A 57,671-nucleotide genomic window follows, 5' to 3' on the forward strand; every position below is an offset into this window, starting at 1 on the left:
TCGCAGCAGTGTAATCATCCCACTTATCGAGCGAAGCTAGGTCAGTAGGTGATAGCTTCCACTGACGAACAGGATCAGTACGGCGTGAGGTAAAGCGTGCCAGCTGTTCCTGCTTGGTAACTGAGAACCAGAACTTAATGAGCTTAATGCCCGAGTTCACGAGCATACGCTCCAGGTCGGGTACTTCGCGCATAAACTCGAAGTACTGGGCCTGCGTGCAATAGCCCATCACACGCTCAACCCCGGCGCGGTTGTACCAGGAACGGTCCATCATGACGATCTCGCCACCAGAGGGTAAGTGCTTGATATAGCGCTGGAAATACCACTGAGTCTGTTCAATATCGGTTGGCTTTTCAAGAGCCACCACGCGAGCCCCACGGGGGTTCAGGTGTTCCGTAAAGCGTTTGATGGAACCACCCTTACCCGCAGCATCGCGTCCCTCAAAAATAATGAGGATTTTCTGCCCGGTCGATTTTGCCCATAGCTGGAGCTTCAGAAGCTCAATCTGCAGTGCGCGTTTTTCTTTTTCGTATGCTTTACGACCGAGTTTTTCATCGTAGGGGTAGCCAATCTTCCAGGCATCGCCCCTTGAGCTTTTCTTATTTCCGCTCAGAGCATGGGTGAGAGATGCCATTTCATCCAGTTCTGCCGCATAGTCTTCAACCACCGAGGTGCGACGAACTTGGGGTTTGAGAGCTTCTTTAATAGCGTGCTTTTTCTCTGATACGGCTGGATCTGCAACATCGGAAGACTGAGGAGCAGTTTCGGGTACGGTACTCTCGACCTGCTCCGTTGCGGGCTGAAGGTTCTTTTCTGTCATGAATTCTCTTTCCGTTCGTGTCTGCTTTGACACTTTAACTGTACCGAGAGTGAGAATGAGTGACAAATGTAACAGTTATCGCAACCTTATGCAGGTAAACCCCTTATAATGCACAAAGCCCCCGCGCTTCTTTGGGAAGTGCGGGGGCTTTGTGCAGCAGAACCAGCGATTAACGCTTGGAGAACTGCGAAGCCTTGCGTGCCTTCTTGAGACCGGCCTTCTTACGCTCGATAACACGTGCGTCGCGAGTCAAGAAGCCTGCCTTCTTCAGCGCGGGACGATTGTTCTCACGATCAATCTCGTTGAGGGCACGAGCGATACCAAGGCGCAGCGCGCCTGCCTGACCGGAGGGACCACCACCGCTGATGCGTGCAATCACATCGTAAGCACCTTCAAGTTCCAGGATCTTGAACGGCTGGTTCACATCCTGCTGGTGCAATTTATTGGGGAAGTAGCTATCCAGGCTACGGCCGTTAATGGTCCAGTTACCGGAACCGGGAACCACGCGAACACGTGCCACTGCTTCCTTACGACGACCGACTGCAGCACCTGCAACAGTCAGTGCCGGACGGCTTGTCTGTGCAGCCGCCGCGACGGGGGCTGCGGATTCCGAGGTGTAGCTAGTGAGCTCTTCCTCGACTACGATCTGCTCTTCGTTCTGAGCCACGATTTCTCCTAATAGTTTCTTCGTAGGCCCGAATTACTGGGCGACCTGGTTGAATTCGTAGGTCTTGGGCTGCTGTGCCGCGTGCGGGTGCTCGGGACCAGCGTAGACCTTCAGCTTCTTGATCTGCTGTGCAGCTAGCTTGTTCTTGGGCAGCATGCCCTTCACAGCCTTCTCAACCGCACGAACAGGGTTGGTTTCAAGAAGCTCTGCATAATTGACGGACTTCAGACCGCCAGGGTAACCCGAGTGGCGGTATGCACGCTTCTGCTCAAGCTTTGCACCGGTCAGAGCGACCTTCTCGGCATTCACGATGATCACGAAATCGCCGGTATCCACGTTAGGGGTAAAAGTCGGCTTGTGCTTACCGCGCAGCAGGATAGCGGTCTGGCTTGCGAGGCGACCGAGCACCACATCGGTGGCATCAATGATGTGCCACTGGCGCTCAACTTCGCCGGGCTTAGGAGTATAAGTGCGCAAAATATTGGCCTTTGTCTCGAAATGTACATTCGGCGCTTAGTTGGGTATCACGCCTATTACTACGTGCATGACGAATCCGGGTGAGGACCGAATGCTCGCCCGTTCTGGCCCGTACTCTGCGACACCTTGACGTCCTGCAACTAGACAGTGCCGAGAGCGTGCTCGGGCAGAACACGCACAACTAGCAAAACTATACAGCAATTTAGGTGCTTAATCCACACCAAAACCCTTAAATGGCGCGGATTCCCCGTTAAAAATGTTGCTCTACCGCATTGCCCGAGTAGCTCGTGCCTGCAGACCGTACTCTTCAGGCGCTGGATAATCAATGTGTGCAAGAGCTAATCCATGCGGGGGTGCCATAATGAGTGAGGCATCCCGCTGCGGGTTTTCTAGGCGTTCCCGCAGCCATGTTTGGGTCCGTTTTCCGGTGCCGTAGAGAACTAGTGCCCCTATAAGCGAGCGCACCATATGGTGACAAAAAGCGTCTGCCTCAACCGTCGCTTCAATAACTCCGTCATCATGGCGTGTTAGGTATATACGGCGGAGTTCACGAATCGTCGTAGCTCCCTCACGCGGCTTACAGAACGAGAGAAAATCATGTAGCCCCGTAAGTTCATGAGCTGCCTTGTTAAGATCTTCAAGGTCTAGGCTTTCGGGAATGCACCAGGCATACGCGCGGCGCAGCGGATCGGGGCTACTCCCCTGTCCATCCAGGATGCGGTACGTATACCGCCTGCCGGTCGCTGAAAACCGCGCATCAAAGTCCTGCGGCACGGGCTGTACCTGGTGAAGCACAAGAGATCCTTGAAGAAGCCCGCGCATGCGCTCAGGGATTCCTAGCGTATGTTCTGCCTGCGCCAGGGTTCGTTTCAGGGCACCAGAAACCTTACGTTTGAGCGACTCAGCTGGATCTGCCAGCCCGTCACGCCCGGTAAGTTTCTGCCAGGTTTCAGCGGCAATATCGAGGTGGATAGTCTGCGCCTGCGCATGTACTCCGGCATCGGTACGACCGGCGACCGTCACTCGGTGATGCGCGCGAAGCACCAGCTCCAGCGCATCCTCTAATACACCCTGCACAGTTACCAGATTAGGCTGCCTTGCCCACCCGCTAAACCACGTGCCTTCATAGGCGCAGTCGATACGTACCCGCTGCGTGCCCAGCACCACGTCCCCATCGCCAGATGATGGCTGCGAGTCCAGGTTGATCTGTGATGCCTGAGGAACAGGCTCTTGTAACTGATCCGACACAGTAGCTTTTCCCTTTCCCCCTTCAACAATACCTGGTGAATTGCCCAAGAATGTACGTCTGAAACACGCAAAATCCGTCGCCTATGAACCTAGGCGACGGATTTTGACAATAAGCTAACGCGTTAGCTGTACTTACTCAGCAGAAACTTTCTGAGCTGCTGCACCACCGGCGGGTGCGTAACCTGCCGCCTCAGCCGACTCAGCGGAGTCAAACCAGATTTCGGCGATGGTGTTTGCATACCAGCGGGAGCCGGGCACGTGGTACTTCATCGAGTCAGCGTTACCCTTGACCTCGAAGCCTTCGGGAGCCTCACCAGATTCTAACGGAGCGTGTGCGCCTGCAGGCAGACCCTCGGTACCTTCAGACTTAGCGGGCTTAGCTTCTTCCTTAGGTTCAGCCTTTTCAGCTTTTGCCTTCTTTGCTTCAGCCTTAGGAGCCTCGGCAGCCTTCTCAGTAACCTTGGTAGCTTCTGCAACAGCACCCTTGGTTTCTACAGGCTCCATTACGAGTTCGATAACGGCCATAGGTGCGTTATCGCCCTTACGGTTACCGATCTTGGTGATGCGAGTGTAGCCACCGGGGCGCTCGGCCATTGCCGGTGCGATTACAGTAAAAAGCTCGTGTACTACGGACTTGTCGGTAATGGATCGCAGCACGCGACGGCGAGCCGCCAAATCGCCCTTCTTACCGAAGGTGATGAAACGTTCAGCCACCGGGCGCATACGCTTTGCCTTAGTCAAGGTGGTGGTGATGCGCTTGTGCTGGAAGAGCTGCGCCGACAGGTTATTGAGCATTAGGCGCTCATGGGTCGGGGAACCGCCGAGGCGGGGACCCTTAGTGGGAGTAGGCATAGTTATTTCTCCATGATTTACGTTCCACCGCCCCAACAACGGGACTTAGGAACCACGTTTACTGATCCCGGAACAACCGGGTGAACTATTCGATCGAAATTTATTCGCCGGAACCGTCTTCGTCATCGTATGCACGAGCAACGGGTTCAAAGCCCGGAGGGGAATCCTTGAGAGCCAGACCAAGCTCATGCAGCTTAGCCTTGACCTCATCAATGGATTTAGCACCGAAGTTACGAATATCCATCAGATCTGCCTCGCTACGGGTCACGAGCTCACCTACGGTGTGGATGCCCTCGCGCTTGAGGCAGTTGTAGGATCGAACGGACATGTTAAGGTCCTCAATCGGCAGAGCCAAATCGGCAGCCATGGACTCGTCGGCAGGCGACGGACCAACCTCGATACCCTCGGCAGCAACGTTGAGCTCACGTGCAAGTCCGAAGAGCTCAACCAGGGTGCTGCCTGCGGATGCGACGGCATCGCGCGGTGCAATGGCTTCCTTGGTTTCGACGTCCAAAGTCAGGCTGTCGAAGTCGGTGCGCTGTTCAACACGGGTTGCGTTAACGCTGAAGGTAACCTTCAGAACCGGGGAGTAAATAGAATCAACCGGAATACGGCCGATCTCTGCATCACCGGTCTTGTTCTGAGCTGCAGACACATAACCGCGACCGCGCTCAATAATCAGTTCGGCATTGAAGTTTGCCTTCGCGTTGAGGGTTGCGATGTGCAGTTCCGGGTTGTGGATCTCAACACCGGCAGGTACTTCAATGTCGGCTGCAGTAAGTTCACCCTCGCCCTGCTTACGCAGGTATGCAACTACAGGCTCGTCATTTTCCGAGGAAATCGAGAGCTTCTTGACATTCAAGATAATCTCGGTGACATCCTCGGTGACTCCGGGAACAGTGCTGAACTCGTGCAGAACACCGTCGATACGAACGCTGGTAACAGCGGCGCCGGGAATGGAGGACAGCAGAGTGCGACGGAGGGAGTTACCCATGGTGTAGCCGAAGCCCGGCTCAAGGGGCTCGATGGTGAAGCGCGAACGGTTCGGCGCTACGACCTCTTCAGTCAGAGTGGGGCGCTGTGCAATAAGCACTTTGTTTCCTTTCGGTGAGCTCCGCTATATGAGCCCACAAGTTTGGGAAAACAGATTTTAGGAAGCAGACGGGTGTCTGGACTCTTTGGTGTTATCTGTGAAGACGACAGCCGCAGAGGGATTAGGCATTCGCCTAATTAGACGCGGCGGCGCTTCGGCGGACGGCAACCGTTGTGAGCTACGGGGGTTACGTCCTGAATCGAACCAACCTCTAGGCCTGCTGCCTGCAGAGAGCGGATTGCGGTCTCACGGCCAGAACCGGGGCCCTTTACGAAAACATCAACCTTACGGACGCCGTGTTCCTTAGCACGGTTTGCGGCAGTCTCAGCAGCCAGCTGTGCGGCGTAGGGAGTGGACTTACGAGAGCCCTTGAAGCCCATATCACCTGCAGAGGACCACGAGATTACTGCACCGGTGGGATCGGTAATGGAGACGATAGTGTTGTTGAAGGTCGACTTGATGTGAGCCTGACCAGCAACGATGTTCTTGCTGACCTTGCGGCGGGTCTTGCGAGCAGCCGCGGCGCGAGTCTTGGGAGGCATTATTGATTCTCCTACAAAGGTTTTCTAATACGTTGGTCGATACTGATAGTTCGACAGAGCAACGTTGCTTACTTCTTCTTACCTGCGACGGTACGCTTCGGGCCCTTACGGGTGCGTGCGTTGGTCTTGGTGCGCTGACCGTGAACCGGCAGGCCGCGACGGTGACGCAGACCCTGGTAGCTGCCGATTTCAACCTTGCGGCGAATATCGGCTGCAACCTCGCGGCGAAGATCACCTTCAACCTTGTAGTTGCCTTCGATGAAGTCACGAAGTGCCACAAGCTCCTGGTCGGTGAGATCCTTGACGCGAGTGTCAGGGTTCACGCCGGTAGCAGCAAGGGTTTCGTGAGCACGGGTCTTGCCCACGCCGTAAATGTAAGTGAGAGCAACTTCCACGCGCTTTTCGCGGGGAATATCAACTCCAGCGAGACGTGCCATACTGGCTTCTCCTTGTTGTTTTCCAGAGGTCTGTAGCATCACTGCCCGGGTGTTTGCCCGGTCCCCGGCCTCTGAGTCCGGAGGTATCCGCATCCTTTATCACTCGATAAACAATGCGGAGCGGTGCCTATGACGATTCCGCCCGCAGGCGGTGTTACGCAGCTACCGTGGGCTTAGCCCTGGCGCTGTTTGTGGCGCGGGTTTTCGCAGATCACCATGACTACGCCATGACGGCGAATCACTTTGCACTTATCGCAGATCGGCTTAACGCTCGGCTTGACCTTCATCGCATTCCTTTTGATTGCAACTTGATAACTGGCGAGATAAGAGGTTCTTACTGGGCAACCAGAAGAACTATTTATCCCTATGAACACGACTTAAACGCCGCCGAAGCGACGTTTAATGATCGGGTTTTACTTATAACGGTAGACGATACGACCACGGGACAGGTCGTAGGGGCTCAGTTCCACTACCACGCGATCCTCAGGCAGGATTCGAATGTAGTGCTGACGCATCTTACCCGAGATGTGCGCGAGAACTTTGTGACCATTGTCTAGCTCAACACGGAACATCGCATTGGGCAAAGCCTCAACCACAGAGCCCTCGATCTCGATGACGCCGTCTTTCTTTGCCATATCCTCCGCTAACGTCGGTGCCCAGAGTTTATGCTCTGAACAGTTTTATCTTCTGATGCTGTATATCTTCACACACTGGTGAAGAGCGTTTTGCACCTGCAAAAAGGGCGCACTTAACGCTGGTACAAACAGCCAACTATCAACTATACGACATAGTTGCCTTTTAAACAACTGCAGAATAAGGGTTATTACTCGGTATGAGGCGCCCCTATTCCTCTTCTTTGGCAGCGAGCTGGCCACATGCACCATCAATATCAGAACCGCGAGTATCGCGAATTGTCGTTGGAATACCGTGTGCCCGCAGACGCTCCACAAAATTCTGCTCCACGCCCTTACGCGATGCTGTCCATTTTGAGCCAGGAGTCGGATTCAACGGAATAGGGTTTACATGCACCCATCCGCGACCGCGCTGTGCGAGCTTTTTCCCCAGCAAATCGGCGCGCCATCCCTGGTCATTAATATCGCGAATAAGAGCATATTCAATCGAGATGCGCCGCCCGGTCGTGCGGTAATAGTCGTATGCGGCATCCAGAGTCTCATCAACCTTCCACCGCTGGTTAATGGGAATAAGCTCATCGCGCAGTTCATCATCCGGCGCGTGCAACGATAGGGCAAGCGTAATCGGCAGTTTCTCCAGCTCAAACTTGCGGATACCGGGCACCAAACCCACGGTAGACATCGTAAGTCCGCGCGCGGAGATACCCAGTCCCTCGGGGGCGGGATCGATCAGACGGTGCACCGCACCCATCGTTGATTTATAGTTTGCGAGCGCCTCGCCCATTCCCATAAATACAATATTGGAGACGCGTAGCGGGCGGGTATCTTCCGACCCTCCATCGGCCTTGTCAAGACCCTTCATCTGTTTCAGATATCGTGCCCCAGCAACTACTTGCTCCACGATTTCTGCGGTCGAGAGATTGCGGGTGAGCCCCTGCTGCCCGGTGGCACAAAAGGGGCAGTTCATCCCGCATCCAGCTTGCGAGGAAATACACATGGTGACACGGTTGTCATACCGCATAATGACCGATTCAATAAGCGCCCCATCGAAAAGACGATGTACGACTTTGAGGGTATCCCCGCCGTCAGCTTCTAGGGTTCGCACGGGAGTTAGCAGCTGCGGCATTGCGCGGGATACTATTTCGTCACGGTCCTGAGCAGGCAGGTCTGTCATCTGCGCCGGATCGTTAACCAGCCGCTCGAAATAGTGCTTTGAGAGCTGCGATGCGCGGAAGGGCTGGTATCCCAGTTCCTTGAGGAATTCACGGCGCCCTGCCATATCAAAATCGGCAATATGCTTGGGTGGTTTTGTTCGCCGGGGTGCTTTGAGCGCAATTTTTCCCGGTTCAGGGCGCACGCTTGAAATCTCCACGGGTACTTTGGTGGAGCGCGACGTGGAATCGGTTGAAGCTGCGGCGCAGCCTGTCAGAGTTTCGCTCATAGTTTTCCTTCGGGCGTTATAGATGCTCAGCCTGTGGTTATGATGCTTGTCAAGGATGCACGCCCCAAAGCGGGCAGATGCTACTTAGGAATCGGTACGGGGATAATGCCGAAGCGTGCCAGTTCAGAGGCTCCCCCATCTTCTGCGGTTAGAACCCATAGACCATCTCGATGCACGGCAACCGAGTGCTCCCATTGGCAGGCATCCGACCTGTCGGTTGTAATGACTGTCCAGTCATCCTCAAGTACGGTGGTATCGGTATTCCCCATTACAAGCATGGGTTCGATTGCAAATGCCATGCCAGGTTTAATTTTTGGGCCGAGGTCACGAGCGGCGTAGTTCAGCACGTCGGGTGCCATATGCATCTGGGTACCGATGCCGTGGCCTACATAGTCTTCGATGATACCGTATGTATCCCCGGTTTCGCTGCGCACGAATTCTTCGATCGCAATCCCAACCTCGCCGATTTTCTTTGCGTGTGCCAGGGCTGCGATACCGTGCCAGAGGGCTTCCCGGGTTATATCGGATAGGTCTCGGCGGGCCTGTGAAGTATGTCCAACCAATACAGTTCGCGCAGAATCGCCATGCCACTGCTTCTTAGTAGCCGGGTCAATAATATAGGCGCCTCCATCGATGGAGATAATATCGCCGTCTTGAAGGATATAGTCACCGGGTATGCCATGTACCACCTCATGATTCACAGAGGTGCAGATACTTGCAGGGTAGTCATAATAACCATAAAAGTTCGAGATTCCGCCCTGTTCTTCCAGACTGCGCTCGAAAACTTTATTGAGCTCTGCGGTACTCACCCCGGGCTTTGCTGCCGCAACTGCCGCATCCAACGCACGGCTAGTTATGATGCCTGCGCGCGACATGTGATGTAACTGGGCATTAGTTTTGATCTCTACACGTGCCATAGGGTTCCTTCTCGTTCTGAGTCCTAAGAGCATTGCCGTATCACCATTACTGCGGCAGTGCGTTCATGCAACTGCGCCCCCGCACGATGACGGAGGCGCAGTTTATGATGTATATCCCTAAGATAGGGCTTTAAGAATACGTTCGGTCACGTCGGCAATCTCACCTAGACCATCAACCTCTTTGACGATACCGCGTTCACGATACTTCGCAACCAACGGTGCGGTCTCTTCTTCATACACCTTCAAGCGATGGCGAATGACCTCTTCATTATCGTCGGTGCGACCTTGCTCAGCGGCTCGGTTGAGCAGTCGGGCAACAAGCTCGTCATCATCCGCAACAAGCAGAAGTACACGGTCGATCTGCTGGTTTTTATCCGCAAGGATAGCATCAAGCTCGTGAACCTGAGCGATGTTGCGGGGGTATCCGTCGAGAAGGAAACCGTGTGCCACATCGGCTTCGTCAAGGCGAGCACGCACCATATTGTTCGTAACAGAATCGGGCACGAGGTTGCCGGAGTCAATATACGACTTCGCTTCCTTACCGAGCTCGGTCTCTTCCTTAATGTTCTTCCGGAAAATATCGCCGGTCGAAATCGCGGGAATCTTCAGCTCCTCAGCGATCTTGACGGCCTGAGTGCCTTTACCGGCACCGGGAGGACCTATGATCAGAAGACGGTTCATCGAAGCAATCCTTCATAGTTTCGTTGTTGAAGCTGGGCGCTGACCTGCTTGAGAGTATCAAGACCAACACCCACCACGATCAGCAGCGATGCACCGCCGAACGGGAAGTTCTGGTTTGCGTTGAAGAGAACCAACGCAACAAGCGGAATCATGGAAACCACAGCGAGGTAAAGCGAACCCGGAAGTGTAATGCGGGTTAGCACATAGCTGAGGTAACGTTCAGTGGGCTTACCCGCGCGAACACCCGGAATAAAGCCGCCATATTTCTTCATATTGTCTGCAACCTCGACCGGATCGAAAGTCACCGCAACATAGAAATACGTGAATCCAAGAATCAGCAGGAAGTACAGAGCGATGTACAGCGGATGATCGCCCCTCGTAAGGTAAGTATTTACCCAGTTCACCCATTCGGGGGGTGCTGCACCACCCTGTGGTGTATTGAACTGCGCGATAATACCAGGCAAAGTCAGCAGTGAGGAGGCGAAAATGATGGGAATAACGCCTGCCATATTGACTTTGAGCGGAATATAGGTACTGGTGCCGCCAATAGTACGGCGACCAATCATGCGTTTAGCGTATTGCACGGGAACGCGGCGTACAGACTGCTCCACGTAGACCACAGCAAGCATCACGGCAAGGCCCACAAGACACACGGACCAGAAGACGAACGGACCCTGCTGTTCCAGGATGGAGCCCAGAGCATTCGGGAATGAGGAAGCAATTGAGGTGAAGATAAGCAAAGACATGCCATTACCCACGCCACGCTCAGTAATTTGCTCGCCCATCCACATGATGACGCCGGTACCGGCACACAGAGTAATGATAATAACCAGGATGTGCAGCACATCGTCTTGCGGGATGATACCGGGGCAGTTCCCCAGAAGCACGCCAGAGCGTGCCATAGACACAATCGTGGTCGCGTTGAGAAGCGCAAGAGCAATAGTGAGATAACGGGTGTATTGAGTGAGTTTGGCCTGTCCCTGAGCCCCTTCATCGTGCAGCTCTTGGAAACGAGGAATGACCACGCGCAACAGCTGAATAATAATGCTTGCCGTAATGTAGGGCATCACGCCCAGCGCGAAGATAGAAAGCTGTAGGAGTGCACCACCGCTGAACAGGTTGATGATGTCGTAGGCGCCACCGTGAGTTTGGTTGGCGTTAAGACACTGCTGAACCGTGCCGTAGGAAATACCGGGGGCGGGAATGAAGGTGCCCATACGGTACAGCACAATCATGCCTAGGGTAAACAGCAGCTTACGTCGCAGGTCGGCGGTCTTAATGACTCGCCCGAACGCGCTAAGCACATGTCCTCCTGAAAATCTTGGGGTATGTATTCGCTAACACAGATGTTAGGAACACGCTAAACACATACCTTCCAGTCTAGCCTGTTCACCGGTGTTGTCGATAACCACGGCGCGAGATATGTGTATTTTGTATTCTGTGAGCGTTATTTAAGATGAATTTTCTAGAATTTCTGAGACGTTAAATACATCATAAAAGCTTTAATGCAGACTCTTGCTGCTCAAAGAAGATGGCCCCCGCCTCATGTGCGGGAGCCATCTAGTGAGTCTGAAGACTACTTAACGGTTACAGAACCGCCTGCCGCCTCAATCTTAGAGATTGCGGATGCAGAAGCCTTATCAACCACAACATTCACCTTGACGGTGATGTCGCCGTCGCCCAGAACCTTCACAAGCTCGTTCTTACGAACGGCGCCCTTAGCGACCAGGGCCTCGACGGTGACCTCGCCACCTTCGGGGAACAGTTCCTGAATGCGCTTCAGGTTAACAACCTGGTACTCGGTACGGAACGGGTTCTTGAATCCGCGCAGCTTCGGCAGGCGCATGTGCAGCGGAAGCTGACCGCCCTCGAAGCCGGGACGAACCTGGTAACGAGCCTTGGTACCCTTGGTACCGCGACCTGCGGTCTTACCCTTTGATCCTTCACCGCGGCCTACGCGGGTCTTTGCCTTGTGGGCACCCGGTGCCGGGCGCAGATCGTGAATCTTGATAGCGTCTGCCATCTTACTTGACCTCCTCAACCTTCACCAGGTGAGCAACGGTGTTAACCATGCCAACGGTGACGGGGTCGGCAGTGCGCACTACCTTGTTGCCCGGGCGCTTCAAGCCGAGGGAACGTAGGGTGTCGCGCATATTCTGCTTCTGACCAACATAGGATTTAACCTGGGTGATTTCCAGCTTTGCGTCGCTGGGCTGAATACGCTTAGCCATTACGCACCTGCCTTATCGGACTTGGTGTTGCGCAGGTAGCTGGGGATAACCTCATCGTTGGGCAGACCACGACGGGCTGCAACTGCCAGAGGCTCTTCCAGTTGCTTGAGTGCTGCAACGGTTGCGTGAACAATGTTGATCTGGTTCGAGGAACCGAGAGACTTCGACAGCACATCATGGATACCTGCTGCTTCGAGCACTGCACGCACCGGACCACCAGCGATCACACCGGTACCAGCGGTTGCCGGGCGGAGCATCACAACGCCTGCTGCTTCCTCACCCTGTACGCGGTGGGGAATGGTGCGGTTCTCGATGCGGGGTACACGGAAGAAGTTCTTCTTAGCTTCCTCAACACCCTTGGCAATAGCTGCTGGAACTTCCTTAGCCTTGCCGTAGCCAACGCCGACCATGCCATTACCATCACCAACAACGACCAGAGCGGTGAAGCTGAAGCGACGACCACCCTTGACGACCTTGGACACGCGGTTGATGGTTACCACGCGCTCGATGTACTTGTCTTTTTCCTCCTCGCGTGCGCGGTTCTTACGATCACCGCGACCGCGACGCTCACCGCGGTTGTTGCGGCGCTCTTCGCGCTGCTTGGAAGTCTCAGCGGTTTCAGCTGCTACTGCTTCGCTCACCTGAGTTTCCTTTACGTTCTGTTCGCTCATTAGAGTGCCAGACCTCCTTCACGTGCGCCATCAGCAACTGCTGCAACACGACCGTGGTATTTGTTGCCGCCGCGGTCAAACACGACAGTTTCAATACCGGCTGCCTTAGCGCGCTCTGCTACAAGCTCACCAACGCGCTTTGCTTTAGCGGTCTTGTCCAGATCGGTTGCGGCACGAAGCTCTGCTTCCATAGTGGAGGCGGATGCCAGGGTCACACCCTTGACATCGTCGATAACCTGAACGAACATGTGACGGCTCGAACGGGTGACGCACAGGCGCGGACGCGCAGCGGTACCCGAAACATACTTGCGGATGCGAGCGTGACGGCGTGCACGCTGCGATGCCTTCGACTTGATAGCCATGTTTACTTACCAGCCTTTCCGACCTTGCGGCGGATGTGCTCACCTGCGTAGCGAACACCCTTGCCCTTATAGGGATCGGGCTTACGCAGACCACGAATGTTTGCTGCAACCTGACCGACGAGCTGCTTATCGATACCCGAAATGGTCAGCTTGTTAGCGCCTTCCACGGCGAAGGAAACACCTTCGGGTGCAGAAACGCTAATCGGGTGGGAGTAACCTAGAGCGAATTCCAGGTCGTTACCCTTCGCGGTCACACGGTAACCGGTACCAACAATTTCCAGCTTCTTCTCGTAGCCGTTGGTCACACCGATAATCATGTTCTGAATCAGGGTACGAGTCAGACCATGCAGCGAGCGAGAAACACGCTCGTCGTTCGGGCGCGATACCGCAATTTCATTGTCGTTTAGAGCAACAGTAATGGGGGAAGCCACCTGGTGGCTCAGCTCACCCTTGGAACCTTTAACGGTCACCAGGTTGCCATCGACCTTTACCTCAACGCCGGCTGGAACCGAGATGGGGAGACGTCCAATACGTGACATTCTTCTCTTCCTTTCTCTTCTAACCGACTACCAGATGTAGGCGAGAACTTCGCCGCCCACACCCTTCTTCGCAGCCTGCTTATCAGTGAGCAGACCCGAGGAGGTGGACAGAATAGCGGTACCGAGACCACCCAGAACCCGAGGCAGGTTCGTGGACTTTGCGTAGGTACGCAGGCCCGGCTTGGAAATACGACGCACGCCAGCGATGGAACGCTCGCGGGACGGACCGTACTTAAGAACGAGGGTCAGGGTCTTGCCAACCTTTGCTTCCTCTTCCTTAACATCGGCAATGTAGCCCTCAGCCTTCAGGATCTCGGCGATGCGAGCCTTGAGCTTCGAGTAGGGCATAGATACGGTGTCGTGGTATGCGGAGTTTGCGTTGCGCAAACGGGTCAGCATATCTGCGACCGGATCAGTCATAGTCATTTTGGGCTGTAGCCCTTCCTCGTTGTGGTTTCCCTAATCTGCGGTAACAGACTCTGGACCTGCAACGTAGTCGTTAGTTGGTCTTGAACGGGAAGCCCAGTGCCTTCAGCATGGCACGGCCTTCATCGTCGGTCTTGGCGCTGGTCACCACGGTAATATCCATACCACGCACGCGGTCGATCGAATCCTGATCGATTTCGTGGAACATGGACTGCTCGGTGAGGCCGAAGGTGTAGTTGCCGTTACCGTCGAACTGGCGATCGGAAAGACCGCGGAAATCGCGGATACGGGGCAGAGCCAGGGTAACCAAGCGGTCCAGGAACTCCCACATGCGGTCGCCACGCAGGGTAACGTGTGCGCCGATTGGCATACCTTCACGCAGTTTGAACTGTGCGATGGATTTCTTGGCACGGGTTACAACCGGCTTCTGACCGGTAATAGCGGTGAGATCGCGGATTGCGCCGTCCATGAGCTTTGCATCGCGAGCTGCCTCGCCAACACCCATATTTACGACGACCTTAACGAACTTCGGGGTCTGCATGACGTTCTGGTATTTGAACTCTTCCTGCAGCGCGGGAACGACAACCTCAGCGTACTTGGTCTTAAAGCGGGGGGTAATCTTGGTCTCGCTCATTAGATATCCTTCCCCGAACGCTTAGCAACGCGCACGCGAACGGTACGCTGCTTGCCATTACGCTCTACAGTCTCTTCGCGGAAACCAACACGGGTCGGCTTCTCGGTCTCAGGATCAACGATTGCCACGTTCGAAACGTGAATCGGTGCCTCCACCTTCTGAATACCGCCTGCTGCGCCGGTTACGGGGTTTGCCTTGGTGTGCTTGGTGACGACCTTAACGCCCTCAACAATCACGCGGTTTTCCTTGGGGATAACCTTCAGAACTTTGCCCTGCTTACCCTTGTCTGCACCGGAAATAACCTGAACCAGGTCGCCGGACTTGATCTTAGCCATAAGTTAGAGCACCTCCGGAGCCAGCGAAACAATCTTCATGAACTTCTTATCGCGAAGTTCACGACCAACGGGACCAAAGATACGGGTACCACGGGGATCACCATCAGTGTTCTTCAGAATAACTGCTGAGTTCTCGTCGAACTTGATGTAGGATCCGTCTGCGCGACGGGTTGCCTTCTTGGTACGGACGACGACTGCTTTCACAACGTCACCCTTTTTAACAGTGCCGCCAGGAATTGCATCCTTGACGGTTGCGACGATAATATCGCCGATGCCTGCGTAGCGACGCGAGGAACCACCAAGCACACGGATGGTCAGGATTTCCTTCGCACCAGTGTTATCGGCGACCTTCAGTCGCGACTCCTGCTGAATCATATTTCTCCTGTCGTCTCGCCGGTTCCGACTCGCCTTCAAGCGCGAGCCAGCCTTGCGGAACATTTTTACGGGATTGATTGACGCCCCGGGCCCACAGCATCATAAAAATGTGCGGGTTAGCGGAAACGCCTGGGGTAACCCATGCCAGGAGCATTTGGACCCGCGTAAGCGGGCGTATCCACCCGTTATAGCGGCATTATGCACTGGCACGAGAAACCCGTGGTTATGAGACTATATCTGGGTATAGCCACACAGTCTTAAAACTTTACCGGAATTTTCCTGATATTTCAAAGGATTTATCGTGAGGCATAGCGCATCATACCGGGCTTCAATGCACACATTCTCAGATTATTAGAAGACAGTGCGGGGGTATCCGCTGGATGGCACCATCTTGCGGGTTACCGCAACCATCACATCGGGAGTATCACTGTCAGACCCTTCAGGTTCTGCAACTCGGACGGGGTTCTATACTGGTGAAAAATTATCGTGCGCGTATACCATCACCGACAGTGTTTGCGCCGCCCACCCAAACATTACTGTCGCGGTTATCGAGTACCGAACCATATGGGCTTTGCAGGTAGTACTGCCCTGCCGTTTGAAGATGCTCATCCAGTGCAACCGGTCATTTTGCAAGCGTCTCGATACCAAGGTATTCGGGTTAACGCGGGCGGTTGTCGCAACGGCATTCCCACGCGTGCGAGCATGTTTGAAACTTCCGCTAACAAAAAAGCTTATGAGTTTTAGGATTGGCCCCAACTTGATGCTGCTCAAGATTCTCATGAGCTTTACAAATTGTGAGGCTCAAAATTTGAACCATGTCACTGTCTTCCACATGAGGGGCTCGGAAATTTCTACCCATCATATGCTCTGCCACTTAGCATGTCCCATATCGAAGCGAACATTGCCCTTAAATAAGTTCCTACCAGCACCATAACGCAACATACTCTATAAAACGCCCGAAGCTCTGTACTTCCTGGATGAAATTGGCTTATGACCCTTAAGACTCGTGTACCTGCATATTAGACACATTACGGATATAAAGATAGATAACTTCATGAATTAACAAGATTTTTTCTCTTTTATTCGTGAACATGATGCAAAATCTAACATTTTGCACCATAATGGTTAAGACGCTTGCGTCATTTTACAGGTTCGGCTCTTATCAGACAGATTTCTTGGGTCCCATATTCCTTGCTAGTCCGTCTGCAGGAGCCGAACCGCTTTTAACTGTCAAATAACGCCGTCACCGTCGAAGGTCGCGGCGTTATTCTCTACTATTTAGGCAAATAGCAGCGGTACTCACTCAAGATCGTGGCTCTCTCATGCCCACGTTCACCTGAGCAATGGATTTACCTCGAATACTCCAAATAACAGTAACAAGGCGGTGCTTACCCCACGAACATGGGGTAAGCACCGCCTCGGTAACTGCGTACTCGCTTATGTCGCCTCTTATTTATTTGACGGCGAATCGGTGGATGAAAGCCGCCATCGCAGCACGCTGAATAGGCTCGTTCGGACGGAAAGTGCCGTCACCCCAGCCAGTCGTGATGTGCTGGTCCTTAAACCAGGAAATCTCGCGGTAGAACGGATTATTGCGATCGACGTCCTTGAACTGAGGAGTCTGCGGTACCTCATAGTTTGTCACCTTCGCATAACGGAAGAAGAAAGCCGCCATTGCTCCACGATCTACCGATATGCCGGGACGATAAGTTCCATCCTCATACCCAGTTGTAATGCCCTGCTGGGACATCCACACAATCTCTTTGTAGAAAGGATGTGACGAATCGACATCTTTAAAAGGTGAAATCTCAGGAAGCGCTACCTCGGGAGAACCCGCTAGACGGTAAAAATACGCCGCCATAGCCCCACGATCTACCGTCTGCTGGGGACGATAGGTGCCATCAGCCCACCCAAAAGAAAGCCGCTGATGCGCCAACCACTGAATATCGGCGTAAAAGGGAGAACCTTCAGGAACATCCGAGAAAACGGGGGTATCAGTCTTGGTTTGCACGGGAACTGTGCTGGTGCCCCTAGGATATACAGCACCTGCTGTTGAAGTCGTGGCGACAACCTGCTGAGTCTGCACGGGATCGCACTGAGGAATATTTGGAACAGCAGTAAACGTCGGAGTAATCTTGACAAGGGAATTTACCGTGATTGGAGTATCTGCGCCGTTCTCACCCTTGGGTTCAGCACTTGCCGCCTCTTTAAATTTACCGGTGGTGGGATCCAGCGTGTACCCCGTCGTCACGTTATCAGCAAACTTGTCTCTGACAACCGCGTAGACTTCGCCTTCGGGGGTTACAAGAACGTCGTTAGCTCCGCCTTCTGCACCCGTGCTCACCTCATGCGTGATGGAGCCGGTACGACCGTCAATAACGCCGATCTTTCCGGTGGCAAAATCGGTAGCATAAACCACGTCATGCTCTTCGTCGGCAGTAATCGCCAGCGTCTGTTTCCCGAAATTAATGCTCTTCTTGTACTCGCCCGTCTTTAAGTCGTAAACCGTGATACCAGAGTTTCCCTTAGAAACTTTCGTCTCGCGGTCCATATCGCCCTGGGACGAAACATAGATTTCACCCAGAGACTTATCAATCGTTACATCGGAGGGACGCAGCTGCGCGTCCGCCACATCTTTATGCAGCTCAATGGTCTGCTCAACAGCGAGGGTTTCGGTATTGATAGCTTTCAGCGTTCCCGAGTTCAGCGAAGGTACGTAGAGGCGACCACCTTCGGAATCCAGCTCCATATTCATACCCGTATCAGCAGAGCCATCGGAACTAGTAAAGTTAATCTTCTGAATAACCTGGTGGCTCTTCAAGTCGAACACAGTAACGCCGCCAGAACCAGAAACGAATGCTTTCCCTGACTTCGCATCAACCTTAACCTCACGAGGACGCGATACAGACCCGTTTTCCGGATTCTGTGCATCGTAGCTGGTCCACAGTTCCTTCTTAGTGTACAGATCGTACACGGTTACCGAGTTGGTACGAGTCTGGGTTACCCAGATGGTACCGTGTGCATCATCAATAGCAATACCGTCAGGAGAAGCAAGTTGCTTACTTGTCGCTTCGGTCTGCCCGCTGGGTACAAAATCTACGGTTCCCGGCAGCATCACTTCATCGAGGGTTGGGATTTCACCGTAGGTTGTCCACACTCCAATGCCGCCGGTGTAAACGGGCGGACGTCCATTTGAGAATGTTGTATAAAGGTTCCGGGTGTAGTTGGAATATGCCAGCTGATATTCGCCCGGAAGCCCCTGGTATCGATCAGCGGTGATCGCAATATTACGACAACCAGAACTGTTGTCGTGGGGAGCGGGCTGTTGCTCGTTAGCGAACGATGCAGGCATCGCGCTTAACGATGCCATCACAAGCGATACGACTCCAGCAGATGCTAACGCTCTCTGCGTGGGTCGAGATATGCCGTGATTAGATGAAGGAGTCATGTCTGTGTTCCTCAGTATGCAGTGTGTCGGGGGCATAACGCCCTAGAAGCTCACTAATCAGCGAAACCACGTCAAATATAGGTTTTACTTAGTAAGCGTACCTTCGATAGTAAGCAATACTAGAGCGGATTTTCAACCATATTCAAAAAGTAAAGTTTTCATAAAGTACTGGAATATATTTCGTTTCATCATCTGCACATCTTTCATATAAGAGACGTATAGAACATAGAGGTAGGGCCTCTCCCCCACGGAATTATGGGGGAAGAGGCCCTACCTCGTATAGTGCTCAAACAGAGTCCTAGGCGCTTACTTAGCTTTCTCTAGGATCTCCACGACACGCCAACGCTTGGTAGCGGACAGCGGACGGGTCTCTGCCAACAGAACATAGTCACCAACGCCGCAGACATTCTGCTCGTCGTGTGCCTTGATCTTGGAGCTACGGCGCATAACCTTGCCGTATAGAGCGTGCTTCACGCGATCCTCGACCTCGACGACAACGGTCTTGTCCATCTTGTCGGAGACAACGTAGCCGCGGCGGGACTTACGGTAGCCGCGCTCTTCGTTCTTTACTTCACTCACTTGGACTCACCTTCGGTTGCGGGACGAATACCGAGCTCGCGCTCACGCAGCACGGTGTAGATACGTGCGATATCACGCTTGATGGTGCGGCGACGACCAGCGTTAGCCTGACCGGTGACTTCCTGGAAACGGATGTTGAAGAGTTCCTTCTTCGATTCGCTCAGCTTTGCAGCCAGCTCTTCGTTGGAGAGCTCTGCGAGCTTATCGATGCTCAGATCCTTGGATCCAACTGCCATCTCGCTTATTCACCACCTTCGCGACGCACAACACGTGCCTTCATCGGGAGTTTGTGGATTGCCAGGCGCAGCGCCTCGCGAGCCACCTCTTCGGATACACCGGCGATCTCAAACATGACTCGACCGGGCTTAACATTAGCGACCCACCACTCGGGTGAACCCTTACCGGAACCCATACGAGTTTCGGCAGGCTTCTTGGTCAACGGACGGTCCGGGTAAATGTTAATCCAGACCTTACCGCCACGCTTGATGTGACGGGTCATTGCAATACGTGCAGCCTCAATCTGACGGTTGGTCACATATGCGGGCGAAAGAGCCTGAATGCCCCATTCACCGAAGCTAACCTCGGTGCCGCCCTTTGCGAGACCATGACGCTTGGGGTGGTGCTGCTTACGGAACTTTACTCGACGGGGAATAAGCATTTATGCCTCACCGTTCTCTGCAGTCTTGGCTTCGGTGTTTGCCGAAGCATTCTCGTTGCGGCGTTCACGACGGGGACCACGGCCACCGGAGCGGCGGCGATCACCATCACGGCGGTTGCCGCGACGGTTGTTAGCTGCCTGCTGAGCTGCCAGTTCCTTGTCGGTCAAGTCGCCCTTGTAGATCCAGACCTTCACACCAATACGACCGAAGGTAGTCTTGGCTTCGAAGAAACCGTAATCGATGTTCGCACGCAGGGTGTGCAGGGGCACACGACCTTCACGGTAGAACTCGGAACGGGACATTTCAGCGCCGCCTAAGCGACCGGAGCACTGGATACGAATACCCTTTGCACCTGCACGCTGTGCGGACTGGATTGCCTTCTTCATAGCACGGCGGAATGCAACACGCGCTGCAAGCTGTTCTGCAATGCTCTGAGCAACCAGCTGAGCTGACAGATCGGGGTTAGAAACCTCAAGAATGTTCAGCTGAATCTGCTTGCCGGTCAGTTTCTCAAGCTCGCCACGGATGCGGTCTGCTTCAGCGCCACGGCGGCCGATGACGATACCGGGACGCGCAGTGTGGATATCCACACGCACACGGTCACGGGTACGCTCAATCTCAACCTTTGCAACGCCCGCACGATCCAGGTTCTTTGCCAAAAGCTCGCGGATCTTCACATCTTCGCGAACGAAGTCTGCGTAACGCTCGCCGGGCTTGTTGGAATCAGCGAACCACTTGGAGACGTGCTCGGTGGTAATGCCCAGTCGGAAACCGTTCGGGTGAATTTTCTGACCCATTTAGCGGTCCTCCTCCTTCTCCGGGGTAGCAACTACCACGGTGATGTGGCTGGTGCGCTTGTTGATACGGTATGCACGACCCTGCGCGCGGGGCTGAATGCGCTTCATGGTCGGACCTTCATTCACGAATGCTTCGCTGACGAACAGCTCTTCCTCGCGGAACGGCAGACCTTCCTGGGTCGCCTTCTGACGAGCGTTTGCTATTGCCGAAGCAACGATTTTATATACCGGTTCTGAAGCACCCTGGGGTGCGAACTTCAGAATCGCCAGAGCCTCTTCCGCTTGCTTACCACGGATCAGGTTGACGACACGGCGGGCCTTCATAGGCGTAACGCGAACAAAACGCGCTGATGCCTTGGCTTCCATTGCCTATCTCTCTTTCGTCTTATGCCGAAAAGGAAACATAACTGATCGGATTATCCGATTAGCGACGCTTACCCTTACGGTCGTCCTTCACATGGCTGCGGAAAGTGCGGGTGGGTGCAAACTCGCCGAGCTTGTGCCCAACCATCGACTCGGTAATGAATACCGGTACGTGCTTGCGTCCGTCGTACACTGCGATGGTGTGCCCGAGCATATCGGGAATAATCATCGAGCGACGGGACCAAGTCTTAATAACATTCTTGGTGCCCTTCTCGTTCTGAGCCGCTACCTTCAGGTAGAGGTGCTGATCAACGAAAGGGCCCTTCTTCAAACTACGAGGCATGTGTCAGGCTCCTTAGCGCTTCTTGCCAGTACGACGGCGACGAACGATGAGCTTGTCGCTTTCCTTATTGGGACGACGAGTGCGGCCCTCGGGCTTACCATTGGGGTTAACCGGGTGACGACCGCCGGAGGTCTTACCCTCACCACCACCATGCGGGTGGTCAACCGGGTTCATAACCACACCACGAACGGTCGGACGGATGCCCTTCCAGCGGTTGCGGCCTGCCTTACCCCAGTTGATGTTGGACTGCTCTGCGTTGCCAACCTCGCCCACGGTTGCACGGCAGCGAACATCCACGTTACGGATTTCGCCGGAGGGCAGACGGAGCTGACCGTACTTGCCTTCCTTAGCAACCAGCTGAACCGAAGCACCAGCGGAACGTGCCAGCTTTGCGCCACCACCGGGACGGAGCTCAACACAGTGGAGCACAGTACCCACGGGGATGTTGCGCAGGGGCAGGTTGTTGCCGGGCTTGATGTCGGCTGAAGGGCCAGACTCGACGATGTCGCCCTGAGAGAGCCTGTTCGGAGCGATAATGTAGCGCTTAGAACCATCGAAGTAGTGCAGAAGTGCGATGCGTGCGGTACGGTTTGGATCGTACTCGATGTGCGCAACGCGTGCATTCACACCGTCTTTATCGTGACGGCGGAAGTCGATCAGACGGTACTGACGCTTGTGTCCGCCACCCTTATGACGAGTGGTGATACGACCGGTGTTGTTACGGCCGCCGGTCTTGTGAAGCGGACGAAGCAGGGACTTTTCCGGGGTGGAGCGGGTGATTTCAACGAAATCAGCAACGCTCGAACCGCGGCGACCCGGGGTCGTCGGCTTATACTTACGAATACCCATGTGAGATATTTCTTTCCTTCGTTAAAGTGGTCTCCGCAAGCCTTATGCCTGCGGACCGCCGAAGATGTCGATACGGCCTTCCTTGAGGGTCACGATAGCACGCTTGGTGTCCTTACGAGAGCCCCATCCGAAACGGGTGCGCTTCCGCTTGCCCTTACGGTTCATAGTATTGATGGAAGCAACCTTGACGTCCCAGATTGTTTCGATAGCCTGCTTGATTTCAAGCTTGTTTGAGTCCGGAGCGACCTCGAAAGTGTATTTGTCTTCGTCGATCTGTCCATAGCTCTTTTCAGAAACAACAGGAGCGATAATTACGTCGTACACAGACTTGGTGGAAACGCTCATTACTTAGCGCCCTCCTTCTTCTGATTAGCAGCTACGAACGCGTCGTATGCCGCCTTGGTGAAGACTACATCATCCGAAACCAGCACATCGTAGGTGTTGAGCTGATCTGCGTAGAGCACGTGAACTTTCTGCAGGTTACGTGCGGACAGTGCCAGCACATCCTCTGCACGATCGATAACGAACAGAACATTCTTGCGATCGGTAAGCTCTGCGAATGCAGCCTTAGCAGCCTTAGTCGAGGGAGTCTCACCAGAGATGAAGTTCTCCACCACGTGGATGCGGTCGTGACGAGCGCGGTCAGAGAGAGCGCCACGCAGTGCTGCGGCGATCATCTTCTTGGGGGTGCGCTGTGCGTAGTTACGCGGGGTCGGACCGTGCACCACGCCACCACCGGTCATATGCGGTGCGCGGATGGAGCCCTGACGCGCATTACCGGTACCCTTCTGCTTGAAGGGCTTACGGCCTGCACCGGAAACTTCACCACGGTTCTTGGTCTTGTGGGTACCCTGACGTGCGGCAGCAAGCTGTGCAACGACAACCTGGTGCAGCAGGGGTACGGATGCCTGCGCGTCGAAAATCTCTGCGGGCAGATCTACCTTAAGGGTTTTGACAGCCATGATGTACTAGGCTCCCTTCACAGCGGTACGAACCAGAACAACGCCGCCCTTAGGACCGGGGATTGCACCCTTGATCAGCAGGACATTGTTCTCTGCGTCCACACCCTGGATAGTCAGGTTCAAAGTGGTGTGACGAGCTGCGCCCATACGGCCAGCCATGCGCATACCCTTGAACACGCGTGCGGGATAGGATGCACCACCAATGGAACCGGGCTTACGGTGGTTCTTGTGCTGACCGTGCGATGCGCCAACACCCTTGAAGCCGTGACGCTTCATAACACCTGCGAAACCCTTACCCTTGGTCTTGCCAACGACGTCTACCTTCTGACCGGGCTCGAACATCTCAACGGTCAATTCCTGACCGAGGGAATACTCAGCAGCGTCTGCGGTGCGCAGTTCGACGAGGTGACGACGGGGAGTAACACCGGCCTTCTCGAAGTGACCAGCCAGAGGCTTGGTAACCTTGCGAGAATCGATGGAACCGAAACCAATCTGCACAGCGTGGTAGCCGTCAGTTTCCTGGTTACGGATCTGAGTAATAACGTTAGAATCGGCCTTGACGACGGTCACCGGCACAACTTTGCCGTCCTCGTCCCAGACCTGAGTCATGCCAAGTTTAGTACCCAGCAGACCCTTCACCTGGCGCTCGAATTTGTTAGTCATGAGATGCGATCCTCTACAGCTTGATCTCGATGTTCACGTCTGCCGGCAGGTCAAGACGCATGAGGGCATCAACAGCCTTAGGGGTCGGATCAACAACGTCGATCAGACGCTTGTGCGTACGCATCTCGAAGTGCTCGCGGCTGTCCTTGTACTTATGGGGAGAACGAATAACGCAGTATACGTTCTTCTCGGTCGGCAACGGCACGGGGCCAACTACAGTTGCGCCTGCACCCTTTACCGTTTCGACGATTTTCCGTGCCGAAGAATCAATGACCTCGTGATCATAGGACTTCAGACGGATGCGGATTTTCTGTCCCGCCATCTGTCGGACTCTCTTTCTTGATGTATTCCCTGTATCGGAGCTTGTGCCCCTTATCATGGCGCTTAAGGAACGTGATATATTCATCACGTGCGCCGCCCACCACGGACTGAATCCGGTAAAACCGGGTTCCTCACCCCGCATGGGCACCGACCCCCGAACTCGGGCGTGTCGCCTGCCGTAAGACAGACTCGTCCCTTCATTCCTCGGACCGGGTCATATGTGGGCTTATCTAGAACAGATAAACGCTTTTACAACGTCGTCCATTCTCTCAAAACTCACCATCTCACGCAAGCAGATTCAAAGGTTGTTGTTAAAAACACAATTACTGGCAAGGATACACGCCTTTGCTTCGCAGTCCTGCCTGACTCTCATGCTGAGGTTCATTATTTTATTTTTTCATATCGTTTGAGTGTCCAGAGAATTTATCAAGAGGAAATCTCGAAAACCAGAATTACTCCTTAAAAATGCGGTTATTTCGCATTCAGGATTCTCTCATTCTTTTTCCAGAAACCTCTATGCCGAATAAAGCATCAAATCAAAGAATCTATGCTCCGCATTCGTCTATGGTGAAAATAGGTAAATCATCAAAGGAGTAAATATCATGTCTACCCCCAACCACGAATTCCCCTCTGGTGCTCAGCCGCAGGGTTCAGGGCAGTCTCCTCAGACACCAGCCGGGTATTCATGCCCTCAGGCACAGATGCCTTGGCAGGGCCAAAACCCACAAACAACGTGGTATTCTGATCCGTCACAGGCAACGATGCAGGCTCCCCAGCAGACCACCCGTTCTTTGACACGCCGCCGTGCCGAAGACCTTTTCCTTAATGTTCTGCTTTACTTGGGCTCATTGCTCCTCATCGGTTCTGCGGCGCTGTTCATCACTTCGATCACCTCGCAGGATAGGACCAGCGTTATTCTTCGTGTAGCTGGTCTAGGATTAGGTAGTTTACTTTTCTACAGCGCAGGTCTTATTACCTACAAAACTGTGGCACGTTTGCGCATTGCATCCTACTCATTCACCGCCACCGGTTTAGCACTTTTACCCCTTACCGGTATTGCAACCTATGTTCTGGGGCTTTGGAATGACGGAAGCCTCATCTGGCTGCTGGTCTCACTCGTTGGCACAGCTGCGATTATTCTGGCCTGCTCTTTTATGCGCAACAGGGTGATGGCTTATGTTCTTATTTCATTCTTCGTCTCGGATGCGCTTGCCGCCACGAACGTGGCTGCTCTCCCCTTTGTGTGGTACTTCGTCGCGCTCACAGTGCTCGCCATTATCCTGGGCCTGCTCATACGCCTGAATTCGCGCCTTGTACCTACTGGTTTGCGTGAGGGTCTTTTAGAATCCTCTCGTATTTTCGTTCCCGTCACAGCGATCGTAGTGCTCTTCTTTATACCGCAGATGAGTAGCTCTGATATGGGCATAGTCTTCTCCGTTATGTCGGCTCATGCTTTCGTCTTTACCGCTCTGGAACGCAAGCTTGACTACTACATTCAGGCTCGCCTCTACCCATTCATCGCCCTGATCAGTTTCGGCTGGGGCTTAGAGAGGCCTATTACCGTCACAATAGTCCTCATGGGCCTATATGCGCTGCACCTTCTCGCAGTCTTGGTAGGGTACCCCCTTATGCAGCGTGAAATGAAGGCGAATCTACCTAAGCATCCCATCATGCGCTGGGATGTTCGGATTGATACCTATATAAGCATTATTTTTGCTGCATTCGTCACTTTTATCGAAATGCCACATGCACTTCTGACCAATATAGATTCTTTCCCAACTGGGCTAGAATTTATGCTGCTTGTACATCTAGACGGTGTTACCTTTCCGCGTGCATGGGTATTTGCTGTGCTCTGCGTGGGTATTATTGTTGCCTACCGCAAATATCTTCTTGCTCAGGAGTACGTATACCTGATCACTGGAATAAGCAGTGGGTTAAGCCTGATTTTGCTAGGCCAGCACGAATCCGCTTTCTACCTGTACTTCGTAACAGCGGGCATTCTCATGCTTACCGCCCGCAAGCTTCAGCTGCCTCAGCTCCTTGTATCGAGTACAACGAAGATATTCCTCTTCCTAGGTACCATGCACCTGCTCTTTACGCTTCAGCTCGGATGGGGCGTACGAGGTATCCTCCTAGCAGGTGCTCTCACCATTACCGCTCTTGGGTTGTTCGCCGCGCTCCGTTACGAGATGCTGCCCCAGAAACGTTCTCTGACGGCCTTCTGGGAAATTCTGGTGTACCTTGTCATGGCAGTTGTATTCTTTCTGCTGCGTTCGATCTTCACGTGGACTCCCCGCGAGATTGTTGACCCAACCCTTGATACCTCGCTCTATGTTGTCGCTCTTCTCGCGGTTCTGGCTCTTGGCTTCTTGACGCTCCGAGCATCGAGTGCGTATAAAGATCAAAAGATTGTGCCTCTCATCTGCATCTATCTCACGTTATGCGGTTTAGGCATTGCAGCAACATCGATGAACTACCTCTTCCCCGCTGGGGATTGGTGGGCAGTCGGGGTTCTGGTTCTGACCAGCATCTATATGTTTGGAATGTCTTACATTGTTCCTCAAGAAACCTCGGAACGTCATATTATGTTTATGACGTCTAGGTTCCCGATGCTGTGGTCAGTCATTGTGCTGTGGGCTTCCAATAGCATTGCCTCTGATCAAGTGTTCCTCACTGCCTCTGGGCTGCTCCTTATTCAAGGTTTACTGAGTGGAATTTTGTACATGACTCGCCGCCAGCCACGCGAACGGATCGTGTTCTACATTATCTTCTATACAGCGTGCCTACCCGGTTTCATCGCTCCCTTCGCGTACTCAGACAATGCTCTATTCACCGCCATCTTCTGTCCCCTTGCTGTTCTAGTGCTGTGGGGGCTCGGGGAGGCAGCAAACCTGGCTATGCTCCGAGTATGCGCCTCTATCGCGTTGCTTTTGACAGGTTATACCGTTACCAACCATATGCTGAACCTCAATCATGCACGGTTCTCTGAATATGTTATCTACCAGGGTCTTGCCGCTGCCCTATGCAGTGCAGTCCTCTACGGTCTAACAACTCTGCTGAAGCGCGAGATCCCCGGCAAGTATGATTCGCTTCAGCCTCTTAACGTGCAGTTGGAGAACTCAGCGAAAGTTATTCAGCTTCCGCTCCACGGGCCTGCCCGATCCTCGAAAAACTATTTGGTTTCTCAGCGCAATGACAGCACCCGATTCTACGGTCCGCACAACACCTTTTTGATGGTTCCGGCGATCATAGCTATCGCCTTCTGGACTCTTGCTTCGATTGCTTCCGAAGATACGGTACAGAGCGCCCTGCTGTGGGGTCTTACAGCTTTGAGCTTTGCTTCCGTCAGCACTAAGCGCATGCTGCCAACAGCCATCGTTGCCGCGCCGGTGGCATTTACTACACGAATTCTTCTGGATTTCTCGGTAACAGGGTTCTTCCAGAGCCTTTTGGAAGCTGCGATCCTCATTCTGCTTGCTGTCGTGGCTTCTAAGATACTCCGAAACCTCATCGAGAAACACCCCGCTCAGCAAGGTATCTCTGCGGCGTTGCTCTACACGGCTATAGGATTACAGGGGCTCCTCACCATCATGGCATGGGGCACTGGTTACCTTCAGCAAGGTGCGGTCATCATGCTCTTGGGCATTCTCCTGACTGCACTCGTCAGCGTTGTTCTTGACCGTATCTGGGTATTTGTCAGCGCGGCTCTCGTTACGGTAGATCTTGCGCTTCTGCTCAACGGGCTCAACCCGCTCACGCTCATGATTATCTCGGTACTTCTCATTGCTGGTGTTGTGTGGCGTTTGCTGGCTCGCGATCAGGGGCCTTCAGCGGATAAACGGGCTCCCGCTCTTCCGCAGAACCCGTATCAGGGCGCGCCTGCCGGATTCGTTCCTCCGAATGGCGCATCCGCACCTTACGGACAGGCACCATGGGCAGGGCAGCAACCTTACCAAGGCTATAACCAGCCCAATGGTCAGGCACAGTATCCTGGATACTCACAACAGCACAACAACCCGAACGGAAATAGTCAAGCCTAGAATATTACAGATGTTCTAGCTCCTACAAAAGAGCCTTGATGGTGAACAAAGCATTGGAAACTTTGCTTCATTCACTATCAAGGCTCTTTTTATGGAGAAGATAAGGTGAAGTAATGCAATCCCGGACTATTTACCCCGTTGCCTTTTAGCGTGTTCTAGAAAAGCCTGCCCAAGCAGGACACGCTAAAAGAAGGTGCCCAATCCACCCCGGCACGCCCTCCCCCAGCCGTGCTTATGGTTAGGGGAATGCCACCGGGGCTAGATACCAAACACAAACTATCGCTCATAGAAGCACCTCTCCCCAAAGGCTGTGAAACGTAGAAGTCCCCCTGCAATGATGCAGGGGGACTTCTAAAATCGCTAGCGTTGAAAGATCAAACTGTTCAACGCATCATCAGCGAATTGTCGTTGCTACGGCAATTACTTGATGATCTTGGTAACGCGACCCGAACCAACGGTGCGGCCACCCTCACGGATAGCGAAGCCGAGGCCCTCTTCCATAGCGATAGGCTGGATCAGCTCAACGCTCATCTCGGTGTTGTCACCGGGCATAACCATTTCGGTGCCTTCGGGGAGCTTGATAACACCGGTCACGTCAGTGGTACGGAAGTAGAACTGAGGACGGTAGTTCGAGTAGAAGGGGTTGTGACGACCGCCCTCATCCTTGGAGAGGATGTAGACGTTTGCCTCGAACTCGGTGTGAGGGGTGATGGAACCCGGCTCCACAACAACCTGACCACGCTCAACGTCGTCACGCTTGAGACCACGCAGAAGCAGACCACAGTTCTCGCCTGCCCATGCTTCGTCGAGCTGCTTGTGGAACATCTCGATACCGGTCACGGTGGTCTTCTGGATGGGGCGGATACCAACGATCTCAACCTCAGAGTTGATCTTCAGGGTACCGCGCTCTGCACGACCGGTCACAACGGTGCCGCGACCGGTAATGGTGAAGACGTCCTCAATGGGCATAAGGAAGGGCTTGTCGGTCTCACGAACCGGATCCGGAATGTAGGTGTCAACTGCTTCCATGAGCTCCTCAACCTTAGCAACCCATTCGGGGTCACCTTCGAGAGCCTTCAGAGCGGACACGCGGATCACGGGAGCGTCATCACCGTCGAACTCCTGCGAGGAGAGGAGGTCACGAACCTCCATCTCGACGAGGTCGAGAAGCTCTTCGTCATCAACCATGTCAGCCTTGTTCAGTGCCACCAGCAGGGTGGGCACGCCAACCTGGCGAGCGAGCAGCACGTGCTCACGGGTCTGCGCCATGGGACCGTCGGTAGCAGCAACCACGAGGATTGCGCCGTCCATCTGTGCAGCACCGGTAATCATGTTCTTGACGTAGTCAGCGTGACCGGGAGCGTCAACGTGTGCGTAGTGACGCTTCTCAGTCTGGTACTCAATGTGAGCGATGTTAATGGTAATACCGCGCTGGCGCTCCTCAGGAGCGCTGTCGATCATACCGAAGTCGCGCTGTTCGTTCAGGTCCGGGTACTTGTCAGCCAGAACCTTGGAGATAGCAGCGGTCAGGGTGGTCTTACCGTGGTCAACGTGACCAATGGTACCGACGTTAACGTGAGGCTTGGAGCGCTCGAACTTAGCCTTAGCCAAGAGTGTTCCTCCTAGAACGTATTGAAAACATGCACCCGGATCTTCGCTCCGGCGCAACCCGCAAAAAACGGTCTAGCGTCTAGAATAGCGGATTACGCGGCAGAGATGAAACTGTCCATGCCTTCAATGGTGGATTTTTATTTAAAAATTTTAGTGAGGGGTCACGGGCTTCTCAACCCGCAACCCTCAGAGAAGAGACGGGAAATTACTCGCCGCGGCTCTTCTGAATGATCTCGTCAGCGACGTTCTTGGGAACCTCGCCGTAGCTGTCGAATGCCATCGAGAACACTGCACGACCCTGGGTCTTACCACGCAGGTCGCCAATGTAACCGAACATCTCGGTCAACGGTACGAGAGCCTTGACGATCTTGACGCCGGATGCATCCTCCATGGAACGCACGTGACCACGACGAGAGTTTAGGTCGCCGATAACGTCGCCCATGTACTCCTCGGGGGTACGCACCTCAACGTCCATCAGTGGTTCCAGCAGAACAGGGTTAGCGCGCTTAGCACCTTCCTTGAAGACCATAGAACCAGCGATCTTGAACGCCATTTCAGAGGAGTCGACATCGTGGTAGGCACCGTCGATCAGGGTTGCTTTCACGCCGACCATCGGATAACCGGCCAGAACACCAAACTTCATAGCGTCCTGAATACCAGCGTCGACAGAAGGAATGTACTCGCGAGGCACGCGACCACCGGTCACCTTATCCTCAAACTCGTACAGTTCCTCGCCATCCAGAGGCAGCGGCTCGAAGGAAACCTGCACCTTCGCGAACTGACCGGAACCACCGGTCTGCTTCTTGTGGGTGTAGTCGACCTTCTCAACGGTCTTCTTGATGGTCTCGCGATATGCAACCTGAGGCTTACCAACGTTAGCCTCAACCTTGAACTCACGCTTCATACGGTCAACGATGATGTCCAAGTGAAGCTCGCCCATACCACCGATTTCGGTCTGACCGGTCTCTTCGTTCAGCGACACGGTGAAGGTGGGGTCCTCAGCGGAGAGCTTCTGAATTGCGGTCGACATCTTCTCCTGGTCGCCCTTGGTCTTAGGCTCAATAGCCACGAAGATCACGGGAGCGGGGAAGGTCATCGTCTCAAGCACGATCGGGTTTGCAGGATCGCACAGAGTATCACCGGTAGTCGTATCCTTCAGACCGATCGCCGCATAAATGTGACCCGCGGTGATTTCGTCAACCGGGTTCTCCTTGTTGGACTGCATCTGGAAGAGCTTACCGAGACGCTCCTTCTTACCCTTAGTCGAGTTAAGAACCTGCTGACCCTGAGCCGCGTGACCGGAGTACACACGGGTGTAGATGAGCTGACCGTAGAACGGGTGAGCTGCAACCTTGTAGGCCAGAGCCGCAAAAGGCTCATCCGAAGATGCCTTACGGGTAAGCTTCTCTTCCTCATTCGAGGGGCTAGAGCCCTCAACGTCGGGAACATCCAGCGGGGAAGGCAGGTAGTCGATCACAGCATCCAACATAGGCTGAACGCCACGGTTCTTGAATGCGGAACCGCAGAGCACGGGGAATGCCTCGCCGTTGATGGTCAGCTGGCGAATACCAGCCTTGAGCTCATCAATCGTGAGTTCTTCACCTTCGAGGTACTTCTCCATGAGTTCCTCGCTGGACTCGGCAACAGCCTCGATCAGCTCTGCGCGGTACTCTTCAGCCTTAGCCTGCAGGTCAGCGGGGATTTCTCGAGTTTCGTACTCTGCCCCCATGGTCACGTCGCCCTTAGAGTCGCCGGGCCATACGTATGCCTTCATTTCGAGTAGGTCAACCACGCCGACGAAATCGCTCTCAGCGCCGATAGGCAGCTGCATAACGAGCGGCTTAGCGCCCAGGCGATCGACAATAGTCTGAACGGTGAAGTAGAAGTCCGCACCCATCTTGTCCATCTTGTTGACGAAGCAGATACGGGGGACATCGTACTTATCAGCCTGACGCCACACGGTCTCAGACTGAGGCTCAACACCTTCCTTACCGTCAAACACCGCTACCGCGCCATCAAGCACGCGCAGCGAACGCTCCACCTCAACGGTGAAGTCAACGTGACCGGGGGTGTCAATAATATTGATCTGGTTGTCTTTCCAGAAGCAGGTGATAGCTGCGGAGGTAATGGTAATACCGCGCTCCTGCTCCTGAGCCATCCAGTCCATAGTTGAAGCGCCATCGTGAGTCTCACCGATCTTGTGGTTAATACCGGTGTAGAACAGGATGCGCTCAGTAGTAGTGGTCTTACCGGCGTCAATGTGCGCCATAATACCGATGTTGCGGACCTTGTTCAGGTCAGTGTACACATCATGTGCCACGTTTTTCTCCCTAAATGAGATACTCCGAAAGCCTGCCAGGCTCCATAACCTCGACAGGCTGTAAACGGAGAATTACCAACGGTAGTGTGCGAAGGCCTTGTTGGACTCGGCCATCTTGTGAGTGTCTTCGCGGCGCTTGACAGCGGCGCCGAGACCGTTGGATGCATCCAGGATCTCGTTCATCAGACGCTCAGTCATAGTCTTTTCGCGGCGCTGCTTCGAGAAGCCAACCAACCAGCGAAGAGCCAGAGCGGTGGAACGGCCAGGGCGGACCTCGACCGGCACCTGGTAGGTTGCACCACCAACACGGCGGGAACGAACCTCAAGCGAGGGCTTGATGTTATCCATAGCCTTCTTCAGGGTGACGACCGGATCAGAACCGGTCTTCTTCTCAACACCCTCAAGAGCACCGTATACGATGCGCTCTGCCACGGACTTCTTGCCGTCCAACAGGACCTTGTTAATGAGCTGGGTAACCAGTGCAGAACCGTAAACAGGATCGTTTACGAGGGGACGCTTGGGAGCGGGACCCTTACGAGGCATTACTTCTTCTCCTTCTTAGCGCCGTAGCGGGAGCGAGCCTGGCCGCGACCCTTAACACCCTGGGTATCCAGAGCACCACGAACGATCTTGTAACGAACACCGGGGAGGTCCTTCACACGACCACCGCGAACGAGCACAATCGAGTGCTCCTGCAGGTTGTGACCCTCACCGGGAATGTATGCGGTAACCTCGATACCACCGTTGAGCTTGACACGAGCGACTTTACGCAGTGCCGAGTTCGGCTTCTTCGGGGTGGTGGTGTACACACGGGTGCACACGCCACGCTTCATAGGGTTGCCCTTCAGTGCGGGCGCCTTGGTCTTAACGACCTTGGGAGTCCGGCCCTTACGGACCAGCTGCTGAATAGTAGGCACGTTTTCTCCGTTACTATGTGGACTTATCTGTCTTCAAGTCCTTGGGAACTTACTGGCATTTTGTGTTGCCACGAAATGCTCTCGGTTACAGAAGCCCGCAGCCCATCTAGGCACACGGGTTCTTGCTCTCAGCGAGTTTAAACTTATTTCTGATGAAAAAGTTTTTGGGCACACTTAAAAATGGCATTTAGGTGTCAGCACACAGGCAACACCAAAGGACGGTATCCATACTGCCATTGATTCGTTGACCCAAGACCTCACGATTAATTATCACAAGGAATCACGGTGGTGAATTCCACGCCGAGGCTAGGTACTTCGGATAAAGACTATACAGGTTAAAATCCTGTTAATCTAGCTGAACTCGGAGAGAACACCATCCATCACGGTAAATACACTATGGTATTCATCACTTGATACTGAAATAGAGTAGTCCTCTCCCCTAGCTAACGTCAGGAGGCGGTCTCGGGAAGTTCCCGAAACCGCCTCCATCATCTAGGACACTAGGCCCGATTCACGATCGAGTTTACGAGCCCATCATGCGATCCTTACTCAAGACCGCGGCCGTACTCGTCCAAAGGAACGGCCATATAGCCACTGTTGGCGTAGGGGTACGGGTCTTCACCTAGCTGGGTGAACGCGCTCTGGTAGCCGAAGCCATCAAACGCCTGCATCTGCTCCTCACGCGCCTTCTGGCTGGGCTCAACCTCAATATCGTTGTAGCGAGCCAAACCGGTACCGGCGGGAACCAGCTTACCGATGATGACGTTCTCCTTCAGGCCAAGCAGCGGATCGGTCTTAGCCTCCATCGCAGCCTGGGTGAGAACGCGAGTGGTCTCCTGGAAGGATGCGGCAGACAGCCAGGACTCGGTGGCCAGCGATGCCTTAGTGATACCCATCATCTCGGGACGGCCAGCGGCAGGCTTCTTGCCCTCGACGAGCGCCTTGCGGTTAGCCTTCTGGAACACAATGTTGTCCACAAGTTCACCGGGCAGCAGCTCGGTATCGCCAGACTCAATGACGGTCACACGGCGGAGCATCTGACGCACAATAACCTCAACGTGCTTATCGTGGATCTCTACACCCTGAGACTTGTACACGCCCTGAACCTCGCTCACCAGGTGCTTCTGCGCCTCACGAGGACCGCGAATACGCAGAACCTCCTTCGGATCAACCGCACCAGCAGCCAGCTGATCGCCCACCTGAACGTGGTCGCCAGTCTGCAGCTTCGAAGCCGCACGGCGAAGAACCGTGTAAGACTGCGGTTCAGAACCATCATCCGGAGTGACGACGATCTTGTACGACTTTTCGGTGTCCTCAATGGTCACACGGCCGGAAACCTCAGAAATCGGTGCCACGCCCTTAGGGGTGCGAGCCTCGAAGAGCTCCTGAATACGGGGCAGACCCTGGGTAATATCGTCAGCCGATGCAACACCACCGGTGTGGAAGGTACGCATAGTCAGCTGAGTACCGGGCTCACCAATGGACTGAGCCGCGATAATACCCACAGCCTCGCCAATATCAACCAGAACGTTCGATGCCATCGAGCGTCCGTAGCACAGGGCGCATACGCCGATGCTGGACTCGCAAGTCAGCACAGAACGAACACGCAGTTCCTTCACGCCAGCCTTGAACAGCTTCTCGATCAGCACATCCGAAACATCCTCACCAGCGGATGCGATGACGTTACCGTCAGAGTCCTTGACGTCAATTGCCAAGGTACGACCGTGGATAGAAGTCTCAACATCCGGGTGGAGGTTGCCGTCAGCATCGATCAGCGGAAGCACCAGACCACGGCGAGTACCGCAGTCGTGTTCACGCACGATCACATCCTGCGAAACGTCCACCAGACGGCGGGTCAGGTAACCCGAGTTAGCGGTACGCAGCGCGGTATCGGCAAGACCCTTACGAGCACCGTGAGTTGCGATGAAGTACTCCAACACCGACAGCCCTTCACGGTAGGAGGACTTAATCGGGCGGGGCATAATCTCGCCCTTCGGGTTAGACACCAGACCGCGGATACCCGCAATCTGACGAACCTGCATCCAGTTACCACGTGCGCCAGAGGTCACCATGCGGTAGATGGTATTCAGACCACCGTTGTCGCTCAGATTCTCACGCATAGCCTCAGCGACCGTATCGGTAGCCTCGGTCCAAATCTTAATGAGCTCTTCACGGCGCTCGTCGTCGCCAATCATACCGACGTCAAACTCATCCTCAATCGCGGAGGCCTGCTTCTCATAGCGTTCCATAATCGCGGGCTTAGTCGCCGGGGTCGCGATATCAGAAACGGCGACGGTCACGCCCGAACGCGATGCCCAGTAGAAGCCAGCGTTCTTGAGGTTATCCAGGGTACGCGCCACGATATCCATCGGGTACTTCTCAGCAAGGTCGTTAATGAGCTTGCCCAGTCCCTTCTTATCTGCAATGCCAGAGAACCACGGGTAATCCTTCGGCAAAGTCTGGTTGAACAGAATCTGACCGACGGTGCACTCCAGCAGAATCGGATCGCCAGGCGTGTAACCCTCAGGGGCTTCCCAACCCTCGGGCGCTACAAACTCGTCGCCAGAGAGACGCACCTTAATTTTGGTGTACAGCTCAATATCGTGACGATCCATCGCCATCAGAGCTTCAGCGATCGATGAGAATGCGTGGCCCTCGTTCTTCTCACCTTCGCGTGTGGTGGTCAAGTGGTACAAGCCAATGATCATATCCTGCGAAGGAACAGCTACCGGACGACCGTCCGAAGGCTTCAAGATGTTGTTCGAGGAGAGCATCAAGATGCGTGCCTCAGCCTGGGCCTCGGGCGAGAGCGGCAGGTGAACCGCCATCTGGTCGCCATCGAAGTCAGCGTTGAACGCAGAACACACGAGCGGATGCAGCTGAATAGCCTTACCCTCAACCAGCTTTGGCTCGAACGCCTGAATACCCAGACGGTGCAGGGTAGGTGCACGGTTCAGCAACACAGGATGCTCGGTAATGATCTCTTCGAGAACATCCCACACCTGCGGGCGGAAACGCTCAACCATACGCTTAGCGCTCTTAATGTTCTGCGCGTGCGAAAGCTCCACCAAGCGCTTCATAACAAAGGGCTTGAAGAGCTCCAACGCCATCTGCTTCGGTAGACCGCACTGATGCATTTCCAGCTGCGGACCAACCACGATCACGGAACGGCCGGAGTAGTCCACACGCTTACCAAGCAGGTTCTGACGGAAACGACCCTGCTTACCCTTGAGCATATCGGAGAGCGACTTCAGCGGGCGGTTACCGGGACCGGTCACGGGGCGACCACGACGACCGTTATCGAAGAGCGAATCCACAGCTTCCTGCAGCATACGCTTTTCGTTATTCACAATGATCTCGGGGGCGCCAAGCTCCAGCAGGCGCTTGAGGCGGTTGTTACGGTTGATCACACGACGGTACAGATCATTCAGGTCGGAAGTCGCAAAGCGACCACCATCGAGCTGAACCATCGGGCGCAGCTCTGGCGGAATAACCGGAACAACATCCAGCACCATACCCAGCGGGGAGTTATTAGTGGTCAGGAAGGCGTTTACAACCTTCAGACGCTTGAGCGCGCGGGTCTTCTTCTGACCCTTACCGGTCTGAATGACCTCTTTCAGAGCCTCAGCTTCGGCCTCTAGATCGAAGGTTTCCAGGCGCTTCTTGATAGCCTCAGCACCCATTGCACCCTCAAAGTACAGACCGTACTTATCGATCATGGAGCGGTAGAGCGCCTCATCACCTTCAAGATCAGCAACCTTCAGGTTCTTAAAGCGATCCCAGACCTTCTCCAGGTGCTCAATTTCACGGTCGGCGCGCTTGCGAACAGAAGCCATCTGACGCTCTGCATTATCGCGCAGCTTACGCTTTTCGGCTGTCTTCTTGCCGCCCTCGGCCTCAATACGAGCCAATTCCTGCTCAACTTCGCGGGAAATAGCGGCAATATCGGCGTCACGCTGAGACTCCAGCTCACGCTTTTCACGGTCGTGTGCCGCCTGCAGGTTCGGCAGATCCTCGTGACGAGCTTCCTCGTCCACACTCGTGATCATGTAGGCGGCGAAGTAGATGACCTTTTCTAGGTCTTTCGGCGCCAAATCAAGCAGGTAGCCCAGGCGTGAAGGAACGCCCTTGAAGTACCAGATGTGGGTGACGGGTGCAGCCAGTTCAATGTGGCCCATGCGCTCACGGCGCACTTTAGAGCGGGTCACTTCGACGCCGCAGCGCTCACACACAATACCCTTGAAGCGCACGCGCTTGTATTTACCGCAGTAGCACTCCCAATCCTTGGTGGGACCAAAGATGCGCTCGTCGAAGAGGCCTTCCTTCTCCGGCTTCAGGGTACGGTAGTTGATGGTCTCGGGTTTCTTGACCTCGCCGTAAGACCAACGACGGATATCGTCGGCGGTGGCAAGACCAATTCGCATCAAACCAAGCGAAGATTCGTTGGACATATCGGTCCTAATCTCTTTCTGTAGTTTCGAAGACTTGGGGTTGATGGGCGGGGCGAAAATCGTGCGTGACTACGCCCTGCCCGCGAAGGAGGGGCTGTGATTAGAGCTCGTCCACGGAGCTGGGCTCCTCGTGGGTTAGGCTCACGCCCATATCTTCTGCTGCCCGGAAGCCTTCTTCCTCCGAGTCGCTCATTTCAATGGTCTTCCCGTCGGTAGAAAGTACCTCGACGTTCAGGCACAGTGACTGCATTTCTTTAATAAGAACCTTGAAGGATTCGGGGATGCCCGGCTCGGGGATATTCTCGCCCTTGACGATCGCCTCGTAAACCTTTACACGACCGGCCACATCGTCAGACTTGACGGTCAAGATTTCCTGCAGGGTGTAGGCGGCGCCGTATGCTTCCAGCGCCCACACTTCCATCTCGCCGAAGCGCTGACCACCGAATTGTGCCTTACCGCCCAACGGCTGCTGGGTAATCATCGAGTAAGGACCGGTGGAACGAGCGTGAATCTTGTCGTCCACCAGGTGGTGCAGCTTCAGGATGTACTGATAACCCACCGAAATCGGGTCAGGGAACGGCTCACCCGAACGACCGTCAATCAGACGTGCCTTACCGGAGCGAGTAATCAGACGATCGCCGTCACGGTTCGGGTTCGCGTGATCCATCAAGTCGAAGAGCTCATCCTCATGAGCGCCGTCGAACACGGGGGTCGCCAGGCGGGTAGGTCCGGATTCCTTCGGGAAGTTCGGCATATTCTTCAGCCACGCCGGGTCGCCCTCAATCTTCCAACCCTGCTTAGCGAGCCAGCCGGTGTGAACCTCTAACACCTGGCCGATGTTCATACGACCAGGGACGCCCAACGGGTTCAGAATGACATCAACGGGAGTACCGTCTTCCAAGAAGGGCATGTCTTCCACCGGCAGGATCTTGGAAATAACGCCCTTGTTACCGTGGCGACCTGCGAGCTTGTCGCCGTCGGTAATTTTACGCTTCTGCGCAACGTACACGCGCACAAGCTTGTTAACACCCGGGGGCAGATCGTCTTCATCGTCGCTTTCGCGGTCGAAGATGCGAACGCCGATCACGGTACCGGATTCACCGTGGGGAACCTTCAGAGAAGTGTCACGAACTTCGCGGGACTTCTCGCCGAAGATTGCGCGCAGCAGGCGCTCTTCAGGGGTCAGCTCGGTCTCGCCCTTGGGGGTTACCTTACCGACCAGGATGTCGCCAGCCTCAACCTCGGCACCAATGTGGATAATACCGCGGTCATCCAGTGCAGAGAGAACTTCCTCAGAAACGTTGGGAATATCGCGGGTAATTTCTTCGGGACCCAGCTTAGTGTCACGAGCGTCGATTTCGTGCTCTTCGATGTGAATCGAGGTCAGCACGTCCTCGGAAACCATGCGCTGGGAGAGAATAATAGCATCCTCATAGTTCAGACCTTCCCAGGGCATGTATGCCACGAGCAGGTTCTTACCCAGAGCGAGCTCACCGCCGTCGGTCGAAGGGCCGTCCGCAATAACGTCACGCTCTTCCACACGCTGACCGGCCTTCACCACAACACGCTGGTTGTAGCAGTTGCCCGGGTTCGAGCGGGAGAACTTCATGATCGGGTACGAGCTGGTGGTGCCGTCATCGTTGCGGACCAATACCAGATCGGCCGAGACCTCTGATACCACGCCAGCTTTCTTCGCCAGCACGGAATCGCCGGAGTCAAGCGCAGCGTACTTCTCCATACCGGTACCAACGACGGGAGCCTCAGACTCCAACAGCGGCACAGCCTGGCGCTGCATGTTAGCGCCCATTAGCGCACGGTTTGCGTCGTCGTGCTCAAGGTAGGGAATTAGAGCGGTTGCCACTGACACCATCTGACGCGGGGAAACGTCCATGTACTGCACAGCGCCAGGGGCAACCAGCACGGCCTCGCCAGAACCATCGCCTGCACGGCAGAGAACCTCGTCCTCAGCGAAGGTACGCTCGTTAGTCAGCGGGGCGTTTGCCTGCGCAATAATAACGCTCTTCTCGTCGTCGGCAGTCAGGTAACGCACCTTGTCGGTGACCTTACCATCTTCAACCACGCGGTAGGGGGTCTCGATAAAGCCGTAAGAGTTGATACGCCCGTAGGTTGCCAACGAACCGATCAGACCAATGTTCGGGCCTTCAGGGGTTTCGATGGGGCACATACGACCGTAGTGCGAGGGGTGCACGTCGCGCACTTCCATGCCCGCGCGGTCGCGGGAAAGACCGCCGGGGCCCAGCGCCGAAAGACGACGCTTGTGGGTTAGCCCAGCCAGCGGGTTGTTCTGATCCATGAACTGCGAAAGCTGCGAAGTACCGAAGAACTCTTTAATCGCTGCCACCACGGGACGGATGTTCACCAAGGACTGCGGGGTGATGGAATCAACGTCCTGAGTGGTCATGCGCTCACGCACCACACGCTCCATGCGAGAAAGACCGGTGCGAATCTGGTTCTCAATCAGCTCGCCCACAGTGCGGATACGGCGGTTACCGAAGTGGTCAATATCGTCGATATCGATCTTAACGGAAATTTCCTTGCCGTCACGCTTACCGGGGATGCTGCTCTCCTGAGCGTGCAGGGCGCACAGGTAGTGAATCATCTGAGCGATGTCGTCCTGGCTGAGCACCGATGCCTCAGGGGAATCAAGAGGAACATCTACACCGAGCTTACGGTTCACCTTGTAACGGCCAACCTTCGCCAAATCATAGCGGCGCGGGGTGAAGTACATGTTGTCGAGCAACGCCTGTGCGGCCTCTACCGTTGGGGGCTCGCCCGGGCGGAGCTTACGGTAAATATCGAGCAGAGCCTCGTCGCGGGTTGAGACGGAGTCCTTCTCTAGGGTTGCACGAATAGAATCATAGTTCCCGAACTCGGCAAGGATCTTTGCCTCGGTCCATCCCAGAGCCTTCAACAGCACGGTCACAGACTGCTTACGCTTGCGGTCCAGGCGCACACCCACCTGATCGCGCTTGTCTATTTCAAGCTCAAACCATGCACCGCGCGAAGGAATAACGCGTGCTGAGTAGATGTCCTTATCGGAGGTGCGGTCGGGTGCCTTCTCGAAGTATGCACCGGGTGAACGCACCAGCTGGGAAACGACCACACGCTCGGTACCGTTAATCACGAAGGTACCGGATTCGGTCATGAGCGGGAAGTCGCCCATGAACAGGGTCTGCTGCTTAACCTCACCGGTGGTCAGGTTCATGAATTCAGCTTTAACGTACAGGGGTGCCGCATAGGTTGCGTCACGGTCCTTGCACTCTTCCATGGTGTACTTGGGATCGGAGAATTCCGGATCCGAGAAGGATAGCTGCATGGTTTCCTGGAAATCACGAATCGGGGAAATCTCCTCGAAGATCTCAGCAAGACCGGATTTCTCAGGTACAGAGGTGTCACCTGTTGCTTGGGCGTTTTCCAGACGCTTTGCCCAGCGCTCGTTACCCACGAGGCGGTCGAAGCTGTCGGTCTGGATAGCCAGCAGGTTGGGAACCTTGAGCGGTTCACTAATTTTTGCGAATGAGATACGACGGTCGGAATTATTTTCCGCACCGTTAGCGGCGTCATGGTTAAAGGTGCTCGAAGCGACCAAAATGGGGATCCTTCCACAGACATGTCTGTTAGCAATCTGCCTCCCGGCGACAGAGCCGTAAGACATCATGATGAAGACCCCGAAAACGGTGTGCAAAGCTAGTAGATGTCGAACGGTTTAACGTCACCTTCAGCCCGTGCCCACCGCTATATGAAGGCACAAAGGTCAGGGAAAGCGTAAATATTAACAATACACTATGCTCGCGCGTTTGTCTACCACACCCGTACAGCAGATGCAAGCGCCGGATTCAAGTGAGCTTTTTATAGCCCTTCCGGAAGTTTCCGCAGTATATCTCCTAGGCTTTTGAGATCGCGCATGAACACCCTCTTACGCTCCCCTGCTAAACCTATTCTTCGCGCAAGAAAATACTGCCGTCAGGGTTGGTGTAAGACTCAACCACCATACCCACTTTCACCAGTTTCGTGCCGTCCTGGAGCACCATCATCATACCGTGCTCAACATCCCACTCAGTCTCGGCTTCCACCACAATCAGCACGTTGTTATTGTCCCAGGCAACCGTGCACCGATCCCAGATAGGATCCACAAGAGTCCACACCTGAGATTCGGGAATATCCGGCAAGTATTGTTCCCAGCCATACTCATCCGCCATATCAAAATACATACGGTAGAACTGGTACACATAAGGGGTTGCCTGGGCAAAAATATCGGTATCGGGTGAGCGGAGGTTGTCAATCGCGGCACGAATACGCTGCCACCCGGCAGAGTCAAGAGTCTTCGTATCGAAACTAAACGTTACCGATGCCTTCTTGAGCGCAGGCACGTCCACCGGGTCACTCACATAGAACTCTTCGTCAGCATCGTAATTGAAATTTATGATATTGGGGTCGTGGGTGTTATTAGGTTTCATCGCCATCGCTTTCCTCCTATGTAAACTCTCATTATTTCATCACCGCGCCCCATCAGGTCTTTTTAACGAGTATGTTCTCGAATTGTTGCCTCCAATTCTTCAAGAAACCGCGCGGTAGGCGGAGCGGGCTCTTCTTCCGACATAACACTTATCGGTGGGTGCGGGGGAAGACCTGGAATATGATGCACCCGCACTGCTGCTCCCTGTTTCTCAACGATAGACTGCGCGATTATGGCACATCCCAGGTTTGCCGCAACCATCTCGCGGATACTGGCCGGACTGTGCGTCTCAAAATCCACTCGCGGTTCGACTCCGATTACGCCGAATGCCTCGTTCAGCAGGTGGCGCAGACCGCTATCTGAGGGTAAGCAGACAAATGGCTCATGCGCCACATCAGCCAGCGTACTTACATGACCCCTGCCAGCAAGCGGCGTGATAAGTACCAACCGTTCACTCGTAATTTCGGTTCGCTGCCATCCCTGACGTTTATCGGCAGCACCTGCCGGCCCGATCACCACATCAACCTGACCCGCTTCTAACTTACCCAGCAGTTCTGCAATAAGCCCGGTAGACAATGAAATTGTCACCTGTGGGTAACGTGCACGAAATCGACTCAGCAGACCAGCAACATCAAAATTACCGGTGAGTGGCGTGACTGCTACACGCACATGACCCGCTGAAACCGAGTGGAAAGACTGCATCAGCCGCTTGCCTTCGTCAAGATTCGCCAACGCCAGCCGAGCATAGGGTAAAAATTGTTCCCCGGCAGCGCTGAGGGTCACAGTTCGGGAGCGGTTCAACAACGTGACCCCTAGCTCCTTCTCCAGCCTTTTGACGTGTGCGGAAATAGCAGGCTGTGCCAGATGCAGGTCAGCAGCAGCTTTGGTGAACCCGCCGCACCGCACGACTGCCTCAAAGGATTCCAGGTAGCGTAGTTCCATCTATCCATAATAAAACGTTATGGATTCTATAAAAACATTGTCTTAGACATATAAGAGTGTGGGTGGAAAAATTTTTCATATGACATTACATCAACATACAGATAGTCCAGCCACCCGGAACCTCGGAGCTCTGACGACCTCAGCCTTAGGCTTTGGCTGCATGGGTCTGTCCCAGGGGTACGGGTCTGCTGATGATACCGAGTCCATCGCGGCCATTCATGCTGCTCTTGATGCTGGGGTTACGCTGCTTGATACCGCAATAAGCTATGGCCAGGGCCATAACGAGGCGTTGGTAGGTCGCGCCGTAGCATCTAGTGGCATGCCCCGCAACAATCTGCAGATCGCAACTAAATTCGGCATTGTGCGGGGCGAGCACGGTGTCCATCTGGATGCCCACCCGGACCGCATTGCAGGCTACTGTGACGAGTCGCTGCGTCGCCTCGGAACTGAAACGATTGACCTGTACTACCTGCACCGCGTAGACCCGCAGGTGCCGATCGAAGAGTCAATTGGTGCGATGAGCGAGCTGGTGTCCCAGGGGAAAGTACGCCATCTTGGAGTGTCTGAGGTGACAGCTGACCAGTTGCGCCGTGCCCACGCTATCCATCCGATTGCCGCCGTGCAATTTGAATGGTCGCTCATGTGGCGTGAACCTGAGGTAAATATTGTGCCAGCGGCACGCCAGCTGGGTGTGGGCCTAGTCCCCTATAGCCCTCTGGGCCGCGGGTTGCTTGGCGGAAGTCTCAATACCACCAGTGTTGCCGAAAGCCCCTTCCGGGCGAATGACCCGCGGTTTAACGGTTCCAGCCTCACTGCTAATATGCGTCAAGTTGATGCCCTCGCCTCGTTTGCGCAGTCCCGCTCCATGACCGTGGCCCAGCTGGCTCTGGCATGGCTTCTTGCGCAGGGCGACGATGTTGTTCCTATCCCCGGAACACGCAATGCGCAGAGGGCACAGGAAAATGCTGCGGCTATGCGCTACCACCTAGAGGCAGAAGATTTAGCCGCCCTGGAGAGCATGGTACCAACAAACGGTTGGGTGGGAGATCGCCAGTCTTTCGCCGTACCGGTAACCACTCGACCGGTGTTCTAGCCGACTGCACAATAAAAGATCAAGAAAACGCTCGCCCTGAATGCCCCTGCGGATTCCGGGCGAGCGCTCCCCTACCGTTTTGGAGCTAACATTCCACCACGTTAACCGCCAGGCCACCCATTGAGGTTTCCTTGTAGCGGTGTGACATATCCATGCCGGTTTGGCGCATCGTTTCGATCACTTGGTCTAGGGAAACACGATGCGCACCGTCACCGCGCAGTGCCATGCGTGCCGCCGTGACCGCGTTCGACGCGGCCATCGCGTTGCGTTCAATGCACGGAATCTGCACCAGCCCGCCCACAGGGTCACAGGTCAGCCCCAGGTTATGCTCCATCGCAATCTCTGCGGCGTTTTCAATCTGCTCGTTCGTACCGCCCAAAACCTGAGCAAGACCGGCGGCGGCCATCGAGCTGGCGCTGCCGACCTCTCCCTGGCATCCCACCTCGGCACCGGAAATCGAGGCACGCTTCTTATACAGCACCCCGATCGCGGCGGCGGCCAAGAAAAAGTCGATCACCGCATCCTCACGCTTGCCCCGACCGCAATGCCGTATTCCGGGCGTATAGTTCATCGCATAGTGCAAAACCGCCGGAATAATGCCGGATGCACCATTCGTCGGCGCCGTCACCACGCGGCCGCCAAACGCATTCTCTTCGTTCACGGCGAGCGCGATTAGGTTCACCCAGTCGATGGCGTATTCGGGTGATTTATTGGGGTCTTCGGTCATTAGGTCGCGGTGCCATGCCCCGGCGCGGCAGCGTACCTTGAGGGGTCCAGGCAGGTAACCGACACGCGATAGTGAAGACCCGATGCATTCCTTCATAACCTTGTAGATGTGCAGAATTCCTTGACGTACCTCGGCCTCGCTGCGAAGCGAACATTCGTTCGTCATTTTGAGTTGGGCAATACTCATCCCGGCCTCGTTCGCCATATCTAGGAGCTCGGCGCCGGAACCGAACGGGTAGGGTGGGTGTTCCAGGGATGCTCCCCCGGTTGCGGGCTCGTCACCTTCGACAATAAATCCACCACCGATGGAAAAATAGGTGCGCTCCAAAAGCATCTTCTCGCCCTCGAATGCGGCGATCTTAATACCGTTTGTGTGGCGCGGAAGCACTGTTAGGGGACGCAGGGTTATATCGAGTTCTCGGTAGTTCAGAACCGGTCCGTAAACTTTGCCCTCCTCGCCGCTGGGTGCTGTCGCACCGTACATACTGGAAGGATACCCGGCGAGCGGTAGAGTACCGTCCACGCTATTGCGCTCAATCATGGAGTCAGCCTCGGTGAGGCAGATAGTTTCGGGCACATGCCCGCACAGCCCTTTGAGCGCCGCGCTCATGGTGCCGTGCCCTGCCCCGGTTGCGGCGAGTGATCCATACAGGTCAATATGCACTTTCGTGATGCGTGAGAGCAGGTTGGTGTCAATAAGTTCGGCGATAAAACGGTTGGAGGCGCGCATCGGCCCTACTGTGTGGGAGCTGGAAGGACCTATGCCGATGCTAAAGAGCTCGAACACGCTGATATCATATTCGAGCGCTTCGGCTTGTTTTTGCACACTACTTGGAACGCCAGTATCTAGTGCCACATTATTCCTTCATCTATATGAGTATGCGCTTACCCGCCAGGTTTTATATGCGGCGGTTCGTCCGTTTATATTCTCACGGTGTAACCGCCCGAAGACGGTATGCAGCCTTCATCGTCTGCTGATTTTCCCGAAGTTTATGCTCACCGAGCATCTTGCAACCTGCTGAGTTCATCCTAGCTTACTTCAAGTCATGGATAAACTAAGGCGACATTATGTTTGCGTGCGCGCCCGGGCTTGCCTGTGCGATACACTCCGAGTCGATATACCGACACAGACATGCTGAAGGGCGGGTAAATATACCTCAGCACATTCACCCGCCCTATGCCTCTTGCTCGGGTTACCTGAGATGAAGCAGTATTTACTTCTCGCGCTTGTAGAACGGAAGCGAGACCACGTCGAAAGTTGCACGCTTACCGCGAATATCCACGTCCACCTCGGAACCGACCTCAGAGAATTCGCGCTTCACCAATGCCATTGCTATCGGGTAACCCAGGGTCGGGGAAGGAATACCGGAGGTTACCTCACCGATTTGATTACCCTCGGCATCGACAAGGATTGAACCCGCACGCGCCGGGCGCTTTGCCTGAGCTTTCAGCCCAACCAGGATACGCTCTGACGGAGACTTCGCCAGCTCAGTCAGGGCGGTACGACCCACAAAATCGACGGTCTTCTTCTCCAAAGCGATCTCAACTAGGCGGCCTAAGCCGGACTCGAAGGGGGTAATATCCAGGCCCAGCTCATGACCGTAAAGCGGCATGCCAGCTTCCAAACGCAGCGAATCGCGTGCTGCCAAGCCTGCCGGGGTCAAGCCGAAGGACTCACCAGCGGCAGCGAGCGCATCCCACAGTTTCACAGCGTTGGCGTTCGGTACAAAGAGCTCGAAACCGTCCTCACCGGTGTAGCCGGTACGTGCCAGAAGTACATCTACCCCGGCAATGGTGACCGGAACGGAAGCGTAGTATTTGAGCTCACGTACCGCATCCTCATCTGAGGCACCAGCCGCAAGCAGAATTTCTTCGGCACGCGGTCCCTGCACAGCAATTAGGGAGGTGTCGTCAGATTCGTTGACGAACTTCACATCAAAATTACCCAGACGCTCGCTCATGGCCGCAAAATCGTTATCAATATTGGCGGCATTGGGCACAACCAAGAATTCTTCGTCGCCCAAGCGGTAGGTGATAAGGTCGTCAATCACGCCGCCCTTGTCGTTGGCGAGAATCGAGTACTTGGCGCGACCGGGCTTGAGTACGGACATGTTGGAGACCAGAGCGTAGTCGAGGAATGCAGCGGCATCGGGCCCGGTGATGCGGAACTCACCCATGTGGGAGAGGTCAAAAATACCGGCGCGAGTGCGCACAGCCTGATGCTCGGCAACATCATTGGCGTACTTGAGCGGCATATCCCAGCCGCCAAAGTCGGTGAATGCGGCGCCTAACTTTTCGTGAACGGGGTAGAGTGCGGTCTTCTTGGGTGACATGTTTCTCCTTAGTACATAGTCAGATACACTGCTTTGTGCCAGAACGGTTTATACCAGAACGATTATTCTTGTTTTTAAGAACATTCATTCTATTTTATGTGTGTACGGTAAGCCTCCCGGGCGCCCCGCTCCCCCGCCTTCTAACAAACAGGCGAAAAACGCGGGACACACAGAAGTTCATCGAATCATCGAAGCTACTCGGCGTGAGCTTCAAGATCGAATGCCTCCACCGGAGGGCATTCGCAGACGAAGTGACGGTCTCCACCCGCACCGTCAATACGGCCCACAGGCGTAAAGTACTTGTTGGCGCGAAGCGAAGGAACCGGGAAGGCAGCCTGGGTACGGCTGTACGGGCGATCCCACTCGTCGGCAGAAACAACATCCACCGTATGCGGAGCGTTGCGCAGCACGGAATCTTCCACTGCGACTTTGCCTTCGGCAACCTCAAGAATTTCGCCGTAGATAGTTTCCATCGCCTCAATAAAGCGATCGAGTTCTTCCTTCGACTCCGATTCGGTCGGCTCCATCATCAGAGTGCCCGGAACCGGGAACGCCAGAGTAGGCGCATGGAAACCGAAGTCCATCAGACGCTTACACACGTCTTCGGCGGTCACATGGGAGCGGTCGGTAAGCTCACGAATATCTAGGATGCACTCGTGACCCACCAGGTTTGCGTTGCCGGTGTAGAGCACAGGGAACTTATCGTTGAGCTTTTTCGCCACATAGTTTGCGTTCAACACTGCGTACTCCGAGGACTTCTTCAAGCCCTCAGCACCGCTCATAGCAATGTACATCCAGCTGATGGGAAGCACACCGGCAGAGCCAAAGAACGCCTGCGCAATCGGAAGTGCCGCGCCGCTAGGCAACTTGCCTTCGGCATCCGCAGTCGCGGCATCACCGGGAAGGTACTTCGCCAGATGCTCACGAGCAGCAAGAGGTCCAACACCGGGACCGCCACCGCCGTGTGGAATGGAGAAGGTCTTGTGCAGGTTCAGATGGGAAATATCGCCGCCGAACTTACCCGGCTGTGCGAAGCCCATCTGCGCGTTCAGGTTTGCGCCGTCCACGTAGACCTGACCACCCGCGGCATGCACAAGCTCGCAAACCTCAGATACCTGAGGCTCAAACACGCCGTGCGTCGAGGGATAAGTAATCATGATGCCAGCGATCTTATCGCCGTACTTCTCGATCTTCGCCTTCAGATCATCAACATCAATCGAGCCGTCGGATGCGGTCGCCACACCCGCAACCTTGAGCCCAGCAAGCGCTGCGGACGCGGCATTCGTGCCGTGCGCCGAAAGCGGAATAAGCACGGTATCACGCTCGTGATCGCCGTTAGCCTCGTGGTAGGCACGAATAGCACGCAGACCACCGTACTCACCGGTCGCACCGGAGTTCGGCTGCAAAGACACGACATCGTATCCGGTGATAGCGACCAACCAGTCGGAAAGTTCCTTGATGAGCTTATGCCAGCCCTGAGCCTGATCGGCGGGCACCAACGGGTGAATATTCGCAAATTCGGGCCAGGAAATCGGTTCCATTTCCGCAGCCGCGTTGAGCTTCATAGTGCACGAACCCAGAGGAATCATCGTGCGATCCAGAGCCAAATCCTTATCAGAGAGGTGGCGCAGGTAGCGCATCATCTCGGTCTCAGAACGGTACTTATGGAAAACGGGATGCTTCATGTACTCATCGGTACGGAGCAGATCTGTGGGAATGCTGAACTTGGCATCTGCCTCGGAGGGAAGTTCTGCGCCAAATGCCTTTACCAGACGCTCAAGAACCCGGTCATCATGAGATTCACCAACCGAAATACCCACGCGGTTCTCGTTGATACGGCGGATGTTAATGCCAGCCTCAAGCGCCTTTGCAACGAGTTCATCTGCGCGAGCCGATGCATCAATCACCACGGTGTCAAAGAAATGCTCATAGGCAATACCGAATCCGGCGCTTTCCAGGGCTGTTGCTACACGAGCTGCGTTAGTATGCAGACGTTCGGCGATAGCACGCAGCCCCTCGGGACCGTGATACACAGCGTAAGCACCGGCAACAATCGCCAGCAAAGCCTGAGCGGTACAGATATTACTGGTAGCCTTCTCGCGACGAATGTGCTGTTCGCGGGTTTGCAGAGACAAACGGTACGAAGGCTTACCGGCGGAATCCTGCGACACACCGACCAGACGGCCCGGCATAGTGCGTTCCATGCCCTTATGCACGGCCATGTAGGCGGCATGCGGACCACCAAAGAAGAACGGCAGACCGAAACGCTGGGTATTGCCCACTGCAATATCGGCACCGAGTTCCCCAGGAGACTTCAGCAGGGTGAGCGCCAGAAGATCGGCATCCACGGTCACTAGGGCGTTACGTTCCTTGGCCGCCTTCACCAGTGGTTCAATGTCACGAATTTCTCCGTCGGATGCGGGGTACGCAAGCACCACACCGTACAGATCGCCCTCGGGCAGCCCCTCAGAGAAATCAGTAACTACAAACGGAATGTCAAGAAGTTCGGCACGACCGCGTACCACAGCAAGAACCTGCGGCAAGCATCGAGAATCAATCGCGAAGAAACCGTTCTTCACCTTACGGTTGGCGCGGTGCATCATCACAACCGCCTCCGCAACCGCGCTTGCCTCATCGAGTAGGGAAGCATTCGCAATATCCAGGCCGGTGAGTTCCATAACCACGTTCTGGAAATTCAGCAGAGCTTCCAGACGACCCTGCGAAATTTCAGCCTGGTAGGGGGTGTACGACGTGTAAAATCCGGGGTTTTCAAGAATGTTGCGGCGCAGAACGGCGGGGGTTACGGCATCGTAATAGCCTTCGCCAATCATCTGTGTATAAACTTTGTTCTCGGCGGCATACTCGGCGATCTTGGCGAGTGCATCCTGCTCTGTCAACGGATCGGGAAGATCAAGCTCGCCGTGAAGGCGAATCTGAGGCGGGACAGCGTCGTCCATCAGAGCTCCCAGGGAATCGTATCCCAGGGCTTTGAGCATCTGCTCAGCGTCTGCGGAACGGGGGCCGAGATGACGGTCAATGAAAGACATAATATCTATCTCCTAATCGGCGCAAACCGTTAGCGGTTCACAACAGTGCTGTTGTGTATATACAGTACTAATTTTCCCATATTGTGGGCTCAAACTTCTAGCTACATATGCCCTGTGACACGCATGTTATAAGGGTTTATCGGCATACATGCGATCACCTGTTACGGCACGGCGAATGATTTCTTACCGCCACATACCAGGAGCGTCATCCCCCTCTGGCGGCAGCCGTCACAGGCAAGAGCATCTGCCCATTAAAGTAGCTGTTTACGGCGGCGTCATAGGCTGCACCCATCACCGGCGGCAGCCAAAACCGGCATCGCAATCAATAAATTAGAGGTATCTACATTCAGAGCCATCTGTTCCAAAATTATGACCGCCACCCCATAATTTGGTTTTAGGGTACGAAACTCACGTAAAAAGCTCTGGCCGCTCCCCCAGAGTAGGGAACGGCCAGAGCCCTGGAAACAAGCAATTGAGTGAAAAACTCAGCTACTACTTCGCTGCGGCATCAGCCCTATGATGTTCCGGCTTACCGCCATGCTTGACCAAGAATGCCGAGGCAAAAGCCACAGCTGCAGTTACAGCCAACAGAGTTAGACCGATGAAGTAGTTACGATGTGCAGCATCGTAGGTTGCACCCATCACCAGCGGCGGGAAGAAGCCGCCAAGAGCACCAGCAGCAGCGATCACGCCGGAGACCGCACCCACGTTCTTCGGGTCAGCCGCGCGGCCAACCCAACCAAAGACCGATCCGGAACCCAAGCCCAGCAGAGCTGCCATCGTCAAGAAGATAGGACCGTAGACGTGCTCAGCATCCGGCTGGAATGCGGTAACCAGAGCCAAAACCGATACGCCGCCCAGAGCAATGAAGGTAATGATCTTCGGACCAAACTTATCTGCCAAAATACCGCCGAAGGGACGAGCGACCACGGCAGCCGCCGCGAAGCCTGCGGCACGAGCACCAGCATCTTCAGGGTTGAAACTGTAGATATTGTTCAGGTAGGTGGGCAGATAGTTCGAGAACGCCACGAAGCCACCGAATACTACCGAGTACAGGAAGCACAGCTGCCAGGTTGACTTCACCTTGAACGCCCGAATGATCTTCGGCATCAGCGGGGTAACCTCGCGGTTAGCGGTAGCCGGTGAATCACGCAGGAACAAGAACGAGATGACGGCGGTTACCGCGCACAGAGCCGCAATGATGTAGTGGGTATTCATGTAACCCACGAGGTTCATCAGGCGCGGAGTAAAGAACGCCGACAGAGCGGTACCGACCATACCAGCACCGAAAACACCGGTTGCAAAGCCCTTACGAGCGGGCGGGTACCAAGCGGAGCTGAACGGAATACCCACCGCGAACACGGTACCGGCGATACCCAGCAGGAACGAGAAGACCAGCATCAGAGGGAACGACTTCATCGAACCAGCAACACCGACCAGGAGCACCAGCGGAGCGCTGACGGCAAGTACCAGACTCATCATGATGCGCCCACCGTACTTATCGGTTAGACCACCAATCGGAATACGCCCAATCGCACCAATAAAGATAGGCATAGCAACCAGCAAACTCGTGGTGCCCGGGTTCAAATGCATCTGATCCGGCTTGGCATAATACTTCGCAAGCGGACCGACAATCGTCCACGCCCAGAACCCAACGGTCGAGGCGAAGGTAACCAGCAGCAGGTTAAAAAGCTGCCCCTTTTTTAGGTCGTAACTCTCAGCAGTGGGAGCACTCATGATTCCTCTTTGTGTTATGTGTTGTGTGTATATTGTTAGCGATTGACGCGCTCACGTGGGAGCGCCTCTTGCGGGTTGTCCCAACCACGACGTGCGCCCACGCGCTCATTGCCACGAGAACGGTAGATGGTGTAGGGACGGAACAGGTAGTGCAGCGGCACAGTCAGTGCATGCACCAAACGAGTGAAAGGCCAGATAATGAACAGCACCATAGCCACAATGATGTGAATCTTGAAGGCGACAGGCACATTCACCATCAACGCTACCTCCGGGTGGAAGTAGAAGATAGAACGGAACCACACCGCAATGGAGGTGCGGTAGTTGAACTCCACCTCATGCCCATTAACCGGGGGCAGACCGCCAGAGGGGTCAAAAGCGGAAATTAAAGTTGCGGCGGTACCCGCCAGAATGACGGCGACCAGCACAAAGTACATAAACTTATCGTTCATTGTCGTTGCAGAGAAAACCTGTGCGTTACGACGACGACGCCACAAAAGCAGGAACAAACCAAGAATAGTTGCTGCAGCGGCCGCGGAACCGCCCACCAAAGCGACAATGTGATAAGTATGGTCGTCCACCACGAGGTCTGTGAGCATCTTAGGCACCACTAGACCGCCCACGTGTCCCATAAACACGGCGGCTAGACCATAGTGGAACAGAGGCGATCCCAGACGCAGCATCTTGGATTCATAAATCTGTGATGATCGAGTGGTCCAACTAAACTGATCGGTACGGTAACGCCAAATGGTGCCGCCGATCAGAACAAGAATAGTGACATAGGGAAGCACGCCCCACAGGAGGGTGTCTACAATCCCCGGCTCGCCGACAGGCACCGCATGTGCTGCGTGCTCGGATGCGAGTGCGTACACGATGTACTCCTAATTTGAGGGGTCTAAATGTTATTAGGGTTAACTTGGGTCAGCCGCGGATCGGCATACCCGCTCAGACCAACGGTCTCAACGGGCGGACCATAACCCGCCATCTGCTGCACCTGTTCCTGAGTCTCGGGAGAGACACCGGGGAGGGTATTGCAGATACTCTGTAATAACCCGTAGTGTGGGAGGTCTCCGTCCCGAAGCGCTAAACGAAGCAGCTCCAATGAGGGACGGTATGCTTGAAGCGCTGCGCGACCCTGGCGACGATCCACCAGCGCCGCAAACTCCAAGACGAGAGGTAAATAGTCGGGAAGTTCCCCGTTAAGGCGGGTGAGCATCCCCGAATCGCGATACATTTTCTTAAATCGAAGAAGGGTTTCGCCGCGACGGCGAGTATCGCCATCCGTCCAGTAAGAAAGGTGCAGAGCGTGCCTGCGGGAGAGGTCGTATTCCTGCACGTAGTCGCTCTGAACTTCTTCAAGCTCGCGAGCCGTAAGCCAATCCGCAACGGTTTGCACGGCCTGCACGAAATCGGGATTCTCAGTTGCCTGCGCCAACCGCGTAAACTCCGGCAGAAGATCAAGAGTTTCTTCCGTCGGATAGCTCAACAGCATGCCGCTGACCTGGTAAATCACCGAGTCTCGGTCTTCACCTGCACCATAGTCACGATCAAACGGATCAATGTTATCGTGCGCGGCTTGCGCCGATTCCGGGGTATTCCCGGAATCGGCTTTGCCCATAAGCTTGGAAAAGAATCCAGCCACTACTTACTTCTTTCCGGTGGTATTCGGGAACAGACCATCCGGGCGCGAGTTTCCATCCCAGCTAAAGAGGCTAACCTTGTTAGAGCTCTCATATACGCCGGTCGAGACGGGGGTCGGGCGACCTTCCATGTCGTTGAATGCGTCACCATACATGCCGGGACCACCATCAACGCTCAGCGAGCATCCCATCTCTTCGAGGTTGTGCGCATCTTCCATATGAGCCGGAGGAATCACATAACGCTCGTTGTACTTAGCAATCGCCATCAGACGGTACATTTCGTACATCTGCGCACCGGTCATACCCACCGAGTTTGCAATCTCTTCATTGCCTTCGCCGCCCAAATTAATGTCACGCATGTAGGCGCGCATTGCGGCTAGGCGCTTGAGCACGAAGGTCACGACCTCGGTATCGCCAGCGGTAAACAGCTCAGCAAGGTATTCAACGGGGATGCGCAGCGCCTCGATCGCGCCGAACAGGTTCTGGCTGTTCTCAGCATCGTGTCCCTGGTCCTTGAGCAGATCCACAATCGGCGACAGCGGCGGAACGTACCAGACCATCGGCATGGTGCGGTATTCGGGGTGCAGCGGAAGCGCAACCTTCCATTCCTTCGCCAGCTTGTACACGGGCGACTTCTGGGCTGCGGTAATCCATGCCTCGGGAATATCGTTCTCACGTGCCAGACGAATAATCTCGGGGTCCGAAGGATCGAGCATGAGCGAAAGCTGCGACTCGTACAGGTCTTTCTCATCGGCAACGGATGCTGCCTCAGTCACGCGGTCTGCATCGTAGAGGAAGATACCGATGTAGCGCATACGACCCACGCAGGTCTCGGCACATACGGTCGGAATACCGGCCTCAATACGGGGGTAGCAGAACGTACATTTCTCTGCCTTACCCGTCTTGTGGTTGAAGTACACCTTCTTGTAGGGGCAACCGGTGATGCACTGACGCCAACCGCGGCAGCGATCCTGATCGACCAGCACGATGCCGTCCTCGGCTCGCTTGTAGATAGCGCCGGAGGGGCATGCCGCCATACAGGACGGATTCAGGCAGTGCTCACAAATACGCGGCAGGTAGAACATGAAGGTCTGCTCGAACTCGAATTTAATCTTGTCCTCAGCCTTCTTGCGTACCTTCTCCACAAGCGGGTCAAGATGACCGTGCTCGGGTGCGCCGCCCAGGTTATCATCCCAGTTCAGACCCCATTGAATCTTGGTATCCTGACCGGTAATCATCGATACCGGCTTAGCCGCAGGGAAGTCATCGCCTAGAGGTGCGGTGGTGAGATTCTGGTAGTCGTAAGTCCAGGGCTCATAGTAGTCGCTGAGTTCGGGTTGAATCGGCGAGGCGAAAATGGAGAAGAGCTTCTGGAAGCGGTTACCGCTCTTGAGCTCCAGACGACCGCGCTTGTTCAGCACCCAGCCGCCCTTCCACTTTTCTTGGTCCTCGTAGCGGCGCGGGTAGCCCTGACCGGGGCGGGTCTCAACGTTGTTGAACCACACATACTCGGTACCGGAACGGTTTGTCCATGCCTGTTTACAGGTCACGGAGCAGGTGTGGCAGCCAATGCACTTATCAAGCGCCATCACCATTGCAACTTGTGCCATAACACGCATTAGAATGTAACCTCCTGCGACTTGCGACGGCGAATGTACGAGACAATGTCACGCTGGTTGCCGGTCGGTCCGAGATAGTTGAAGGCGAATGCCTGGTGTGCGTAGCCGCCAATCATGTGGGTCGGCTTAAGTAGGATGCGGGTCATCGAGTTGTGAATACCGCCGCGTTTGCCGGTGGTTTCGGTCTTCGGCGTCATCATACGCTCCTGAGCGTGGTGCACGTAGCACACGCCCTCAGGCATACGGTGCGAGACAACCGCACGACCCACGAACACGCCGTTGGTGTTCACACATTCGATCCATTCGCCGTCCTTGACGCCGATCTTCTCGGCATCCTGGGGGCTCATCCAGGCAGTCTGACCACCGCGGAAGAGGGTCAGCATATGCTGGTTGTCGAAGTACTGGGAGTGGATAGCCCACTTGTTGTGCGGGGTTAGGTAACGCACTGCAACCGAAACGCCGTCGGTCGTACCGATTTCGGGTTCCTTGAAGAGCCCGGTCATATCCAGCGGGGGACGGTAAATCGGCAGTGCCTCGCCCATTTCGTGCATCCAGTCGTGATCCAAGAAGAAGTGCATACGACCGGTTAGGGTATGGAACGGCTTCTTCTTTTCAATGTTCACGGTGAACGGCGCGTAACGGCGGCCGCCGGTTTCCGAACCGGACCACTCGGGAGAGGTCATCACGGGCTGCGGGGCTGCCTGGGTCATGGGGAAGGTAATCTTACGTTCCTCGTTACCCTCGGCAAGATCCATCAGGTGCAGACCGGTCTGCTTCTCAAGTTCTTTGAAGCCCTTAAGCGCCACCTCACCGTTGGAGGTACCAGAGATGCGCAGAATCGACTCGGCGAGCTTGGTGTCGGTATCCAGTGCAGGACGACCCGCGCCCTTACCGGAGTCCATCACACCAAATTCCTTCGCCATCTGAGCGACTTCGTCCTTCAGATCGTACGTCACGTATTTGGTGGTGGCGCCAACCTTGTCGAAGAGCGGGCCTACAGAGGTGTACATATCGTACATCGCGCTGTAGTCGCGTTCGACAGTCATGAAGTTCGGCATGTTCTTACCGGGAACACCTAACATGCCGGGAGTGCTCTTCCAGTCGGGCGCATGACCGCCGGGCTGCTTGATTTGACCGGGGGTATCGTGCAGGAGCGGAACCGAAACAATATCCTTGCGGGTGCCCAGGTGCTTCTTGGCCTGGCGTGTGAACTCGTATGAGAGAGCCTTGAAGGTATCGTGGTCGGTTCGTGCTTCCCACGGCGGGTCGATAGCAGGCGAGAACGCGTGCAGGAAGGGGTGCATATCGGTCGAGGAAATATCGTGCTTCTCGTACCAGGTAGCGGTGGGGAGCACAACATCCGACAGCAGGGTCGTGGTGGTCATACGGAAGTCCGAGGTGACCAGCAGATCGAGCTTGCCTTGCGGTGCTTCCTGGTACCAGGTGACCTCACGCGGAATGGATTCCTCGTGATCGGCGCCCTGCACGTTGTCCATGCTGCCGACAAGGTGCTTGAGGAAGTAGCTCTCACCCTTAGCGGAGGAGCCGAAGAGGTTCGAGCGCCACAGCATCAGGGTACGCGGCCAGTTCACGGGGTTATCGACGTCTTCAACAGAGAATTCAAGGTCGCCGGAGTTCAGGCGCTGTGCCACATAATCGGCGTTATCCTTAGCTTCTCCGCGCGCTACCGCCGCTTCTGCCTTATCGGCGAGGTCGAGCGAGTTCTCAGGGAACTGCGGGTAGAACGGCATCCAGCCCATACGGGTGGATCGCGCAACAACATCCGCAGTGTGTACGCCTTTGAGCTCGCCGGTGCCCAGCGGGGACTGCAGGTAATCGGTGGAGTAACCGTCCTGGCGGAACTGGTCGGTATGCATGTACCAGAAACCGGTGCCGATCATATGACGCGGCGGGCGGCTCCAGTCCAAAGCGTTTGCCATATTGGTCAAACCGGTGAGCGGACGTGCCTTCTCCTGACCCACATAATGAGCCCAGCCGCCGCCGTTGCGGCCCTGGCAGCCGGTCAGGTTCAGCAGAGCCAAGATAGCGCGGTAGGTTGTATCCGCGTGGTACCACTGGCAAATACCGGCACCGAAGATAATCATAGAACGACCGTGAGAGTCAATAGCGTTCTGCGCAAATTCGCGCGCCACGCGAATAACGGCCTCCGGCGGAACTGAAGTAATCTGCTCCTGCCATGCCGGGGTGTTCTGAATCGACCAGTCTTCGTAATCCTTGGCCCAGTCGCCGGGCAGTCCGGGGCGACCGATACCGTAGGTAGCAAGCATCAAGTCGAAGACGGTGGTAACTTCCTGACCCTCAACATAGGTGACGGGTACGCCGCGGGTCATGATGTC

At 54.9% G+C, this 57,671-nt stretch carries 53 protein-coding genes (2 of these 53 running past the window's edge); 2 read left to right on the forward strand and 51 right to left on the reverse strand.

What is annotated here, in order from left to right:
* From ppk2 to rpsJ, 35 genes are all read right to left on the reverse strand, one after another.
* A protein-coding gene (gene ppk2 / locus HMPREF0733_RS01265; protein ID WP_013397602.1) for a polyphosphate kinase 2 crosses the window boundary here: on the reverse strand, nt 1–820 show its 5' portion. The gene continues 236 nt to the left of window position 1, outside the view; 820 of the gene's 1,056 nt are visible here — the first part of the coding sequence; its start codon is at nt 818–820; its stop codon lies off the left edge, out of view.
* A 169-nt stretch (nt 821–989) separates the two neighbouring features.
* The gene (gene rpsI, locus HMPREF0733_RS01270; RefSeq protein ID WP_004005250.1) at nt 990–1,487 is read right to left on the reverse strand and encodes a 30S ribosomal protein S9; all 498 of its coding nucleotides are present in this window, start codon (nt 1,485–1,487) and stop codon (nt 990–992) included.
* Nucleotides 1,488–1,520: 33 nt separating this feature from the next.
* Nucleotides 1,521–1,964 (reverse strand): 50S ribosomal protein L13, encoded by a 444-nt coding sequence (gene rplM / locus HMPREF0733_RS01275; protein ID WP_004005251.1) that lies wholly within the window; start codon nt 1,962–1,964, stop codon nt 1,521–1,523.
* 264 nt (nt 1,965–2,228) lie between these two features.
* Nucleotides 2,229–3,125, reverse strand: coding sequence for a tRNA pseudouridine(38-40) synthase TruA (gene truA, locus HMPREF0733_RS01280; protein WP_115333628.1), 897 nt, complete (start codon nt 3,123–3,125; stop codon nt 2,229–2,231).
* A gap of 219 nt (nt 3,126–3,344) precedes the next feature.
* Nucleotides 3,345–4,064, reverse strand: coding sequence for a 50S ribosomal protein L17, sunset domain variant (gene rplQ / locus HMPREF0733_RS01285; protein ID WP_004005253.1), 720 nt, complete (start codon nt 4,062–4,064; stop codon nt 3,345–3,347).
* 100 nt (nt 4,065–4,164) lie between these two features.
* Nucleotides 4,165–5,157: a DNA-directed RNA polymerase subunit alpha gene (locus HMPREF0733_RS01290; RefSeq protein WP_013397604.1), complete on the reverse strand. Its 993-nt coding sequence runs from the start codon at nt 5,155–5,157 to the stop codon at nt 4,165–4,167.
* Nucleotides 5,158–5,294: 137 nt separating this feature from the next.
* Nucleotides 5,295–5,699, reverse strand: a complete 405-nt coding sequence (gene rpsK, locus HMPREF0733_RS01295) for a 30S ribosomal protein S11 (protein ID WP_004005255.1) — start codon at nt 5,697–5,699, stop codon at nt 5,295–5,297.
* Between the two features lie 68 nt (nt 5,700–5,767).
* The gene (gene rpsM / locus HMPREF0733_RS01300) at nt 5,768–6,136 is read right to left on the reverse strand and encodes a 30S ribosomal protein S13 (protein WP_005505026.1); all 369 of its coding nucleotides are present in this window, start codon (nt 6,134–6,136) and stop codon (nt 5,768–5,770) included.
* Between the two features lie 173 nt (nt 6,137–6,309).
* Complete coding sequence (gene rpmJ / locus HMPREF0733_RS01305) at nt 6,310–6,423, reverse strand: 50S ribosomal protein L36 (RefSeq protein WP_004005257.1); 114 nt, start codon at nt 6,421–6,423, stop codon at nt 6,310–6,312.
* 126 nt (nt 6,424–6,549) lie between these two features.
* Nucleotides 6,550–6,771 carry a translation initiation factor IF-1 gene (gene infA / locus HMPREF0733_RS01310; protein WP_005505018.1) on the reverse strand — a complete coding sequence of 74 codons (222 nt, stop codon included), beginning with the start codon at nt 6,769–6,771 and terminating at the stop codon, nt 6,550–6,552.
* 208 nt (nt 6,772–6,979) lie between these two features.
* Nucleotides 6,980–8,209: a 23S rRNA (adenine(2503)-C(2))-methyltransferase RlmN gene (gene rlmN, locus HMPREF0733_RS01315; protein ID WP_004005259.1), complete on the reverse strand. Its 1,230-nt coding sequence runs from the start codon at nt 8,207–8,209 to the stop codon at nt 6,980–6,982.
* Nucleotides 8,210–8,289: 80 nt separating this feature from the next.
* Nucleotides 8,290–9,126, reverse strand: a complete 837-nt coding sequence (gene map, locus HMPREF0733_RS01320) for a type I methionyl aminopeptidase (protein WP_013397606.1) — start codon at nt 9,124–9,126, stop codon at nt 8,290–8,292.
* A 117-nt stretch (nt 9,127–9,243) separates the two neighbouring features.
* The gene (locus HMPREF0733_RS01325) at nt 9,244–9,807 is read right to left on the reverse strand and encodes an adenylate kinase (protein WP_013397607.1); all 564 of its coding nucleotides are present in this window, start codon (nt 9,805–9,807) and stop codon (nt 9,244–9,246) included.
* Nucleotides 9,804–11,111, reverse strand: coding sequence for a preprotein translocase subunit SecY (secY, locus tag HMPREF0733_RS01330; RefSeq protein WP_013397608.1), 1,308 nt, complete (start codon nt 11,109–11,111; stop codon nt 9,804–9,806). Before secY ends, HMPREF0733_RS01325 begins: the two co-directional genes overlap by 4 nt.
* A gap of 272 nt (nt 11,112–11,383) precedes the next feature.
* Entirely contained in the window at nt 11,384–11,830 is a 447-nt protein-coding gene (gene rplO / locus HMPREF0733_RS01335; protein ID WP_013397609.1) for a 50S ribosomal protein L15, read from the reverse strand.
* Nucleotide 11,831: 1 nt separating this feature from the next.
* Nucleotides 11,832–12,038 (reverse strand): 50S ribosomal protein L30, encoded by a 207-nt coding sequence (gene rpmD / locus HMPREF0733_RS01340; RefSeq protein WP_004005265.1) that lies wholly within the window; start codon nt 12,036–12,038, stop codon nt 11,832–11,834.
* Entirely contained in the window at nt 12,038–12,679 is a 642-nt protein-coding gene (gene rpsE / locus HMPREF0733_RS01345; RefSeq protein ID WP_172461391.1) for a 30S ribosomal protein S5, read from the reverse strand. Before rpsE ends, rpmD begins: the two co-directional genes overlap by 1 nt.
* A gap of 29 nt (nt 12,680–12,708) precedes the next feature.
* Nucleotides 12,709–13,071 carry a 50S ribosomal protein L18 gene (gene rplR, locus HMPREF0733_RS01350; RefSeq protein ID WP_004005271.1) on the reverse strand — a complete coding sequence of 121 codons (363 nt, stop codon included), beginning with the start codon at nt 13,069–13,071 and terminating at the stop codon, nt 12,709–12,711.
* Nucleotides 13,072–13,073: 2 nt separating this feature from the next.
* Nucleotides 13,074–13,610 carry a 50S ribosomal protein L6 gene (gene rplF / locus HMPREF0733_RS01355; RefSeq protein WP_004005272.1) on the reverse strand — a complete coding sequence of 179 codons (537 nt, stop codon included), beginning with the start codon at nt 13,608–13,610 and terminating at the stop codon, nt 13,074–13,076.
* Nucleotides 13,611–13,637: 27 nt separating this feature from the next.
* Entirely contained in the window at nt 13,638–14,036 is a 399-nt protein-coding gene (rpsH, locus tag HMPREF0733_RS01360; RefSeq protein ID WP_004005273.1) for a 30S ribosomal protein S8, read from the reverse strand.
* Between the two features lie 73 nt (nt 14,037–14,109).
* On the reverse strand, nt 14,110–14,670 hold the full coding sequence (gene rplE, locus HMPREF0733_RS01365) for a 50S ribosomal protein L5 (protein WP_004005274.1): 561 nt from the start codon (nt 14,668–14,670) through the stop codon (nt 14,110–14,112).
* Entirely contained in the window at nt 14,670–15,005 is a 336-nt protein-coding gene (gene rplX / locus HMPREF0733_RS01370; RefSeq protein ID WP_004005275.1) for a 50S ribosomal protein L24, read from the reverse strand. The genes rplE and rplX overlap by 1 nt, the downstream gene beginning before the upstream one ends.
* A gap of 3 nt (nt 15,006–15,008) precedes the next feature.
* The gene (rplN, locus tag HMPREF0733_RS01375) at nt 15,009–15,380 is read right to left on the reverse strand and encodes a 50S ribosomal protein L14 (RefSeq protein WP_004005276.1); all 372 of its coding nucleotides are present in this window, start codon (nt 15,378–15,380) and stop codon (nt 15,009–15,011) included.
* Nucleotides 15,381–16,833: 1,453 nt separating this feature from the next.
* A complete protein-coding gene (locus HMPREF0733_RS01380) occupies nt 16,834–18,828 on the reverse strand; it encodes an S-layer homology domain-containing protein (RefSeq protein WP_041321528.1) in 1,995 nt (664 codons plus the stop codon).
* Nucleotides 18,829–19,134: 306 nt separating this feature from the next.
* Nucleotides 19,135–19,407 (reverse strand): 30S ribosomal protein S17, encoded by a 273-nt coding sequence (gene rpsQ / locus HMPREF0733_RS01385; RefSeq protein ID WP_004005278.1) that lies wholly within the window; start codon nt 19,405–19,407, stop codon nt 19,135–19,137.
* The gene (gene rpmC / locus HMPREF0733_RS01390) at nt 19,404–19,643 is read right to left on the reverse strand and encodes a 50S ribosomal protein L29 (protein ID WP_013397613.1); all 240 of its coding nucleotides are present in this window, start codon (nt 19,641–19,643) and stop codon (nt 19,404–19,406) included. The genes rpsQ and rpmC overlap by 4 nt, the downstream gene beginning before the upstream one ends.
* A 5-nt stretch (nt 19,644–19,648) precedes the next feature.
* A complete protein-coding gene (gene rplP, locus HMPREF0733_RS01395; protein WP_004005279.1) occupies nt 19,649–20,065 on the reverse strand; it encodes a 50S ribosomal protein L16 in 417 nt (138 codons plus the stop codon).
* Nucleotides 20,066–20,863 carry a 30S ribosomal protein S3 gene (gene rpsC, locus HMPREF0733_RS01400; RefSeq protein WP_004005280.1) on the reverse strand — a complete coding sequence of 266 codons (798 nt, stop codon included), beginning with the start codon at nt 20,861–20,863 and terminating at the stop codon, nt 20,066–20,068.
* Nucleotides 20,864–21,229: a 50S ribosomal protein L22 gene (rplV, locus tag HMPREF0733_RS01405; RefSeq protein ID WP_013397614.1), complete on the reverse strand. Its 366-nt coding sequence runs from the start codon at nt 21,227–21,229 to the stop codon at nt 20,864–20,866.
* Nucleotides 21,230–21,287: 58 nt separating this feature from the next.
* Entirely contained in the window at nt 21,288–21,569 is a 282-nt protein-coding gene (gene rpsS, locus HMPREF0733_RS01410; protein WP_004005282.1) for a 30S ribosomal protein S19, read from the reverse strand.
* A 12-nt stretch (nt 21,570–21,581) separates the two neighbouring features.
* On the reverse strand, nt 21,582–22,418 hold the full coding sequence (rplB, locus tag HMPREF0733_RS01415) for a 50S ribosomal protein L2 (RefSeq protein ID WP_004005283.1): 837 nt from the start codon (nt 22,416–22,418) through the stop codon (nt 21,582–21,584).
* A gap of 42 nt (nt 22,419–22,460) precedes the next feature.
* Nucleotides 22,461–22,763 carry a 50S ribosomal protein L23 gene (gene rplW / locus HMPREF0733_RS01420; RefSeq protein WP_004005284.1) on the reverse strand — a complete coding sequence of 101 codons (303 nt, stop codon included), beginning with the start codon at nt 22,761–22,763 and terminating at the stop codon, nt 22,461–22,463.
* The gene (gene rplD / locus HMPREF0733_RS01425; protein ID WP_004005285.1) at nt 22,763–23,380 is read right to left on the reverse strand and encodes a 50S ribosomal protein L4; all 618 of its coding nucleotides are present in this window, start codon (nt 23,378–23,380) and stop codon (nt 22,763–22,765) included. The genes rplW and rplD overlap by 1 nt, the downstream gene beginning before the upstream one ends.
* A 6-nt stretch (nt 23,381–23,386) precedes the next feature.
* Entirely contained in the window at nt 23,387–24,043 is a 657-nt protein-coding gene (gene rplC / locus HMPREF0733_RS01430) for a 50S ribosomal protein L3 (protein WP_004005286.1), read from the reverse strand.
* A 13-nt stretch (nt 24,044–24,056) separates the two neighbouring features.
* Nucleotides 24,057–24,365, reverse strand: coding sequence for a 30S ribosomal protein S10 (gene rpsJ / locus HMPREF0733_RS01435; protein WP_004005287.1), 309 nt, complete (start codon nt 24,363–24,365; stop codon nt 24,057–24,059).
* A 601-nt stretch (nt 24,366–24,966) separates the two neighbouring features.
* Here rpsJ and HMPREF0733_RS01440 point away from each other — a divergent pair.
* Nucleotides 24,967–28,404, forward strand: coding sequence for a membrane protein (locus HMPREF0733_RS01440; RefSeq protein ID WP_041321529.1), 3,438 nt, complete (start codon nt 24,967–24,969; stop codon nt 28,402–28,404).
* A 420-nt stretch (nt 28,405–28,824) separates the two neighbouring features.
* On the opposite strand, the gene tuf is transcribed toward HMPREF0733_RS01440, so the two are convergent.
* The 8 genes from tuf to HMPREF0733_RS01480 form a co-directional block, all read right to left on the reverse strand.
* Complete coding sequence (gene tuf, locus HMPREF0733_RS01445) at nt 28,825–30,015, reverse strand: elongation factor Tu (RefSeq protein WP_013397618.1); 1,191 nt, start codon at nt 30,013–30,015, stop codon at nt 28,825–28,827.
* Between the two features lie 205 nt (nt 30,016–30,220).
* On the reverse strand, nt 30,221–32,335 hold the full coding sequence (fusA, locus tag HMPREF0733_RS01450; protein WP_013397619.1) for an elongation factor G: 2,115 nt from the start codon (nt 32,333–32,335) through the stop codon (nt 30,221–30,223).
* Between the two features lie 72 nt (nt 32,336–32,407).
* On the reverse strand, nt 32,408–32,878 hold the full coding sequence (gene rpsG / locus HMPREF0733_RS01455) for a 30S ribosomal protein S7 (protein ID WP_004005291.1): 471 nt from the start codon (nt 32,876–32,878) through the stop codon (nt 32,408–32,410).
* Nucleotides 32,878–33,252: a 30S ribosomal protein S12 gene (gene rpsL / locus HMPREF0733_RS01460; RefSeq protein ID WP_004005292.1), complete on the reverse strand. Its 375-nt coding sequence runs from the start codon at nt 33,250–33,252 to the stop codon at nt 32,878–32,880. The genes rpsG and rpsL overlap by 1 nt, the downstream gene beginning before the upstream one ends.
* 545 nt (nt 33,253–33,797) lie before the next feature.
* On the reverse strand, nt 33,798–37,703 hold the full coding sequence (locus tag HMPREF0733_RS01465; RefSeq protein WP_013397620.1) for a DNA-directed RNA polymerase subunit beta': 3,906 nt from the start codon (nt 37,701–37,703) through the stop codon (nt 33,798–33,800).
* A gap of 100 nt (nt 37,704–37,803) precedes the next feature.
* Nucleotides 37,804–41,313, reverse strand: a complete 3,510-nt coding sequence (gene rpoB / locus HMPREF0733_RS01470; protein WP_041321530.1) for a DNA-directed RNA polymerase subunit beta — start codon at nt 41,311–41,313, stop codon at nt 37,804–37,806.
* A 346-nt stretch (nt 41,314–41,659) separates the two neighbouring features.
* A complete protein-coding gene (locus tag HMPREF0733_RS01475; protein ID WP_013397622.1) occupies nt 41,660–42,187 on the reverse strand; it encodes a DUF6985 domain-containing protein in 528 nt (175 codons plus the stop codon).
* Nucleotides 42,188–42,243: 56 nt separating this feature from the next.
* The gene (locus HMPREF0733_RS01480) at nt 42,244–43,122 is read right to left on the reverse strand and encodes a LysR family transcriptional regulator (RefSeq protein WP_013397623.1); all 879 of its coding nucleotides are present in this window, start codon (nt 43,120–43,122) and stop codon (nt 42,244–42,246) included.
* A 79-nt stretch (nt 43,123–43,201) separates the two neighbouring features.
* Here HMPREF0733_RS01480 and HMPREF0733_RS01485 point away from each other — a divergent pair, with 79 nt between their 5' ends.
* Complete coding sequence (locus HMPREF0733_RS01485; RefSeq protein ID WP_041321531.1) at nt 43,202–44,215, forward strand: aldo/keto reductase; 1,014 nt, start codon at nt 43,202–43,204, stop codon at nt 44,213–44,215.
* An 85-nt stretch (nt 44,216–44,300) separates the two neighbouring features.
* Here the strand turns inward: HMPREF0733_RS01485 and HMPREF0733_RS01490 are convergent, their stop codons facing one another.
* From HMPREF0733_RS01490 to HMPREF0733_RS01525, 8 genes are all read right to left on the reverse strand, one after another.
* Nucleotides 44,301–45,797, reverse strand: a complete 1,497-nt coding sequence (locus tag HMPREF0733_RS01490; RefSeq protein WP_013397625.1) for an L-serine ammonia-lyase — start codon at nt 45,795–45,797, stop codon at nt 44,301–44,303.
* A gap of 358 nt (nt 45,798–46,155) precedes the next feature.
* On the reverse strand, nt 46,156–47,274 hold the full coding sequence (gene gcvT, locus HMPREF0733_RS01495; protein WP_013397626.1) for a glycine cleavage system aminomethyltransferase GcvT: 1,119 nt from the start codon (nt 47,272–47,274) through the stop codon (nt 46,156–46,158).
* 194 nt (nt 47,275–47,468) lie between these two features.
* On the reverse strand, nt 47,469–50,321 hold the full coding sequence (gcvP, locus tag HMPREF0733_RS01500) for an aminomethyl-transferring glycine dehydrogenase (protein WP_013397627.1): 2,853 nt from the start codon (nt 50,319–50,321) through the stop codon (nt 47,469–47,471).
* A gap of 492 nt (nt 50,322–50,813) precedes the next feature.
* Complete coding sequence (locus tag HMPREF0733_RS01505) at nt 50,814–52,058, reverse strand: MFS transporter (RefSeq protein ID WP_013397628.1); 1,245 nt, start codon at nt 52,056–52,058, stop codon at nt 50,814–50,816.
* A gap of 35 nt (nt 52,059–52,093) precedes the next feature.
* Complete coding sequence (gene narI / locus HMPREF0733_RS01510) at nt 52,094–52,927, reverse strand: respiratory nitrate reductase subunit gamma (protein WP_013397629.1); 834 nt, start codon at nt 52,925–52,927, stop codon at nt 52,094–52,096.
* Nucleotides 52,928–52,950: 23 nt separating this feature from the next.
* Nucleotides 52,951–53,697 carry a nitrate reductase molybdenum cofactor assembly chaperone gene (narJ, locus tag HMPREF0733_RS01515; RefSeq protein WP_041321532.1) on the reverse strand — a complete coding sequence of 249 codons (747 nt, stop codon included), beginning with the start codon at nt 53,695–53,697 and terminating at the stop codon, nt 52,951–52,953.
* Nucleotides 53,698–53,700: 3 nt separating this feature from the next.
* A complete protein-coding gene (gene narH, locus HMPREF0733_RS01520; RefSeq protein ID WP_004005307.1) occupies nt 53,701–55,314 on the reverse strand; it encodes a nitrate reductase subunit beta in 1,614 nt (537 codons plus the stop codon).
* Nucleotides 55,314–57,671, reverse strand: the 3' portion of a protein-coding gene (locus HMPREF0733_RS01525; RefSeq protein ID WP_013397631.1) for a nitrate reductase subunit alpha. It continues 1,365 nt past the right edge of the window; the window shows 2,358 of its 3,723 coding nt (coding positions 1,366–3,723); its start codon lies off the right edge, out of view; the stop codon is at nt 55,314–55,316. The genes narH and HMPREF0733_RS01525 overlap by 1 nt, the downstream gene beginning before the upstream one ends.

The sequence above is a fragment of the Rothia dentocariosa ATCC 17931 genome (assembly GCF_000164695.2).
GTDB lineage: Bacteria > Actinomycetota > Actinomycetes > Actinomycetales > Micrococcaceae > Rothia > Rothia dentocariosa.

Excerpts from the sequence above, each read along its gene's own strand:
- narH (WP_004005307.1), bottom strand. The coding sequence starts at position 55,314 with ATGCGTGTTATGGCACAAGTTGCAATGGTGATGGCGCTTGATAAGTGC.
- rpmJ (WP_004005257.1), bottom strand. The coding sequence starts at position 6,423 with ATGAAGGTCAAGCCGAGCGTTAAGCCGATCTGCGATAAGTGCAAAGTG.
- rlmN (WP_004005259.1), bottom strand. The coding sequence starts at position 8,209 with ATGAGCGAAACTCTGACAGGCTGCGCCGCAGCTTCAACCGATTCCACG.
- rplE (WP_004005274.1), bottom strand. The coding sequence starts at position 14,670 with ATGAGCGAGACCAAGATTACCCCCCGCTTTAAGACCAAGTACGCTGAG.
- rplQ (WP_004005253.1), bottom strand. The coding sequence starts at position 4,064 with ATGCCTACTCCCACTAAGGGTCCCCGCCTCGGCGGTTCCCCGACCCAT.
- rplO (WP_013397609.1), bottom strand. The coding sequence starts at position 11,830 with ATGGCAGACGCTATCAAGATTCACGATCTGCGCCCGGCACCGGGTGCC.
- gcvP (WP_013397627.1), bottom strand. The coding sequence starts at position 50,321 with ATGTCTTTCATTGACCGTCATCTCGGCCCCCGTTCCGCAGACGCTGAG.
- infA (WP_005505018.1), bottom strand. The coding sequence starts at position 6,771 with ATGGCAAAGAAAGACGGCGTCATCGAGATCGAGGGCTCTGTGGTTGAG.
- rpsJ (WP_004005287.1), bottom strand. The coding sequence starts at position 24,365 with ATGGCGGGACAGAAAATCCGCATCCGTCTGAAGTCCTATGATCACGAG.
- rpsS (WP_004005282.1), bottom strand. The coding sequence starts at position 21,569 with ATGCCTCGTAGTTTGAAGAAGGGCCCTTTCGTTGATCAGCACCTCTAC.
- gcvT (WP_013397626.1), bottom strand. The coding sequence starts at position 47,274 with ATGTCACCCAAGAAGACCGCACTCTACCCCGTTCACGAAAAGTTAGGC.
- HMPREF0733_RS01480 (WP_013397623.1), bottom strand. The coding sequence starts at position 43,122 with ATGGAACTACGCTACCTGGAATCCTTTGAGGCAGTCGTGCGGTGCGGC.
- rpsM (WP_005505026.1), bottom strand. The coding sequence starts at position 6,136 with ATGGCACGTCTCGCTGGAGTTGATATTCCCCGCGAAAAGCGCGTGGAA.
- rpsK (WP_004005255.1), bottom strand. The coding sequence starts at position 5,699 with ATGCCTCCCAAGACTCGCGCCGCGGCTGCTCGCAAGACCCGCCGCAAG.
- rplR (WP_004005271.1), bottom strand. The coding sequence starts at position 13,071 with ATGGCTATCAAGTCGAAGGCATCGCAGCGTGCACGCCGTCACGCTCGC.
- rpsG (WP_004005291.1), bottom strand. The coding sequence starts at position 32,878 with ATGCCTCGTAAGGGTCCCGCTCCCAAGCGTCCCCTCGTAAACGATCCT.
- rplF (WP_004005272.1), bottom strand. The coding sequence starts at position 13,610 with ATGTCACGTATTGGACGTCTCCCCATCTCGGTTCCAGCCGGCGTTGAG.
- rplB (WP_004005283.1), bottom strand. The coding sequence starts at position 22,418 with ATGGGTATTCGTAAGTATAAGCCGACGACCCCGGGTCGCCGCGGTTCG.
- HMPREF0733_RS01485 (WP_041321531.1), top strand. The coding sequence starts at position 43,202 with ATGACATTACATCAACATACAGATAGTCCAGCCACCCGGAACCTCGGA.
- rpsC (WP_004005280.1), bottom strand. The coding sequence starts at position 20,863 with ATGGGTCAGAAAATTCACCCGAACGGTTTCCGACTGGGCATTACCACC.
- rpmD (WP_004005265.1), bottom strand. The coding sequence starts at position 12,038 with ATGGCTAAGCGTATTCAGCCCAGCGACGCAAAGCTGGAAATCACCCAG.
- HMPREF0733_RS01475 (WP_013397622.1), bottom strand. The coding sequence starts at position 42,187 with ATGGCGATGAAACCTAATAACACCCACGACCCCAATATCATAAATTTC.
- rpmC (WP_013397613.1), bottom strand. The coding sequence starts at position 19,643 with ATGGCAGTTGGATCCAAGGATCTGAGCATCGATAAGCTCGCAGAGCTC.
- rpsH (WP_004005273.1), bottom strand. The coding sequence starts at position 14,036 with ATGACTATGACTGATCCGGTCGCAGATATGCTGACCCGTTTGCGCAAC.
- HMPREF0733_RS01380 (WP_041321528.1), bottom strand. The coding sequence starts at position 18,828 with ATGACTCCTTCATCTAATCACGGCATATCTCGACCCACGCAGAGAGCG.
- rplD (WP_004005285.1), bottom strand. The coding sequence starts at position 23,380 with ATGGCTGTCAAAACCCTTAAGGTAGATCTGCCCGCAGAGATTTTCGAC.
- rplV (WP_013397614.1), bottom strand. The coding sequence starts at position 21,229 with ATGGAAGCCAAGGCATCAGCGCGTTTTGTTCGCGTTACGCCTATGAAG.
- rplP (WP_004005279.1), bottom strand. The coding sequence starts at position 20,065 with ATGCTTATTCCCCGTCGAGTAAAGTTCCGTAAGCAGCACCACCCCAAG.
- HMPREF0733_RS01325 (WP_013397607.1), bottom strand. The coding sequence starts at position 9,807 with ATGAACCGTCTTCTGATCATAGGTCCTCCCGGTGCCGGTAAAGGCACT.
- rplC (WP_004005286.1), bottom strand. The coding sequence starts at position 24,043 with ATGACTAACAAATTCGAGCGCCAGGTGAAGGGTCTGCTGGGTACTAAA.
- rplW (WP_004005284.1), bottom strand. The coding sequence starts at position 22,763 with ATGAGCGTTTCCACCAAGTCTGTGTACGACGTAATTATCGCTCCTGTT.
- rplX (WP_004005275.1), bottom strand. The coding sequence starts at position 15,005 with ATGGCTAAGATCAAGTCCGGCGACCTGGTTCAGGTTATTTCCGGTGCA.
- HMPREF0733_RS01465 (WP_013397620.1), bottom strand. The coding sequence starts at position 37,703 with ATGTCCAACGAATCTTCGCTTGGTTTGATGCGAATTGGTCTTGCCACC.
- rplN (WP_004005276.1), bottom strand. The coding sequence starts at position 15,380 with ATGATTCAGCAGGAGTCGCGACTGAAGGTCGCCGATAACACTGGTGCG.
- HMPREF0733_RS01440 (WP_041321529.1), top strand. The coding sequence starts at position 24,967 with ATGTCTACCCCCAACCACGAATTCCCCTCTGGTGCTCAGCCGCAGGGT.
- HMPREF0733_RS01505 (WP_013397628.1), bottom strand. The coding sequence starts at position 52,058 with ATGAGTGCTCCCACTGCTGAGAGTTACGACCTAAAAAAGGGGCAGCTT.
- map (WP_013397606.1), bottom strand. The coding sequence starts at position 9,126 with ATGGCACGTGTAGAGATCAAAACTAATGCCCAGTTACATCACATGTCG.